The sequence below is a fragment of the Candidatus Abyssobacteria bacterium SURF_5 genome (assembly GCA_003598085.1).
In the GTDB taxonomy this organism is placed as follows: domain Bacteria; phylum Abyssobacteria; class SURF-5; order SURF-5; family SURF-5; genus SURF-5.
This window is the reverse complement of sequence record QZKU01000128.1, coordinates 1-57671: the sequence shown is the minus strand read 5'-3', so window position 1 is coordinate 57671 and position 57671 is coordinate 1. Positions and strand designations below refer to the sequence as shown.

Below are 57671 nucleotides of genomic sequence, written 5' to 3'. Positions count from 1 at the left end.
CATGCCGGTCTTCTCGGTCATGTCCTCGTCGATGAACTCCATGTTATCCTTGACCACCAGCGGGTTCATGCCGGTCGACGAGCCGACGCGAAGCTGCAGCATCGATCCCTTCTCGTGCAACTCGCGCGCCGCAATGCCGAGTTCCTGGCTGAACAGCTTGCGAAGCTCGTGAGTGATCAGAGCGTTGTCGACGCCGATCGGACACGTCTGCGCGCATCTTCGACAGATGTTGCACCGGTACGATAGCTCGGCCAACCTCGAGACCGTGGTCCAGTTCAAATCGATGGGGCCGTGTTTCCAGCGCCCAAAAAATTTTCCGCCCGGCTTGAGGTACTTATTATAGATGCGCCGCAACACTTCCGAGCGATAGGAAGGCCGGTACACTTCGTTTCTTCCGCTGGCCTCGAAAATATGGCACGCATCGGAGCACGTCTGGCACTTCGCGCAATGCTCCATCGTCAGCGTCAGCAATTGGAGGAACGGCCAGTTATTTTCTTTCGTGAACAGCTTCTCGAGCCCGGAGAGGAACTTCTTCACCAGTTCCTCTTCTTCCTGCTTGCTTTTCGGCTTCGGGATCGCGACGGCGATCGTGTCGTCGAGCGAGGCCTCGACGCTGTCGCTGTTCTTGAGCGGATCCCACGGCGGCAGATTCTCCGGATTATCGTAGGGAGGCGGCAAAGGCATAAAATCCTTTGGGTCGGTGTGAGTCAGCTTCCCGTTCGCCTTCCCGATATCTTCCACCTTTATCTTTTTCGTTTTCTTCATTTCTTCTTGGCCTCCTCTCGGACTTCCTTATCGACTTCTTCGGTGCAAATGTCGGCCCAATTCTTCTTGCCGTCCGCTTTCAAGTGAGGCGCAGACCAGCTCACCCGGTAACCCAGCGCCTGAGTGATCTCTTTCTCGATGCGCGAGCCTTTGAAATTCGGCTCGTCATCCCAGCGGATTTTGTGATAGAAGAAATACTTCGTGAAGAAGTGAGACATGTGCGTGAGCGGGACATACGCGACCAGAATCGAAAACAGAAGGAATTCCGCCGCCACCGCTCCGCTGCCGATCGGCGTCGTCAGATTGAACGTTATGAGGCTGCGTATATATCCGCGCGCAAGCGAGAAAGTCTGGTCGGCCAGTATATACGTCAGGAACCCGACAGCAAGAGCCAGAATGAAGAGCGATAGATTGAAGATGTGCGCCGGCGACGTGTAGCCGTCAACCTCCTCGTCCGTCAGTCGCCGGTGCAACAAGGCCACGGCTCCAATGATCGAAAGAATAAAACCGAAAGCGCCTGCAAGGATCGTAAGGTAATGGATGAGCGCGCCCACTCCCCCCTCGGAAGATACGGCCACGCCCGCAACCTCGGCGATCGCACCGATCAGAAGCAGGCCGGCCCATCCGATCAGCAGGTACAGCCCAAAATGAAATGGAAACGAGCGGAACCACAGCGGGCGGTTGTGCTCCCACAGCGCTTTCATGAAGAGCATTTCCGGGAGCATTCCCTTCAGCTCGCCCACCAGTGAAAATTCGCGCGGCTTCGTCCACCAATCGAGCTCTTCGAAATATGAACCGCCGTAATGCGCCCGCTTTCCCTCATGCGCGACCGGATACAGGTCCCACCTGAGGTGGAGCGGCATGCTTTGAATCCGATGGTACCGGACAGCCACGGCGATTACAAACACGGCGAATGCTGCATAACTGAAAACATGGAGTGCTGCGGTGAGAATCATGCGTGTCTCTCCTTCTGGGTGGCGCCTCTCCCTGCATCGACACATATGGGTGATCGGAGACCGAAAAGCGCACACTGCAGGCACAGAAACCTTTCCTTGTACTCCGGGTATGCGTCAGAGCGGGAATTCATCTAATCTTCCTCTACAGCTACGGCCGGATCCTTATCAACCCGCGGGGTGCTTATACGGGAACTGCTTGACCGCCCGGCCAAACCATGACACTCTTGCCGCTGATTCCTGAACCGACATCCCCTAATGTCACCATCCTCAGCAAGAGCGGGTGTCACAGTTCTCGCACAAAGGATAGCACAAATATTCCACAAATGCAACATTTTGTTGAGATTGAACCCTAACAAGACAGAACCAAGCACAGGCTGTACCATTCATGCCACTCGGGATATCGAGACAAATGGTTTAAAAGTGTGACATCACGTTGCCAATGATATACTTCGACACGAATTGCCTTTCCGGTCCGCGGGCTTTGGTGGCGCAGGCTTACAGCCCCTGGATTCTTCTTCTCCGTAAAGATTCCGCTGCAGAATCCCCTTTGGTAGGGCCGAATTCATTCGGCCAGTCTTGAATGTGCGAATAAATTCGCACCTACCATAGCGCGGTTGAACCCGAGAGTGGGGGTTTTGCGGCAGAATCCGTAAAGACGCCCCACGATCCCCATCCAAAACATCGCTTCGGTTTCTTGGTCCGTGTCGTCCCTGTCGCCCCTGTCGCCCGTGCATGCCTGTGCTCGTCCGTGTCGAACGCCCACTCACGGCGGGAGCCGCCCACAGTTACGAAGCACGCGCCTGTTGAATTAATCGAAATCTGAAACCGGGATGGAAAAATCTGAAAGGATTTTAATCTTGTAGCAGCTCGTCAAGGCTTCGCTTTTGCGCCTCGTCGAGCTCCTGAAATGGAAAGCGGCACCCGAAAACATGACCGCGCCGCGACAACAGATGCTTGAGCGCCGAAATGCCGCCATATCCCTTGATTGCGCTCCGGATACGCGAGATCCCGGCCTGCGCCTCTTCGGTGGGTGAATTCCAGAGCTTAACGAAGAGCTCTGGATAAATATTTGCGAGGGCCGAAATGAATCCGTTCGCTCCCAGTTCCTTCGCCCTCAACACAAAATGATCGCCGCCTGCGACAATATCGAGGACATCACCAAATCGGGCGACCATCTCCCGTACCCTGTCTTCATTTGCCGAACTGTCTTTGATTCCCGCAACCGAGCCGCTATCCGCCATCTTCTCGAGCGCCGACAAACTGATCTCGTTGTTCGTGTATTTCGGGATATTGTAGCAGTAAACGGGAATCTCGCTGTTGCGGCGAACGAATTCATAAAAATCGATAATCTCCTTTTCAGTGAATTCATAGTACAGCGGAGGCGGCAGAAAAATGCCGTCGGCCCCCTTGGCGGAGACATGACGGCAGAGCGCAGCCATTGTATCCGCGTCGGCGTCCCAGGTACAGCACCAGATGTCGACCCTCTCGCCAAACCCATCAATCAGCGCGGAGAAAAGCTCCCTCTTCTCCTGCGGCTTCAAATACAAAAACTCGCCTGTCGTTCCCGCCGGACATAGCCCGGTGATGCCCGCCTTGATCAAAAATTCGGCGTGCGAACACATCGCGTCCAGATCCACTCGATTTTTGGTGAACGCCGTCAAGTTGGCGACATACACTCCCCTATCGTGTCGCATTCGCTCCTCCCGCGAATCATCAGCCGCATCACATTATATCATACGTCAATCCTAAGCCCTTGCGGGCTCTTGACATTTATCGACACTGTTTATAAGATGAGAAGATGGACTCAGAAATTTTCGAAAGGTGACATATCGGTGACCGGATTGAAGATACAATATTCGATACCCCCGCAAGTTCTGCCGATTTTCGAAGCGTTCGAGCGCGAAGGCGTCGAGGTGTACCTCGTCGGCGGAACCGTCCGGGAAATCCTGCGCGGACTGACCCAGGAACTGAATGATTTCGATTTCGCCACCCCGACCTCCGCCGACGACACCTCGCGTATCCTCCGAAAGGCCGGCATCAGGCCGATCCCCATCGGAATCCAGTTTGGAACCATCGGCGCGCACCTGGGCGAACTACGAATAGATATAACCTCGTTCCGCAAGGGCGAGGAATATCAGCCCCATTCGCGCCATCCGCAGGTCGACTTCGGCGGCAGCATCGAGGAGGACCTGCGGCGGCGAGACTTCTGTATGAACGCCATCGCCATGACCAAATCGGGAGACCTGATCGACCCGTTTGACGGCGTGAAGGACATCCTGAACAAGCATATCTCGGTTCCGCAGGATCCGGAGAGAACGTTCAGCGATGACCCGCTTCGGCTTCTGCGTGCCGCTCGCTTCGTCTCGCAGCTCGGGTTCTCCGTCGTCCCGTCCGTGAAGAAAACCGCTCACAGGATGTCGTTCCTCATTACCACCGTTTCGCGCGAGCGGTGGAAAATGGAGATGGATAAACTGCTGATGGGCGAGGACGTCCATCGCGGCCTCGAATATATGCTCGAGACCGAGCTCCTGAATTTCATGATGCCCGAGCTCACCGTGCTTCGCGGGTTCAATCAAACGGATCGTTACCACCACAAGGACGTGTGGGAACACACCAAGCGCGCGCTTAAGAGTTCCGTAAAACAGATCGACGTCCGCTGGGCTCTGCTCTTCCACGACATCGGCAAACCCTACACCAAATCCGTGCAGGACGGCCAGGTCCACTTTTATCACCATGAACTTGTCGGCGAAATGCTCGCCCGCAGCCTCATGTTCCGGTTCAGGTTCTCAAGTGAGCAGCGCAAGAAGGTCTCGATGCTCATCTTCAACCACATGCGGCCAAATATGTACGATGACGACTGGAACGATTCCGCTATCCGCCGACTCGCCCGCGACATGCAGGGACACGTGTTCGACCTCATCAACCTCTCGCGCGCCGATATAACCTCCCAGCGGCCCGAAACCGTCCGGCGCGGCCTCGAGCGGCTCGATAAACTCGAGCACCGCGTCAAAAAGGTGCTGGAGGAAGAGGAAAAACAGCCGCTCCTGCCCAAAGGCATGGGCACCGCTATCATGGAGCACTTCGGCATCCAGGAAGGACCGGAAGTGGGTATGCACATGAAGAAGCTGCTGAAGGCTGTCGACGAGGGCGAGCTCGAGCCGGGCCGCGATTACGCGTATTACCTCGAATTCCTCTCCAAGGCGGGAAACACCTGATTGAACGTTCGGCATCCTTTGCAAGGGCCTATAACACATGAAGATAGGAATTCTCGGAGGCACCTTCGATCCCATACATATCGGGCATCTGGTCATCGCGCAGGAAGCTCTCTGGCAGTGTGAGCTCGACCGCGTCCTCTTCATGGTCACCGCTCAGCCCCCGCATAAAAAAGCCCCCAGAGCCCGCGCCGAGGATCGGTACAACATGGTCGAGTTGGCGTTGCAGGGAATAACCGAATTCCAGCCATCGCGGCTCGAAATTGAGCGTGGCGGCAACTCTTACACGGTGCAGACGCTGCATGAGTTGCACCGACTCTATCCCGCCGCTTCGCATTACTGGATCGTCGGAGGCGACTCGATCCTGGAGTTTCAGACATGGGAGGACCCGGAAGACGTTATCCGTCTGGCAAACCTTATTGTGGCGCCCCGGCCGGGTTTCGACCTCTCGAAGGTCGATCCCGCCCTAAGAAATAAAATAATTGTCCTGGATGCCCCGCAGGTGGATGTCTCTTCCACTCAAATTCGCAGGCGAATCACTGAAAAACAGCCGGTACGATTTTTGCTCCCTAAAATCGTGGAAGAGTACATCTACGGGCACCGGCTCTATCTCGAATAGAATGAGGAAGCATGAGCAAACAGGCATTTGAAACCAAGGAGTACGCAAAGAGGGCACAGGAATACGCCGAGGAGAAACTCGGCGGCACGCTGCTCGAGCACGTCTTGGGATGCGCCGATACCGCCGAAAAGCTGGCGCGCAAATTCGGCTGCGACGAAGATAAGGCCGCTGCCGCCTGCTATCTTCATGACGTGGCGAAACCAATGCCCCACGACAGCCGCGTTGCCCGTGCCCGCGAGCTCGGCATGACGCCGGCCAAGATCCAATCGTATTTGCCGCCGGTATTACATGGGCCGGTCGCCGCCCTTATCGCCAATAAGGAACTCGGCATTGACGATCCCGAAATCCTTGAGGCCGTCGAATTCCACAGCACCGGACGCGCCGGCATGGGAAAACTCGGCAAGGTAATTTTTGTCGCCGATTTCATAGAGTTCACCCGCGTTTTCCCCGGAGCGGCCGAACTGCGAAGCCACGGGGCGCTCACACTCGATGAACTGGCGATGGCCATCCTTCGGCGCAAGCTCGAGCACCTGCTGCGGGAGAACAGGCCGATCGACAGGCACGCCATCGAATTTTGGAACGACCTCACCAAAAAAACCCAATAACAAGGTTCTCCCCCTCCCCGTATTTCTTAACCTTCTTCTCTCCTCCGTCGTACCCGTCCGTGTCCGTCTCTTCGTCAGTGTTGGCCATGCTGTCTGTGCCTGTCCGTGTCCGTCCGTGTCCGTCTGTGTTCGTCCTTGTTCGCCGTGCCCGTCCGTGTTCCTCCATTCCGTCCATTCGGGTCGTCTCGTCCACGTCGGTTCCTTCACCAAAATAGTTAGGGCTCGCGCACAGGCGAGCCCTCAGCAAAAGTTGACCCACTAACCCGTCAGTTACTTCTTCCCGAAGAACTTCTCAAAACACTTCTCGCAACAGAACAAAACCGTCCGCCGAAGCTGTCCATTTCGAATAAGAACCGTTTTCATGTTCTCGAAATCATCAAGATCGGCGCATTGGCAGTAAGGTATGAACACCCCGCGTATCCTCCTTTTCGTCATGATCGTGAACCTTATGAGCAAGTTAAGTGCCATCGCCGAATCAAGCAGCATAACTCAAGTGTTTCCCATTTCTTATGATCACACACCTTGAAATCGAGGCTACAAATTTGGACTCGCACCAAGTGACAATTTTTCCGACAAACCAGCAATTTTTGACTGCCTGCACCCACCCCTCAATGGAATTCATCGCATCGGAGACCTCAAGCCCAAAGTCTGGATTTCAGTATCCTCGTCCATCTTGTCCGCATCATCCACGTCGTTCGCCTGAGCGCGGCTATTCCCCGTCCAGAATGTAATCGGCGCGCCGCGGATGCCACGCATCAATCGCGAGGACAGGCTCCTCACCCACCTGCACCTCATGCTCCACATTCGGCGGGATGATAGCAATATCGCCTTCCTGCATTGATCTCTCTTCCCCGCCAACGATCATCTTCATCTTTCCCTTCACCAGATAACTGATCTGTTCGTGCGGGTGCTTGTGCAGCGGGATCCGGCTGTTGGGCTGGATATCGAAGAACGTCATCATTGAGTTGTCGAGGTACACGCTGCGCAAGACAATGCCCGGCAGCACCTCCTTACGCGGAAGCGAATTCTTGCTGTGGAAATACATGATGCTCTCCCTGGTTAGGTTTCTGGATCCGGCATGTTGTACATGTTCATTTCTGTGGATAATTATAAGCAGTAACAACCCACCCGTTCAAATCCTGGAGCAGGCATCTTGTCAGTTGCATGTCCGACTTCGTTCTTTCTGCCAACACGGAATCAAGAAAACATTATCATCTACTCCGATCCGAGAGCAAAATTATCCGGCTGGCATCCCCAAAAGCAGCGTGTCATACTTGCATCTGAATGAAAGAGCAAGATCAAAACAATCATTTGAGGCGTGATCAATGTGTCAAGACACAAAGGAGGGCGGGATATGAGGAAGGGACTCTTACTTGTGCCCGCGGTTATCTTGATTTGGGGAATTACGCTCGTCGTAGCGGCTCAGCAGCAGCCGGCGCCGACTGAGACCCAGCAGCAGGGCGTTCTTTCGGACACGGAAAAAGAGTTCATGAGCAAAGCGGCTGAAGGCAACCTGTTTGAGGTGAAGGCCGGAAAACTGGCGCAGGATTCGGCAACAAACAGCTCCGTCAAACAATTCGGCGAGAAAATGGTGAATGACCACTCGACAGCCAACCAGGAGCTGCAGGAACTTGCCCGGATGAAGGGCGTGCAGTTGCCTCAGCAGGTACAACGCGAGAAGCAGAACCTGTACGACCAGCTTGCCAACGCCGCCAGAGAAGACTTTGATAAGACGTACATGGACCTCATGGTGAGGGATCACCAGGAAGACGTCGCCAATTTCCAGAAGCAGCAGGCGCAAACCACTGACCCCGAGCTCAAGGCCTGGATAACAAAGACACTGCCGGTGTTGAGGGACCACCTCCAGCAGGCGCAACTGATAAACCAGGAACTGAATGCAGGCCAACCGGAATAATTATCGATTGTGGTGACTCGTTCGGTTTCGTGTCCACGCGGATAGTTCTCACCCAACCACTAAACACCCGGTTGCAGCAGCTCAAGCATGATTCCGTCCGGATCGCGCAGGTATACACAGAGGGTCCCGCCAAGATCATACGGCGTGCTGTTGAACTTTACGCCGTTCTCCTTCAGCTTCTGGTACAGTTCCATCAGATTGTCAACCCGAAAAGCGACATGAATTATGCCGCCGTCGCACTGCCGATAGTCCTTCGGAAACGCGCTCGAAGCCGGCTTGCTGTACTCAAAGAGCTCGACCTCCTGATTGTCCAAACATTTCAGATGAACAATTCGAACCTTCGCCTCCTTGAGCCCCACGATATCGTCGAGCACCGGCCCCTCCAACTCCATGTCGGCCGTCACAGTCAACCCGAGAAGGTCGCGATAAAAACGAAGCGACGTCTCCATATCGCGCACGCCGATTCCCGGATGATGAATTCCCTGAATCATGCCATCTCCTCCCGCGATTGCTTGTCTTAATTCACACGGCGGCGCGCCCCCGTGAGCGCGCCCGGCCCTCAGCTCACGTAAGTATATCAGAAGACCAGCCTCAGGCACCTGCCTCAGGCCCCCATGATTCAAAATCCATTCATTATCGTAAGTGCTTGGCCGGCAATCTTGCTTCTTGATCGCAATTTCAGTCCAATTAAAACCCAATTCTCCCAGAGCGATACCTGATCCCCCCGTCCCTTCGGCAGACTTGGAACAGAGAAAACTGCCGCCGGCTTGTCCCGCTCAATTAAGGAAAACCTCATCCCTCATTTCCAGCCCGTTCCGTCCACGTCGTGTCCTTCCATGTTCATCCATGCCTTTCCTCCCTCTCCAGTCGCGACCAGCGAAAAAGCTCGATGGGCATTCGGGTTACAAGTTCTCGACTTTAAACCTTGAACTTGGAACCTTGAACCCGCCATTGGGCCACCTGGCTGGTCAGCAACAGGCGACGGGTTCTCCGTCTATCTTCAGCGGAGCGAAATAACTTGAACCGTGCGACACAAGATTGTCTCTTTCTTCAATTCCGATCAGGGCCAAGAAGACGTTTTCTTGAGAGAACGATATGCAAAAGGACAAAAGTTTTTGCTTTTGTTAAAGAATTTTCATAGACAGCGCGGGAACGGTGGTGACATAAATAAGGTAACCACCTTAGATGCGCGGGAACATCCACATACGGTTTGGCCGAGATGCACAGGGGCCGCATTCAAAACTTAGGAGGGCCAGAAAATGTATCTCATTCGCTCCACAGTTCTTGTATTTTTGGCCGTATTTTCTGTTATCTGTTCACAGGCGCCCGCGAAGGAAGCGCTGGCTGCGCCAGCCGCGCCAAGCGACCTGCAGGCGCAACCCGACGTGAACGGCATCGTCCATCTGTCATGGACGGACAATTCGACAGATGAGGATGGCTTCTGCGTCTATCGAAACGGTACGCGCATAAAGGACCTGCCTGCGAACACCACCACACACGACGACAACAAATTCCTTTCTGCCGGAACGGAGTACTGCTACTTCATCACCGCATACAACAGCAGCGGCGAATCTCCGGCCTCAAACGAGGCCTGCATTCTTCGTGAGGTGATGGAGATCTATGTCGATGACGACGTCGCCTGCCCGGGCTCGGGAACGAGCGCCGAGCCCTACTGTCAAATCCAAACGGCCATCGACAACGCCTGGTACCAAGATGAGATCGTGGTGCGAGACGGAACGTATACCTCGGGAGGGACAGTGATCGATAAACCGCTCGTCATTCGGTCCGAGAATGGACCCGCAAACTGCGTGGTCGACGGTGCCGGATTCTCGTTCAACAGGTGGGACCTGACTTACTATGACGAAAGGCTGGATGGCTTTACGATCACCAACAGCGCCGGCACCGGAATTTTCTGCGGCAGAGATGGTGCAATCAGCATCTCCAACTGTATCATTACCGGCCACTCCGGCCTCGGAATTCGTGTTTTAAGTGAAGTCGCTTTCAATCTCGAAAATTGCGTCGTCGCTGGAAATCAGGATAGCGGCATAGAATTGGAACTGTGCGGCGCATGGATCGATAATTGTTCCATAACCGGAAACTCCAGTCCCTCCGGCGGCGGGGGGATAGCGACGTGGTTAGCCAGCCTGAATATTCGGAATTCGACGGTCGCAGATAACTCGGCCACCGGTATGGGCGGCGGCATTTTCTCTTATCATTCCGGTATTTCACTAAACGACTGCACGATAAGCGGCAACTTCTCCCATGATAACGGCGGGGGCCTCTATATCGAAGGCGGATTACCACCCGATCTGACCAATGTTGTGATCAGTGGAAATACAGCGCTCAGGCAGGCCGGCGCGTTGTCGATCCTGGAGGCGGGTGAGCTGATCATCACGCATAGCACCATTGCAGCAAATTCATCTGGCGCAGGCGGAACGCTTGCCCTGGAACAAACGCCGGCCACAATTACAAACTCCATTTTCTGGGACAACTCGTCCGGCATCAATCTGGTAAATAATTCCGCTCTTGCAGTTTATTGCAGCGACATCGAAAACGGGGCAGCCGGCATAAGCGTAGGGCCGGGATGTTCGCTGGATTGGGGCGGCGGCAATATCGCTGAGGAACCGCTTCTGTCGGAGGATCATCATCTTGCTTGTCTCTCCCCCTGCGTTGATGCGTGTAGTGAAGCAGGAGTTTACATTGACATGGACGGAGACAACCGACCGCAAGAGGAGGGATTCGATATGGGCGCGGACGAGTATATTCCCCTCGCCCTGACCGAAATTGATCTGCAATCTCCTGCCAATGGCGCCATCGCCACGTCGCCCCCGACGTTCTGTTGGTCGGCCACCGGCGGCTGCAACAATGGATTCTCCGTAGATGTCGCGTTGTCCCCTCTCGGCCCCATCTACTCGACGTACGAGCATCTGCATCAGATCATCCGGGAAAGCTGCTGGACAATGCCGCCCACGATCTGGAACATGATCCCTCCGGGTCGCCTGTATTGGCGCGTGCGGGGGGCGGACCTTGAAGACTCGCCGCCGGTCATTGTCACCAGCGAGGAAGTGCGGTCGCTGACAAAATAGAGGAGTCATCGCCGAAAGAGGAAATTTTGCCCGAAAAGGCATTTTGGTCTTCTCACAAACCTAGTAACGGAAAGAGAGCAATGATTATCAGTCGACTGATCGATACGCTGCCGCTCTTGTTGATTTATGCCGGCACGATAGCCATTGTGCTGTTCTCGATTGTCGCCGGCATCTGGTTTGGCCGTTTCTGGAGAAAACGCTTTGGAGAGGAGAGAGAGGAGGCGGTCGACACGGTGGTCGCCGCGGTCCTGGCTCTGCTCGCGTTCTTGTTAGCCTTCACAGTCGGGCTGACGGCAGCCCGGTTTGACAGCCGGAAACAGTTGTTGCTGGACGAGGTGAACGCGATCGGTACAACATTTCTTCGAACGGATTTCCTTCCCGAGCCGCACCGCGCGGAGGTTCGCAGGCTGCTGAAGAACTACGTCGATATCAGGGTTGACATGATAAGAAATCCCGCGACCGCCATGCAAGGAATCAAACGTTCGGAGGAACTGCAAGAGCGAATGTGGGCCTTCGCACAGGCGCTTTCGCTCGCGGATATCAAGAACCCCGATATCGCCGCGCTCTTCGTGGAGTCGCTCAACGAGATGATCGATCTGCAAACATCGCGCGTGGTAGTGGCACTGATGTACCGCCTTCCAGCGCCGATGTGGTCTGCGCTGCTGGGAATCACTATCCTGTCAATGATCTCGGTAGGGTATCTGTTCGGGAAGTCCGAAAAAGTCAATTGGGCGCTCATTCTTTTGCTCGCGCTTGCGTTTTCGTTGGTCGTCGCGCTGATAGCCGATCTCGACCGTTCCGGCGGCGGAAAACTGGGCGTGACCAGGATTAACCAGCAAGCGATGCTTGATCTTCAAGAGAGGCTCGAGGCGCGGATGTCGAAAGAGTGAAAGATCCCTTTTTGGATTTTTGATTGGGAGGAAGGAACAAAAGGAATATTGAAGCCGAGACGCCTGCGCTTCTGAGTCCTTCCAATCCTACCATTAGTCCTCCCCGTCGTCACGAGTTTAACCTCCATGACCAATTCGCAGGAAAGTGCAGGATGTATCACTCGGGGAGAGGCTTGTCAAACTCCTGTTTGTTGAGCGGAGAGATTCTTCCCCCGCGAAGCGCGGGGTCAGGATGACGAACAAGGAGGTTGGCACAGTAATTCGTGAAAAAGAAAAGGAGTGCACGGCGGGCGATCCCCACCGGGTCGCCCCCAGGACAAAGAAACAGCCAAGGTGCCTGTTGGCTTCAGGAACAGGCCTATTCTACGAATTCAAAAAGACGTGAATTCCGTAGACTCGCCCCCTGCTCTTATTTGCCGGACAGCATTTCGCGGGCGATGACCATGCGCTGGACCTGGTTGGTGCCCTCGTAGATTTGGAGCAGCTTGGCGTCGCGCATGAGCTTTTCGACCGGATACTCGCGCATGTAGCCGTAGCCGCCGAAAATCTGGACAGCGTCGGTAGTCACCTCCATCGCGATGTCGGATGCGTAGAGCTTGGCAATGGCGGCATGAAGCGTGTTGCGCTCGCCGTTATCGATCTGCCACGCCGACTTGTAGGTCATCAAGCGGGCAAGCTCGACTTTGACGGTCATGTCGGCGATCATGAACTGAATCGCCTGATTAGCGGAGATGGGCTTGCCGAACTGGACGCGCTGGTTGGCGTAGTTGATTGCGTATTCGAGCGCTGCGCGGGCGACGCCGACGGACGAGGCGGCAACTCCGGGACGCGCCTTGTCGAGCGTCATCATGGCGATCTTCATGCCATCGCCCTCTTTGCCGAGCAGGTTCTCTTTGGGGACTCTCACCTCTTCAAGAATAACCTCGGAAGTATTGGAGGCGCGCTGGCCCATCTTGTCTTCTTCTTTTCCCGCGGAAACGCCGGGCATATCCTTGGTGACGATGAACGCGCTCAGGCCGCGGTAGCCTTTGCTGCGGTCGGTCGAGGCGAAAATGGTAAACAGTTCGGCGACGCCGCCGTTGGTGATGAAGCATTTCGTTCCATTCAGCACGTATTCGTCGCCGACTCGTTTTGCGGTGGTCGCGACCGAGCCTGCATCGGAGCCGGCGTTGGGTTCCGTGAGTCCGAAGGCGCTGAATGTGAGCTTCTCGCACAGAGGCGAGAGGAACTGCTTTTTCTGCTGGTCGGTTGCCGCGATGAGGATCGGCGTGACTGCAAGAGAATTGGCCGAGCGCGACGTGTTGACGCCGACGCAGCCCCAGGACATTTCCTCGTTGATGATGCACGAGTCGAGGGTTGACAGCCCGCCCCCGCCGCAGAATTCGGGAATCGTCTCGTTCATGAGGCCGACATCGAACGCCTTCTGCAGAATCTCGTATGGGAACTCGCCGGTGCGGTCGTGGTGTTCGGCTTTGGGACGGATCTCCTGCTCGGAAAACTTATGCGCCGTTTCCTGGAGCATCTTTTGTTCGTCATTCAACGAAAAACTAAACATGAGGACTACCCTCCTTATCCCTTGAAAAAGCACCTATCTTTGCAGATATCCCATAATGATCTCGTCGGTCATCTTCTGGGCCCGGGAAAGATCGAAAGCGTTCTGATCGAATATCCACTGGATCATCAGGCCTTCGACCAGCCCGATCAGGGCCGATGCGATTCGCGCGGGATCACATTCAATAAAATATCCCTTGTCAACTCCCTCCGAGATGATCTTTTTGGCCAGATGCCGATAGCGCGCATACTGGTTGGCGGTTGCGTCCTGCAATTTCGGAATCTTGGTGGAATGCGCCCAAAAATCAAGAAGCACCACCTGGAACTTCTTGTTCTCCCTTACCTTTTCAAAAACGGCGGTAATGATTGCCCGGATTTTTTCGGGCGGCGTTTTCGCGCGCTGCACCTTCCTGCCGAGGTGGGTATCAAGATCCTTGATGAGCTTGTCGAAAACGGAAAGGAAAAGCTCTTCCTTATTATGGAAGTAATAATGGATCACGCCTTTGCTGACGCCGGCGGAGTCGGCGATATCCTGCATCGTGATATTGCTGTACCCTTTGAGGGCGATACAGAAGAAGGTTGCCTCAATGATTTCGGCTCTTCGCTTGGGGGCGATACCAACTTTAGGCGACATGGGAAGGGCTTTGCTTTTTAAATTGGCCAGCCAGTTAAAAGAGTGTATCAAAGGGTCGAACGCTTTGTCAAGCGATGAAGCCGAATGCTGCAAACTGCGGCGCCGCACCGGCATTGCATAGCGCCGGCGGACATTTTTTGCCAATATTTTTTAAAATCTCAACAGCAGCCGGAAAGATTTCGGAGGAGACCGATGCAGTGGTTGATACCGATTTTTGTGTGGGTATGCGCGGCTTCGAATGCGCCCGCGGAACAAGCCGCCGCGGCGACGAAGGTGTACGAGGCGGCGGGGGAAGAGAACTGCGAACGGGCGGAGAGGATCATTGAGAAAATTCCCGATGAAACCGAATATTTTTTTCATTTGGCCAGCACCAGCTATGTCGAGAACGATCTCCAGACATCCGCAAAACAAGTCCGTCAGGCCGCCGACTCGCTGAAAAAGCATCTCACCGTATGCGCGGACGAGCTTCGTCCGGCGATTCTGGCATCCATGCAAGGAATGGAAGCGCTGGCGGACAGCGTAGAAAAGGGGCGGGTCTCATCTCCGAGAGTATTGCACGAGGTGTTCGCCCGGGCCGAACTGGTGCTTGCGAAGCATCATGTCAAGAGAGCACAGCAGGCATGGGATGAGAAGAACCATGCGGATGCGGGCCAAGCCCTTGGAGCATCGACGACAAACATCGAGAACGCCGTTCTTCGGACAGCGTACAAGGATACCGGAACTATCTCGAAGGCCGTCGAACAGGGCAAGCTCCTCTCGGGAAAACTGCTCGACGGCGGCGACATCGAACCGATCGAGGTCACAAAAACATTCGCCGATATCGGCACGGCGATCGGAACCTTCGAGCAGTCATTTCAGGTTTCCGCCAAATAGGCATTCCCTGTCGGCCGGTTCCGCCGGCCGCTAGGAGCGAAAGCGCCATTCTGATTAGCCGGCGGCGGACCTTCCTGTTATGGTTACAAAATAGTTGTATGAGCCGGGCATTCGAGGCTTGTCCTGCTGCTTTTCAGTCAGACACGAGAGATATTTACGTTTGTTAACCGGCTTGATCCGGCGACACAAGAGAGCTACCGCTTAATCTCATGGACACGAATACGAGTCGGCGAAGCACGGGTACGGTGGTCTCCATTCGCGGAAGTGTTGTTGACGCTCGATTTGAAGACTCGCTTCCTCCAATCTACAACATGCTGCGGACGGGTGAACCGGCGGCGGTACTGATCGAGGTCATGACGCATCTCGATCAGCGGACCGTACGGGGGATTGCGTTGAATCCGACGCGAGGGCTGGCGCGCGGCTCGCCGATACATGACACGGGTCATCCCCTGAAGGTCCCAGTTGGGAAAAGTTTGCTGGGCCGGGTCTTTAACGTGTTCGGGGAATGCATTGACAAGAAGGGGCCGGTTAAGGCGTCGGAGTGGCGATCCATCCACCGGCAGCCGGTTCCGCTCGACCAGCAAGCGACGACGTCAGAGGTTTTTCAAACGGGCATAAAAGCGATAGACGTTCTTGCTCCACTGGAGCGGGGCGGTCGCGCCGGCCTGTTTGGCGGAGCGGGCGTCGGCAAGACGGTGCTCATCACGGAGATCATCCATAACGTGGTCGGGCGCTATAAAGGGGTGAGCCTGTTCTGCGGAATTGGGGAGCGGGTACGCGAGGGGGAGGAATTATATCGAGAGATCCAGCAGGCGGGCGTTCTCGACAACACGGTCTTGATATTCGGACAGATGAATGAGCCCCCGGGCGCCAGATTTCGAGTCGGCCACGCGGCCTTGACAATGGCCGAATATTTTCGGGATGACGAGAGGCAGGACGTGATGCTGCTGGTCGATAATATTTTCCGGTTTATTCAGGCGGGAATGGAGGTGTCGGGCCTGATGGGACAGATACCCTCGCGGCTCGGGTATCAACCGACGCTGGGAACGGACTTGGCCGGACTGGAAGAAAGGATAGCGAGCACTGAAACAGGCGCTATTACGTCGGTGCAGGCGGTATATGTGCCCGCGGATGATTTCACGGACCCGGCCGCGGTCCACACCTTCGGTCACTTGTCGGCTTCGATCGTGCTCTCACGTAAGAAGGCGAGCGAAGGATTGTATCCGGCGATCAATCCGTTGCGGTCAAGCTCGAAAATGCTGGCGCCGCACGTAGTAGGACAGCAGCATTATTCCATTGCGCAAGAAGTGCGGCAAACGCTTGCGAATTACGAGGAATTGAAGGACATCATCGCGATGTTGGGCATCGAAGAGCTTTCTCAGGACGACCGCCGCACGGTTTTTCGGGCACGCCGCCTCGAGCGTTTCCTCACGCAACCGTTCTTCGTTACGGAACAGTTCACCGGCAAAAGCGGGAAGATGGTAGACGTCGGAGACGCGTTGGAGGGATGCCGGCGCATACTGAACGACGAATTCTCAGAATATCCTGAAGGAGACCTCTACATGATCGGCGGAATCGAAGAGGCGGAAAAACGATGAGATTGAAAATCCTGCTTCCGACGTCGATCTTTCTGGATCGAGATGTATCAAAGGTAACAGCCGAAGCCGCGAACGGCTCGTTCACCCTTTTGCCCAGGCACATCGACTTTCTGGCAGCCCTTGTTCCGGGGCTCCTCTCATACAAGGACAATGAAGGGGAGGTCTTCCTTGCGGTCGATGAGGGAATCTTGGTGAAGCGGGGCGATGAGGTTCTCGTATCCACGCGCGGCGCGGTTCGCGGACCGAATCTGGGTCAGGTGAAACAAATGCTTGAAGAGAGTTTTGAATCGCTTGACGAAAGAGAAAAGAAGGCCCGATCGGCCGTCGCGCGAATTGAAGCGGGCATTATCAGGCGGTTCACCGAATTGAGACATTATGAATGAGAGACGCCGCGGTCAGGCGCGGACGCGGGAGAAAAAGGATTTTTTCGGCGAGGTCGAAAAGAAAGAGGCCCGAAAGCTAAAGTCGCGCCGGGAGAAGGAGCGCGGCATCTGGTTCGGCCTCGGCATGTTGGGACTGGTCGGCTGGTCGGTGATGATACCGACGCTGATCGGAACTGCAGTCGGCATCTGGATCGATACCCGCTGGCCCGGCCGCATTTCCTGGACACTGATATGTATGCTTATCGGAGTGATTCTCGGCTGTCTGAATGCATGGTTCTGGATAAAACGGGAGAGCAAACGTGATTGAAGCTCTGCCACGCTGTGGCAGTGGTTTGGTGGGCGCTGTTGCACAATTTTTGTGCGGTTCTTCTGCTTTTTCTCGAATACCGCAAACGGGATGACGAGGAATGGAATTTGCATATGCATGCCTTGCGCTGCCGGCGGGAATGCTGCTTGGCCTTTTCTATTTCGGGCTTCTCTGGATAACGGTTCGTTCGCTCGCATCCGCGCGTGCGCCGGCACTCCACCTGGCGGTCAGTTTTGTTATTCGCGGCTCCGTTTGCATGCTTGGGTTTTACCTGATCATGCAAGGCCATTGGGAGCGCCTGCTCATCGCGCTTCTGGGGTTTGTGTTGATGCGGAAGATACTCGTTCGCCGGCTCGCGCAGCGCAAGGCGGAGGAGAGATAAGAGAAGATACATGGACATAATGACCCTCGAAGATATCAGCCCGGATGCGGTAATCATTTGGCAATGGGGCTTTGTCAAAGTCAATGCCACGCTCGCGTTCACGTGGGGACTGATGGCGCTGCTGACTATCGGCTCCTGGCTGGTGACCCGGCGGCTTTCTCCGGAACCCGGGTTCTCGCGCTGGCAGAATCTGCTGGAGATCGTCGTTGAATTCATGCGGCAGCAGATCAGGGAAGTAAGCCAGCAGGATCCCGACCGGTATCTGCCATTCATCGGCACACTGTTCGTGTTCATTCTCGTCTCGAACATCCTCACTGTGGCGCCGCTCTATGTGCCGCCCACGGCCTCGCTGTCGACAACGGCCGCCTTCGCTATCTGCGTTTTTGTGGCGGTGCCTCTGTACGGCATCATGAATCAGGGCGTGCGGGGATACCTGAAACGATATGTCGAACCGACGGTATTCATGCTGCCGTTTCATGTCATGGGCGAATTTTCGAGAACGCTGGCGCTGGCGGTCCGGCTTTTCGGCAATATCATGAGCGGGAATAAGATCGCAGCGATCTTGCTCGCGGTTATTCCGTTGATTTTTCCCGTCTTCATGCATTTGCTCGGACTGCTTACCGGCGTGATCCAGGCGTACATTTTCGCAATCCTCGCGCTGGTATATATCGCATCCGGAACACGTGCGCATGGAGGGAAGGAACCGGAAACACGGCGGTAGCCGAGAAAGAAGGAGGGTGCTCATATGGATAATATGACGTGGGTGGCGATTGTATCGATATTTACGGCAGGCATCACCATCGGGATCGGGGCGATTGGGCCCGCCCTCGGCGAGGGGCGCGCGGTAGCCCAGGCGTTGAGCTCTATCGCTCAGCAGCCCGACGAGACCAACACCATCACGCGCAATCTTTACATCGGACTGGCAATGATCGAATCGACTGCAATTTATTGTCTTGTCATATCAATGATTATTCTGTTTGCGAATCCTTTCTGGAACTACGTCACGCAACAGTGAGGGCGGCGATGCTCATCGATTGGTTTACGGTCTTCGCTCAAATAGTCAATCTTCTGATACTGATCTGGCTGCTCAAGCGCTTCCTTTACAGCCGCATCATTCATGCGATGGATCAGCGCGAACGCACTATTGCGGGGCGCCTTGAAGACGCGAAAGAAAAGCGGACGCAAGCAGAAAAAGAAACTCGCGTCTATCACGAGCGCCGCAAGGAACTGGAGAGGGAGCGCTCGGCCTTGTTTGCACAGGCAAAAAGGAAGGCCGACGAGCAGAAGCAAAAGTGGCTGAGCAAGGCCCGCGCGGACGTGGAAGGCCTCCGCACGAGATGGTACAAGAAGGTGCTCCGCGAGAAGGAGATGTTTCTGTATGACCTGCGGCGAAGAGTGGGCGATGAGGTTTCCGCGGTTGCACGGCGCGCCTTGGCCGATCTGGCGAATGTCGATTTCGAGAAGCAAATGATTGACGTTTTTCTCCAGCGCATTGCAGATTTGGACAGAGAAAAGAAAGCGGCCGTTGCGGATGCCGTCCGGGAGACAAAGACGATCGTGATACAGAGCGCTTTTATGATTTCTGCAGAGGACCGCAAGCGAATAGCGCAGACAGTAAATCGGGAACTTGGGGAGGACATCGATGTGACTTACGAAACGCCCCCGGAAATGTTGGCAGGGATCAAGCTGAAGGCGCGCGGCCACAAGATCGCCTGGAGCGTGGACGAATATATGGAGTCGCTGGAGGAAAGGCTTTCCGAAACCATTGAAGCCAGAGCATCACAGGCGGGTTAAACAGATGGAATGGGGATGAGGCGTTATGGCGAATTCCCATGCGGAATACAAGGAACTGAAATCGGTATTGGATGAAGCGCTTATGGCGGTCGATCGGACGCTGGAAGGACAGAAAGCGGCGCTGACTCAAGAAGAGGTTGGCGAGGTCGTTTATCTTGCGAAAGGCATTGCCCGGGTTGAAGGTCTTCCGGGCGTAAAGTCCGAGGAAATAGTTCGGCTTGCCAGGGACCTGGAGGGAATGGTTTTCAATGCGGACCCCGAGGAACTCGGCATCATTCTCATGGGGGAAAGTGAAATAGTCAGCGCGGGAACCGAGGTTCGGCGTACGGGCCGGGTCATGGATGTGCCCGTGGGAGAGGCGCTAATCGGGCGCGTGCTTGATGCGATAGGACGTCCTCTGGACGGATTGGGAGCGATAGAGGCTTCAGAGCGGCTGCCGGTCGAACAAGATGCGCCGGCTTTGATGGATCGCCTCCCGGTGACGGTTCCGTTGCAAACCGGCCTGAAGGCGGTTGACGCGCTGATCCCGATTGGCCGAGGTCAAAGGGAATTGATCCTTGGGGACCGCCAGACGGGAAAAACGGCGATCGCACTCGATACCATCATAAATCAGAAGGATAAGGACGTCATCTGCGTTTACTGCGCAATCGGAAAACAGAATTCAGCCGTTGCGCGGGTGATTGAGGACTTGCGGGAGAGAGAGGCGCTGGGTTACTCGGTTGTGGTGTCAACCACGGGAAAAGACACGCCCGGATTGCAGTTCACCGCGCCGTATGCCGCCACCAGCATTGCGGAATTCTTTATGCGACAGGGGCGCGACGTGCTGGTGGTATATGATGATCTCACGCAGCATGCCCGCGCCTACCGCGAACTGTCTCTGCTGCTCAGGCGGCCGCCCGGGCGGGAAGCATTTCCGGGGGATATCTTTTACATTCATTCGCGCCTGCTCGAACGCTCGACGCATCTGAGCGAGCAACTGAAGGGAGGCTCGTTAACGGCCCTTCCCATTATCGAGACGGAAGCTCAGAATATCTCCGCATACATTCCGACGAACCTGATCTCGATAACGGACGGGCAAATCTATCTGTCGCCGGATCTGTTTCAGAAAGGGATACTGCCCGCAGTTGACGTCGGGAGATCGGTGTCCCGGGTCGGCGGCAAAACACAGTTACCGGCGTATCGCGCGGTAGCGGGGGATTTACGCTTGGCATACTCTCAGTTCGAGGAACTGGAGATGTTCGCCCGTTTCGGAACCCGGCTTGATGAGGAAACGAGGAAGAAGCTCGACCGCGGCCGGCGCGTGCGTGAAATCCTGAAGCAGCCGCAGTATAAGCCGATTTCGGTTCCCGAACAAATAGCGGTTTTAGTAGCCGTTAATGAAGGGTTATTCGATCGATTTCCTCTCGAGAGACTGGGACAGGCGGAAACAGCGATCCGACAGAGGGTGGTCGAGCGACTGCTCGACGTAAACGAGCGTATTCTCGCGGGCGAGAAACTGAGCGACGAGGAACGCGAGAAGCTGGTTTCCATCGGGCGGGAGGCGCTGGAGACACTGGCGGAATAGATGCAGACCGGAGAGATACTGAAAAGGAAGATACGAACGACTGAGGACTTGCAGTCGGTCGTAAAGACGATGAAGGCGCTCGCGGCCGTAAACATCAGGCAATACGAGAAGGCTACCGAATCTCTTGATCTCTATAACGAAGTCATGGAGATGGGATTCCAAATACTGTTGAAAGCCCGGCCGCAGGTGACAAGGGGGTATAAGCCCCCGCCTGTTACTGGAGTTGCAGCCGTCGTCTTTGGTTCCGATCAGGGAATGTGTGGACAGATCAACGATCACATTGTTACACGCGCCGCACGCGAGCTCAATGAGCTTTCGCTTTCACCCGAAAAATACGCCGTCGCCGCAGTCGGAGATCGGGCGGCCACAAGGCTCGAGGAGGCCGGGTATTCCTGCGAGTTCGTGTTTCCTGTTCCCGGCTCAGTTTCCGGAATTGAGCCGAAGGTGCAGGAGCTTGTTTTGCTGGTGGAACGCTGGAGGTTTCAGCGGGGCATTGAACACATGTTTCTCTTTTTCAGCGAGCACCTGTCGGGAGCCGCGTACCGCCCGCAAACAGTTCGCCTGCTGCCGCTGGATATCGAATGGCTGCGCACTCTGGAGCGGCGCGAGTGGCGCACCCGCACTATTCCCACGTTCACAATGGAGTGGGAGGCGCTTTTCGCGGCCCTTGTGCGCACTTTTATTTTCACTTCCATATTCAGGGCTTTTGCGGAATCACTTGCAAGTGAAAATGCAAGCCGCCTTGCCGCCATGCAAGGGGCCGAAAAGAATATAGAAGAGCGCCTGGGAGAATTGCAAACTCAATATCATCAGCAGCGGCAGGCGGCTATCACCGAAGAGCTGCTCGATATTGTGTCCGGTTTTGAGGCGTTGAAGGAAGAAAAGTGAAGAGGCGCTTGTATGGCCGGGATTGTGACGCTGACAATGAACCCAACAATAGATACCAGTACGAGCACGAGCTATGTTATCGCGGAACAGAAACTGAGATGCCGGCAACCGCGCGACGACCCGGGCGGAGGCGGCATAAATGTATCAAGGGCGATAAAGAAGTTGGGGGGCGAGTCGAAAGCATTTTATTTTGCCGGCGGCTGGTACGGGGAGAAGCTGAAGGAACTGCTTGATCGAGAAAAAATAGATCATGTCCCCATTCCCATTCAAGGCTCGACACGACAGGACCTGATCATCCTGGACGAGAGATCGAAGAAGCAGTATCGGTTTCAGACGCCGGGACCGGAGTTGCAGGAATCGGAGCTTGACGCCTGCTACAAGGCGCTTTCCGAAATTTCACCGCGACCGGAATATCTGGTGGCCAGCGGAAGCTTGCCGCCGGGTGTGCCCGAGGATTTTTATGCTCGGGTCGGCCGCCTTGCGCATGAGTTTGGCTCGCGCTTTATTGTGGATACGTCCGGCAGTGCGCTGGTGCATGCGGCTCGTGCGGGCGCATTTCTGCTCAAGCCCAATCTGAAGGAGCTTCAGATTCTGGTGCAGCATGACGTAGAGGATGAATCGCGGATAGAAGGGGCGGCGCGCGAGGTTCTCGAGACCGGAGAGGCGGAGGTGCTGGTGGTCTCGCTTGGGGCCGGCGGCGCGCTGCTGGCGACGCGCGAGCACCTTCGGTATCTGCGGGCGCCGACGGTGCCTATTGTAAGTAAAGTGGGCGCCGGCGACAGCATGGTTGGCGGAATCGTTCTGAAACTCGCAGAAGGTGAAGCGATCGAGACGGCGGTTCAATATGGCGTGGCTGCGGGCGCGGCCGCGGTAATGACGCCGGGGACAGAGCTTTGCCGAAAGGATGATACAGACCGGCTCTTTCAGAAAATGGCGGCAGCGCCTGGCTCGGAGAAATGAGAAACTCGGATGGACGAGATATACTAAGTGGACAGGCGGAGGGCGCAGACGGCGCAGCTGAAGGGGGAAGTCAAAGGCACGAAGGCCGAGAGCGGAGCAGGACGGAACGACAAAGAAAGCGACCGCAATCATAGGAGCAATGCAAGGAGAGGATCGGGAGGACCAGGTTACTGATTATGCAGAAGAAACTTGTGGATCAAAAGCCGGCGCCGCCGGTGCGAGATGCCTGGGCGCGTCCTGTTGAGGAGATTCTTCGAGAGCTCGAGGTCGATCCGCTGCACGGGCTCTCTCATTCAGAAGTCAGAAAACGATTGCACAAGTATGGGCACAACAGCCTGACGGAGACCAAGCGCAAGAGCATCATCAGCATTCTAATGGATCAGTTCAGAAGTCTCATGATCGTGCTGCTTTTGATGGCCGCGGCCGTCTCCCTTTTCTTCCAGGAATACGTTGAGGGAATAGCGATTGCGGCGGTGATAGCGATCAACACCGCGATCGGCTTCCTTACGGAGATGAGCGCGGTCCGCTCGATGGAAGCGCTGCAGCGAATGACCAAAGTGAGCACCAAGGCCCGGCGTAACGGTACTGTGAAGGAAATTCCGGCCGATCAGCTTGTGCCGGGCGATATTGTTGTCTTGGAAGGCGGCGACATCGTCAGCGCCGATCTGAGGGTGATTCAGGCGTCAAAGTTGCAGGCGGACGAATCGGCGCTCACGGGCGAATCGGTGCCCGTGGGGAAACATCGGGAGACGGTGGATGCCGACAGCGTGCTCGCCGACCGCAAGAATATGCTGTTCAAGGGGACGGCTGTGACCCGCGGTTCCGGCGAAGGGGTCGCCGTTTCGACCGGAATGGCGACCGAACTCGGACATATCTCGGCGCTCGTGGAAGAGGCGGTACAAGAGCAGACCCCGCTTGAGAAGCGGCTGCATCAATTGGGCAGAAACCTTATCTGGTTGACGTTGGCTATCGCAATATTTGTCGCTATCAGCGGAATCTTCGCGGGCAAGGAAATGGTGCTGATGGTGAAAACGGCAATCGCGCTCGCGGTGGCCGCGGTACCCGAGGGTCTCCCCATCGTCGCCACGATCGCGTTGGCGCGAGGAATGTTCCGCATGGCTCGCCGCAACGCCATCATCAATCAACTGTCTGCGGTAGAATCGCTCGGTTCTACAAACGTGATTTTCACCGATAAGACCGGAACCCTGACGGAAAACAAAATGACGGTCATGAAGTACGCTCTATCATCCGGCGAGATAACCGTCGGATCGGAGGAGGAGGAAGCGAAGTTCCGCAGGAACGGCCAACCAATTGATCCGAAGGCAGACGACATCCTGCGCAATGCGCTCGAAATCGGCGTTTTGTGCAATAACGCCGCGCTGCCGGAACCGGGTTCAAAGGAACAGGCGTCGGTCGGCGATCCTCTCGAAGTTGCGCTCCTTATCGCCGGCGCCAAAGCGGGAATAAACCAGCGGGAGCTTACCGCGGCTCAGCCAGAGGCGCGGGAGGAGGCCTTTGATTCCGATACGAAGCTGATGGGCACGTTTAATAAGTTGAGCGAAGGATTTCGGGTGGCCGTGAAAGGCGCACCGGAGGCGGTATTGAGCGCGTGCTCGTCGATTCGCACTCCGGAGGGAATGAAGGAGATGACCGAGCAGGTGCGCCGCGAATGGCTGGAGCGGAACGAAAAGATGGCGCAGGAGGGGCTGCGGATTCTGGCGCTGGAGACGAAGACGATTGCGTCCACGGGCGAGCCGCCGTATAAGGACTTGACGCTGGTCGGCCTCGTGGGTCTGCTCGATCCGCCGCGGAGCCAGGTGCGCGATTCCATCGCTCTGTGTCACAAGGCAGGCATCAGAGTGATCATGGTGACCGGGGATCAGCCGGTCACGGCGCGCAGCGTGGGCGCCTCGGTCGGCTTGGGCGCCGACGGCGAAGCCGAGGTGATCCAGGGAAAGCATCTTCGTGATCCGGAGCAACTATCGGAGGAGGACCGGCGGCGTTTGATCGAGGCGAACATATTTGCGCGGGTCAGCCCTAAGCAGAAGCTCGACCTGATCACGCTGCACCAGAAGAGCAAGTCCATAGTCGCGATGACGGGCGACGGCGTAAATGATGCGCCGGCGCTGAAGAAAGCGGACATAGGCGTGGCGATGGGATTGCGCGGGACGCAGGTGGCGCGCGAGGCGGCGGATATGGTGCTCAAGGATGATGCATTCTCCACGATCGTCGCCGCCATCGAACAGGGACGAGTCATCTTTAACAATATAAGGAAGTTCATTGTGTATCTGCTTTCGTGTAACGTCAGCGAAATACTGATTGTGTCGCTCGCATCCATTGTGCGCGCGCCGCTGCCTCTGTTGCCGCTGCAGATATTGTTCTTGAATCTGGTCACTGACGTCTTTCCCGCGCTCGCGCTGGGGGTCGGCGAAGGCGATCCGGAAATCATGAAGCGGCCGCCCCGCGACCCGAAGGAATCACTCATCACCCGCCGTCATTGGGGGGCGATATCGATCTATGGAGCGTTGATAACGGTTGCAGTGCTGACTGCATTCGGCCTCGCCTTTGTCTGGCTGGACGCAGATTACAAGCTGGCGGTCACCGTCTCATTCGTCACGCTGGCGCTTGCTCAGTTGTGGCACGTCTTCAACATGCGCGATCGCGACACCGTTCCGTTCCGGAATGAGATCACACGCAACCGGTACGTCTGGGGGGCATTAATCCTCTGCGTGGGGCTGCTGCTGCTGGCCGTTTACCTGCCGATCCTGGCGCTTGTCTTGAATTTGACCGATCCGGGACAAAAAGGGTGGGCCTTGATCGTCGGAATGAGCCTTGTTCCCCTGGTGATCGGCCAGCTATTCAACCGCTTCTTCCCTTAAGCCGGTCCCGCAATCACTATTCCAATAGCTCAACAATTAAGTTGTAAAGGGAGATTTTTCCTGTGCAAGAGATGCGAAAACAGGAAGAGTATATCCGGCGGCCAAAGGGGATCTCTGCAAATGCCCTAAATCGTGAGTGAAGTTGAACAGACTAAGAATTAACGATCCGCGCAAGAGCCCAGTTTGACCGCGGCTTGATGAATGATGATTTTGCAGAAGCCGGCCTCCGGCTTATGAATGAAACCGTCACCTATTACGACGGTTAATCCGGGACGGAATCAGCAGCATCTTTTGATGTCTCCCAAATTATCCATACGGGCGCGAATGTGCTTTCTGGATTGTTTCTGCAATATCGACAGGCAAATCGAACAACAAGCATAATAGGTATTCCCCTCATATGTCGTCTTGAAGTGCATTTCCTTCGGGCCTATCAGCTTTCCGCATACCTGACAAATTGTATGTGAATTCATGGCATCTTCTCCTTGCTGTCATGAGTTCAAAATGCAATTCCAATGCCAGCGCCCGGAACTCTGCACTCCCATGGCAAAACCTGCTCTTTTGGCCAACCCGGCGAGGGGGGAAGACCGATCGGATGATGTTCGATTGTTTGAAATCCGACAGCGACTGTTTCGTATGGGAAAATGGCCGTGACAACAGATGAAGAAAGCCTTTCCTCCGGATAGATTCAGCCATCTATCTTAAGGTTATGAGTCCATTTTATTTACATCCTTTGTGCATCACCGCGACAAAGGGGAAACACCCATGATAAAGACAGGCATCGAACTTGCTGTATCCGGTTTGGAACCCCACCAGAGCGGTGACCGGCAATCATGTTCTTGAGGAGTATCACAATGGATGCTCAAACCGACCTAAGGAATGCGGTTGAGCAGTATCTGGGCGCTTGCCCCTCGAAAATCATCATTCATCGGGAGTTGGGTGATTTTTTCGCAATTAATCGAGGGGATGTGGTTGTGCTTGACGGCCGCTATTATGTCGTAAGCGGGATCGCCAGAGAACGGAGCTTTGGACTTGACGATGAGCCAAAACATTGGGTGAAGTATGCTTTCGAAGTTCCAACCGGAAAGAGGAAGATCATTAAACTGGTGTTTCAGGAGCAATTTACCCTGAAATACGGGGAATACAGGATACGCTGCTTCCGCAGCCCGCTAAAAGAAGGGTATGCGCTGGAACACGTGAGGGGAAACCCCTACTTCATGCAGGGTTGTACGATCACCACCAGCGCAAACGAACACGTGCGTGTCATAGACCACATTGGCGGGCGCACTCTTCTCGATGAGGTTGAGTATTTCAATGGACCGCACGAAGCCTACTTCAACCAGGCTCTGCCTTCGCTGCTCCGACTCTTTCTTCCAAGCCTGACAGCGTTGCATGAGCTGCACGATGCCGGCATCCGCCATGGAGATGTGCGAAGCGACCATTTGATACTGGATAACGAATCAAAGAAGCTTCGGTGGATCGATTTCGATTATGATTTTGTTTTTGATGAAAAGCCGTTTGCGCTTGACTTGTTCGGTATTGGCAATATCTTGAGCGAGTTGGTGGGGCAGGGTGCGAGAACACTTCATAATCTCGCGCGCCGCGTCCCCCCAATCGAGGCGCTTGAGCGCCTTGAAGAAAACGATTTCTCTGTTGTTGAGAACACCCGTCTGATGAACTGGAGGAAACTATATCCTTACATACCGCCCAAGCTGAATCAAGTGCTCATGCATTTCAGTCATGGGGCAGAGCTTTTTTATGAATCGATCCCGGAGATCGTGGAAGATATTGGTGACGCCATAATGTCTCTGCCACCGGCACACTTCGAAAAACAGCAGCAGATTAAAGGTGTTAAATGAAGTCTTCCATTAAGAGAGTCAGGCTCGTTACTGTTCTATGTTTCATCGTTGCCATCACAGCTTTTCACTACGGCACCCCTCATCATCTGATGTTCCTTCCACGTCTTCCTCCAGGCACTGTTCTTTATCCCGGTTTCAGTTTGCGGATGGTGGTTTGGAAAAAAAGGGGGGCTGCTAGCCGCCACTGTGGTTTTCCTCGTTTACATCCATCATGCGGTGACGGTCATGATGCCAACCGCGGAAATGATGGTGGGGAATGGGATTCAGATTGTTCTGTTTTTTATCGCAGGCGCCTTCATTGGCACCTATTCCGATATGAGAATCAGCTATGGCCGGGCAATCAGCGGCGGCAACTTATATTCTCCCGCTGTATTCCCGGCGGAACAGAAGCTTCTGGTCTATCTGGACGATTCCGGCGCTTCCATAAATGCCGTCAGGTATATCGCTCACCTGTTCAAGGGTGCTCCGGATATCAGAGTAACGCCTTTAAAAGTGGTTAATACGCCAGAGGCGGAGCCGTCCTCGTCAAATACAACCAGGGAGAACGGAAATTTCCCCGCGCACATCTCATCGAGTTACGAAGTCGCCACCCTGGCGCGTTCACTTCTGTTGGAAAGCGGGTTTCAATCCACAAGCATCGAAAGCAAGCTTGTTGACCGGAAGAACGCTCGTGTTTCAGACGTACTCCTGGCCGAGCAGGAGTCGGGCGGACACAGCGCGATTGTTGTTGGCCGCCACCGTTTGACGCGGTCGGAAGAATTCCTGTTTGGAAGCGTTGCGATCCGTCTTGTCCGTCAAGCAAATTGCCCGGTCTGGGTCATCGGAGACTCGTCGTCGCCGGAGAGAGTCCCGGATACCGTCCCCGCCGAATCCGCCCCGGAAAGCTGATTTTCTGGGCCGGAAAATGGTAGAGCTTCATGGATTACATCCTGCCGACAAAAGTATCTCATTAGCGGGCGCTTCGGATCATTGTTATTGTTGAATATGTATTCGACGGGTGCGAGTCATGAAATTTCCAGTTCGATTCCTTCTGAACACCTTTCTTGTCGGTGAAGCGGAACGTGAGGAATCCGGCATGCGAGCAGGTCGCATTCTTACAAGTATTCTGTTGATCTCTTTGCTGTCCGGGTGCCATGCGCGAGACTATTGGGGGCATATGGATGACAGGGGGCATGGGATGATGGATTACTGGTATGGAGGAATCCTCATGTGGATAGTCGTTTTGCTCATCCTTGGCATTGCGGTCTACTTTATTGTTGTTGCCGCGCGATCCGGCCGTCGCGAAGCTCCTCCAACCAGACGCGAAGAGACGCCTCTGGAAATTTTGCGAGTGCGCTATGCGAAGGGCGAGATAACGAAAGAGCAGTTTGAAGCGATGAAGCGTGACCTGCAAGAGTAGCCCGTATGCAGCTTACCCTGGCTGAGTAAGGCGGCAAATAGTGGCGAAAGCAGCCATCGAGCGATGAATGCTCCAGCATCTCAACAACCGTCGTCTCCCCGCTCGCCCGAAGATATGTATGCAAATCCGAAGTAGAGTTCGGTCATCCGGACGTTCTTACAGTATTTCTCAATCGCCTCCCACGGATGCCGCTCAGCGAGTTCCTTTGTCACTGCGAAAGGCTTTGTTATAAAGATTGCGAGCGGAACGAGAGCCGACAGTCGGCCCGATGGCAATTTGAAATCCAGAACAACCCATTTTTTCCCCGGTTTCAGGCCATGACAGCCGTTGCGAATCACCTGTTCAAAGCCCGGAACCAGGGTCAACGCAAATGTGGAAATAATCCCATCCACTCCTGATGGAAAAGAAAACGTCGAAGCGTCCTGCTGAACGAGTTCAACGTTTTTCCATCCATTCTTTTCTGCCCTCTTTCGAGCTTGGGCAAGCATCGCGTCTGTCAAGTCCACGCCGATGATTTTCCCGTTAGGTCCTATTTTTTGTTGAAGGAAAGGAAAGTTCAATCCTGTTCCGCAGCCTATCTCGACTACTGTATCCCCTTGCGTCAAGCCGAGTTCTTCCACAGCCCGCTTCCGATAGGCGTATTCTCTGAAACCGAGCAGATAGTAAAGATTTGCGGTAAAGTCATACCGTTTCCCGCGCTTTCGATACAGGTTGATTATTTCTTTCTTTGTTGGAATAGCCAAATGCCCCTCCTGTCCTTTTGGTTTCTTCACGAGAAGCCACTCATTGGCCCCATAACCTTTTGTGATACTCGTTGTCTTCCCCGAAAAAGATGACATCCATTCTGTATGAATGAAAACAGGGAAGGTTTCCACTGGGCACGCGGAGTTCCCCTGCGGGATTTTGGTAGGGAGATGGAAGCCTTCCCTGAAAACCTGTATTCGGTAAGCAAACCCGGAATATTGATCACATTGCCTCCAACTGATATCTTCCTCATCCCGATACCTCTTTCTCCTTTGATCCTTTACATATGGAAAGGTCGCGTGGGATCCGGAGATTGCTTGAATATGCTGGCCAGACTATGACTCAGAACCCAAGGTCAGTTCCCTCACCTAATAGGGGAACTTGCCCGGATAATAGGTGTACCCGTCGTAGAATTTTGGAGAACCGGGATAGCAGTCTCCATACACCGTATCCACGAATGGCCCTTCGTTCATATGGATCGTTGTTCCCTTGTATTCAAGCGATTCCAGTTCCAGGATCGGCCCTGTGGCTGTGCGTTCCAGGTGGCCGGAAAGGGATACTGTCTCGCCTGCTCGGCGCGCTTCTTCGGCCGATTGATATCCTTTTACAATGACAGCCGGATTAAATCCCTTGCGTTCTACTTTGAGTTGCTCCTGTTGTGAGCCAATCGTGAACTCCCATTTCTTATACTCCCCGCCTTCAGGCTCTGGATTCAGAACCACTGGAGCTGTCAACTCGATCCGCTTTTCCGTATAGCGTTCGGGCGCCTTCACAACGGCTGAAAGCTCCTCGGCCATTGCGGAAGATGTCGATCCGATAGCAATAAGCATTGCCGCCGCCACCAATAATTTGATTTTCATCCTACTCACCTCTTTCTGAATTCCTCTGGTCCTCCTGTTTCTCTCCCCCACCAAACAAGGCATAAAAAGTACCAAATGATAAGACTCAACAAATAAGTTCTAAGGGCATTGAGGATAAGAGCTTGGGACGATGCAACTCATTAATGGGACAGGGCTGGAGGAGGAAAAACGGTCTGTTTTTTAACGGTCTGCTGTTTGATATTAAGCAACTTTCAAAAGAGGGGATCCACTCGCATCGATTTCTGCACCGTGACTTCAATTTGCTGAAAAGGTGATGCTGTCGGCCACTCGGAAACAATTAGCGGTTCAATGCCAATCCTGCTATATTCTTAAAAAGTTCGTCAACATTGCGGGTAAATTTAACTTTTGAAGGTAATGGCACGTAAGATTGTTCTGCATGTTCTCATTCCACGCCAGCGAAAAGGCTACAAATGAGCCGCCACCAAAAGAATCCTCATGGCCAAAGCGGCGGTGAGAAAGAAGATGAACTGCTGAGTGCGGCCCGTCATGAGGAGCACGCCCAACGGATGCCCGAGGGACATGGCGAGCACGAGATGGAGGGTGACCATCACAAGATGATGGTGGCCGATTTCCGCCGCCGTTTCTGGGTTTCCCTCATTCTTACGATCCCCATTCTGTTTCTCGCCGAGATGATCCAGGAAGCGCTGGGAGTGCGCGAGCAGTTGAGGTTTCCCGGCGACCGTTACGTCCAATTCGTTTTGGCGAGTATCGTATTTTTCTATGGCGGCTGGCCATTCCTGCGGGGGCTGGGCGAGGAACTCGGCGAGAAGCGGCCGGGAATGATGACACTGATCGCGCTAGCGATTACAGTGGCCTACAGCTACAGCTCGGTCGTGGTGTTCGGCTTGCGCGGAGAAGTATTCTTTTGGGAGTTGGCGACCCTGATCGACGTGATGCTGCTGGGCCACTGGATCGAGATGAGGTCGGTGATGGGAGCATCGGGCGCATTGGAGGAACTCATCAAGATAATGCCGGCGGATGCCCATGTATTCGAGAACGGCGGCACGAGGGACGTGCCGGTGACGGAATTGAAAAAGGGCATGCGGGTGCTGGTGAAGCCGGGCGAAAAGGTTCCGATTGATGGGGTGGTCGTCGAGGGGCGGACATCGGTAAATGAAGCGATGCTGACGGGTGAAAGCAAGCCGGTGGAGAAGGGCGAGGGCGACACGGCGATCGGCGGCTCGATTAACGGAGAGTCCGCAATAACGGTGGAGGTCGAGAAAACAGGCGAAGAAACGTATCTGGCGCAAGTGATCGAGATGGTGCGAAAGGCGCAGGAGTCGCGCTCCAGGACACAGGATCTGGCCGATCGGGCGGCGCTGCTGCTCACAATCATTGCGTTGAGCGCCGGCACTATCACGCTCGCCGTGTGGCTGCTGTTGGGGCAGGCGTTCTCATTCTCATTGGGGCGCATGGTGACGGTTATGGTTATCACGTGCCCGCACGCGCTCGGACTCGCGATCCCGCTCGTGGTCGCGGTTTCGACCGCAATGGCCGCGGGAACGGGGCTGCTGATCCGCGATCGATCGGCATTCGAGCGCGCAAGAAAACTGGATGCGATCGTGTTCGATAAGACCGGCACGCTCACGCAAGGGCGCTTTGGGGTGAGCGATCTCATTCCGCTGGACAACCAAAAGGCGGAGGAAATGCTTCGACTGGCGGCAAGCATTGAAAGCCAATCGGAGCATCCGATAGCGGAGGGCGTTGTCCAGGCGGCAAACGAGAGGGGTGTCCAGTTCCCCACGCCAAAAGATTTCAAGGCGATTCCCGGGAAAGGCGCGCAAGCGCTTGTTGACGGGACCGACGTGAAGGTGGTTAGTCCGGGTTATCTGAATGAGCGGAATATGCGCGTGAAGAATGAGCAGGTCGAGCGGATTGCCGCGCAGGGGAAGACGGTGGTTTACGTGCTGCTCGATGACCGGCCCGTAGGGGCGATCGCACTGGCGGACATAATTCGTCCCGAATCGAGGGAGGCGCTCCACAAGCTCAAGGAGATGGGAATCAAGGTGATGATGGTGACGGGCGACGCCGTCGCCGTAGCCAAATGGGTGGCGTCGGAACTGGCGCTTGACGATTACTTCGCCGAAGTTCTTCCCGATCAGAAGGCGGCCAAGATCAGAGAAGTAAAGGGCCGGGGCCTGTCGGTTGCGATGACGGGCGACGGCGTAAACGATGCGCCGGCTCTGGTGGAGGCGGATGTTGGGATCGCGATCGGAGCGGGCACAGACGTCGCGATGGAATCGGCCGACATCGTGCTGGTGCGGTCGGACCCCCGCGACGTTGCGGCCATTATCCAACTTTCGCGCGCGACCTATTCTAAAATGATCCAGAATCTGTGGTGGGCGACCGGCTATAACATTGTGGCTATTCCGCTCGCGGCCGGCGTGCTGTACTCGGCCGGCATCATTCTCTCGCCCGCCGTCGGCGCGGCATTGATGTCGATTTCCACGGTCATTGTCGCAATCAACGCGAAGCTTCTCGAGCGGGCGCGGAAAGACCTGTTCGTTGGGTGAGAGAAAGGCGCGACGGAAGAGGGCACTGCATGCCGTGTCGCTACCTGAGCATGAAAAATGTTTTCGGTTTTAAATTTCACGAATGAGATTCAGAGGAGATGTCGTCTTAGAGAACACAGCAAGCCATGTCGCTACATCGGTTTTTCAACCAATGAATTCAGGCAGGGGTAATTTCTAGACGCAGGAAGCGTTGAAAGGAGGGGCGCAATGGTTAAATGGACTTCCCGCTTTCCGATAATTTGTGCCACCGTCGGTCTTATCATAGCAGGCATCTCTTGGTCTCATGCGGCCTTTTCGGATCAGCGCAACATGGTTTCATACCTGCGCGGGCCGTACAACATCGATTTTTTTTATCGACACAATGCAGCGTTTCGGATTTCGGCTGCGATCCATTTCGCGCATGCGAAGCAGCATGATATCCTCCAGTTGACGCCGGCCATTTGCTGCAGGGACATGGACGTCTCGACGGACGTCGAATATCTGCATTGCCTCTACAACCCGCCGCGAACGGAGCCGACGATGGAGTATTATGGCCCGTATGTGGCGCAGAGCATTTTCAATTTGTATCGAGCCATTGATTGGACGCATATGCATCACGAGCAGACGTATGATATTTTGTCGGAGCGCTCGATTCCGTGGCATGAGAAGAAGCAATGGACCGATCGCGCGGTCGAGTATTACCTGGAAACATTTGACATTCCTCGGAGTCCGGCGCCACTCGACGTCACGATGCGGCGCGCCGCGATCATGATGAAGCCGTACTTCACGCTGTTCCGCAACTACTATCCCCGCTCGAACAATTTCTTTTATGCAGCGCACTGGTGGCATCCGGTGATTTATGAGGCAATGATGCTCGGGGGAAACGACGAGGAACAGGAATCAATGGTCATGCAGACGGATGTCATCTATTTTTCTCAGGTGCTGGAGAACCGCCCCCTGAGGATGCTGCTCAGTCGCGAGGCGATGCCGCGCTACTCGCGTCTTTCGCCCGAGTCGGCCAACATATTCGATAATCTGCACATGCTTCACGGGATCGCCTACGATATTCTGGCGTATGAGGGCTGGTCGCTCGAACAGAAAAAGGCGGAAATGGAGCGGGTGATTCGGGCGATGAGCTATCAGCCGGGCGACCGCGATCTCGCGCGCAAGTTCATCATTCCGCACCCCGACATGGACCCGCGCGTGTACTACGACTGGATGCAGAGTGGCGAGGGCGACATGACGCGCATCATGAGAGAGATGCTCGACGAAATGATGCCGCATATGATGCAAGGCGGAATGGACGAACAGATGCGCGGGAGGGTGTTCCGGCAATTCGCGATGAAGATGCGGCCGGGAATCGAACAGGGTGAGAGCGAGGGTTCGCTGCATGACGCGCTGAAAAAGCTGATGCCGGACATGCAGATGTCGCACGAAGCGATGGAGCCGGGCGTTGCGGACGCAAAGATGGTTGAGATGATGTTAGAAGGCTGGCGCGAGAAATATGGGAATCTGCCCGATGTTGCGCCGATTTCGATGGACGTCGATCCGATGCCGCCGGTTCTTCAGGATGAGTAGCGGACCGTTATTTTTCAGAAACAGGTTTATGACGCCGGATTAAGCGAAGCAAATCAAAACGACGGGAGCGGGCTATGGAAAAGATACTGGTACAACTGGTCCTGAAGAGTTTCGTTCTGCTGTCGTTGTCGGTGGCGCTGGCTTTCTGCCTGCCGCTCGGCGCCACGCCGGTCGATGCGGCCGACCATTATAATCTTGAGGAAGGGCTGCCGGCTCAGGTGGTCGATTCACTGCCGACCTCATACCGGAACCGTGAGATTCAGGGCGCATTCCGATGGGACCATACGCATGCCGGCGGGGAGGAGTTTCGGCCCGAGGTCAGGTTCGAGTACGGTTTTGCGCTGAATGCGCAGGCGGAACTGACGGTGCCATTCCAATTTGGCGAGGCAGTTGAGGACGACGGCATTGGCGACATCGAGGTCGGCGCGTTGTATAATTTCAATCAGGAATCGCTTGTGATTCCCGGGATTTCCGTGTCGGGGCACGTTGAGTTTCCGACAAGCGACGACGGTAAGGGCGTCGATACGACACTGAAATTCATCGCGACGAAGACGATTGGAGCAACTGCAACGTTTCAGCGGGTTCATTTTAACGCCGCCTGGAAACATAATGATGAGGATCGCAACGATGAACGCGAGGATCGGTATGTCGCGATCATCGGGTACGACCGTGCCCTGACAGCCGACCTGCTGCTGGTAGTCGATCTCGTTCGCGAGCAGGCCATGGAAGACGACGAGGAGTCCAATATCTTTGAGACGGGCGTGCGGTATCAAGTGACGCCGCTTACCGTGCTGGCTGCCGGCGTGGGTTTCGGTTTCGGGGATGAATCGCCGGATGCGCGGATAGTTGTCGGATTTCAGCATTCCTTTTAACCGCGGCCGCTTGGAGGATTTCTGAATGGGGAGAAAGGATCCGCTCGATGAATACAAGAAGAAGCGGGACCTTCGGAAGACATCGGAACCGGCAGGCAAGAAAAAGAAGAGGTCGGAGCAGCCGATCTTCGTAATCCAAAAGCATGCCGCCACCCGGCTCCATTATGATTTTCGCATTGAAGTGGACGGCGTCTTGAAATCGTGGGCGATTCCGAAAGGGCCGTCTCTAATCCCGAAAGAAAAACGTCTGGCGGTGCCGACGGAAGACCACCCGATGGATTATGCCGATTTTGAAGGCGTGATCCCTGAGGAGGAATATGGGGGCGGCACGGTGATGGTGTGGGACAGGGGAACGTACCGCAACATGAAAGAAGAGCGCGGCGAGCCCGTTCCGATGTCAAAGGCGCTCGAGCATGGACACGCAACCATCTGGCTTGATGGAAAAAAGCTGAGAGGCGGTTATGCGCTCACGCGTTTCCGGAAAGGCAAGGACGAGAGCTGGCTCCTCGTGAAAATGAATGACGAGCATGCGGACGTCGAGGGCGACGTGACAGTGGACCGGCCGGAGTCGGTCATAAGCGGCAAGAGGATTGAAGAGATCGGCGGCAACAGGCATGAGTAAGGGTAAATAGTAAGCCTGCTTACGGATAGCTGACCGGGCTGCGGGGGAAAATAAAATACTCAAAAGGAGAAAGAGCCATAATAGCGCCGTTTATCTGAAAAAGGTATACTAAAAAGAGACACTTCTTTCGCGCGCGAGACAGATATTTCGCAACCTGATCTCTCAGGAGTGATATGCAGATTTATGGCTCAAGAAGGTTCTTCCCGCATTATCGAAGAAGGGAGAAATTGCTGGCGAATAGTTAAAGCACATCGAGTCGCTTTCCTGGTCGATGCCGCGAACTATTTTGCAGTTCTCGCTGACGCGCTTCTGCGGGCCGAGCGACAGGTTCTGATTATTGGATGGGACATCGACAGCCGCATCGAACTGATTCGCGGTGATTCTTCCGGCGAATATCCGGCACGGCTGGGTGAATTTCTCAAAGCGCTCGTGTCGCGCACGCCTCACCTTCACGTCTACATGCTGGGCTGGGATTTCGCGTTTGTCTATGCGTTCGAGCGCGAGTTTTTCCCGATTTACAATCTGGATTGGGCGCATCGGCGACTTCATTTTCAATTTGACGGCACGCATCCCATCGGCGCATCACATCATCAAAAGATTGTGGTTATCGATGACAAGATTGCGTTCTCCGGCGGGATCGACCTTGCAAACCGACGCTGGGACACGCCCCGGCACGCCACTACCGATCCGCTTCGAACCGACGCAGGCGGCAAAGCGTATGCGCCGACACATGACATACAAATTGCCGTTGATGGTCCGGCGGCGGAGGCGTTGGGCGATCTCGCGCGCGAACGATGGAGGCGAGCGACCTGCCGTCGTTTGCGAAAGAGGTTTGAGGGGGTTGTCGATGCATGGCCGGAAAGTGTAAAGCCGGATTTGGAGAATGCGGATGTTGCGATCGCGCGCACGGAGCCTGCATATAAGAGATATCCCGAGGTCCGCGAAGTCGAACGGCTGTATCTGGATTCGATCGCGGCCGCCAAACGGTTCATCTACATAGAAAACCAGTATTTTACCTCTTCGATCATCGGGAAGGCGCTGTTGGACCGGCTGAAGGAAGAGGACGGTCCGGAAGTTGTCATGGTGGTGCCCGAGCGCAGCGCGGGCTGGCTCTCCGAGTCGACAATGGACGTCTGCCGCACGCGTCTCCTGAAAAAGCTGCGGGCGGGGGACATTCATCACCGGCTTCGTGTTTATGTTCCGGTAGTTCCGGGGCTGGGAGAGGATTTTGTTGAAGTACACGACAAATTGTGCATCGTTGACGATGCGCTTGTGCGAATCGGATCGGCGAATCTTTGTGATCGATCGATGGGCATCGATACCGAGTGCGATTTGGCGGTGGAAGCAAGGGAGGACGGTCACATTAAAAAAGTAATCGCCGGATTCCGCAATCGGCTCCTCGGCCAGCATCTGGGCGTGCCGGAAGAGATGGTGAGCAGGACGTTCGAGTCAGAAGGTTCGCTGATCAAGACGATTGAGAAGTTGCAGGGAAATGAGCGAACTCTGGTTCCGCTGGAACGAGAGGCGCCGAAATGGCTCGACAAGATAATGCCGGGCAGCTCGCTTATTGACCCCGAACGTCCCATTAAGGCCGATCGGCTGGTTCAGATCCTGTTGCCGAAGGAAGACCTCAAGAAGAGTTACATCAACTTTTTGGGTATCTTTTTGATCATCCTGCTTGTGGTCGCGCTGGCGGGCATGTGGCGCTGGACCGCGCTCGGCGAATGGTTCAGCATGCAGAATATTCTGCACGAGGCGAACCAGTTGAAGGGAAACGCGTTAATGCCCATCTTCGTGTACCTCTTCTACCTTATCGGCGGGCTGACGTTCTTTCCAGTCATGGTGATGATTCTCGCGACTGCGCTCTTCTTCGAGCCATTGCGAGGATTTTTCTATTCGCTTACCGGCTGCCTGTTAAGCGCATCCTTCTCCTACTTTCTGGGACGCACTATGGGCCGCAATATCGTCCGCAGATTAAGTGGAGCAAGCGTCAACAAGCTGAGCGAGCGCTTGGGGAAAAACGGGCTGACGGCATTGCTCGCGCTGCGAATTGTTCCGATTGCGCCCTTCACCGCCGTCAATATTGTTGCCGGCGCCTCGCACATCCGGTTCGGGTCATATCTCCTGACTACTTTCCTCGGGCTATTCCCGGGTATTTTTGCCATCACGATACTCGGCCACGGACTCGAAACGCTTATCCATGATCCATCACCCGGCGGTTTCGCGTTTCTTGGAGGATGGGCCGTCCTGACGATAATCATATTTGTGGGAATGCGGAAGTGGCTCTCCAAATATTCAAATGGCGCAGACAAGAACCGATCTGATGGAAAACCGAAGCACGGAAGTTGAAATCAAATCCGCGGCTCCGACCGATACCATATATCTGAGAGTCGTCAGCTATAATATCCACAGGTGCGTCGGCTCCGATGGGAAACGGAGGCCACAGCGCGTGGCCGATGTGCTGTCTGAGCTGGACGCTCCGCTCGTAGCCCTGCAGGAAGTTGATTCGCTGGAGAGCGACGGATCGCAGACGGACTATCTTGCGCAAACAACGGGCCTTACCGCGATAGCCGGCCCGGCGATACGAAATGGTAAGGGATACTATGGGAACGTTCTGCTGACGCGATATCCTGTTATACAGAACGAGTGCTTCGATATCAGCGTTCACAGGTGGGAGCCCCGGTGTATCATTAATGCAGTTGTGAATGTCGATGGCGTGGCGGTGAGGGTGCTTGTGACGCATCTGGGATTGAGGGCCGCCGAGCGCCGCAGCCAGGTGGATCGCCTGTTGAAAATCTGCTCGAGCAACTCGGATGAGCTTTTGCTTGTCGCCGGCGATATTAATGAATGGGCGCCGCTGAGCCCCCGGATACGGGCGCTCGATGCCTGTTTCGGCAAATTGCCGGCGCCACGCACGTTTCCCTCTTTCTTGCCGTTGGTGGCTCTTGACCGAATCTGGGTAAAGCCGAAGACGGTGCTGCGCTCGATCCGCGTTCACAAGAGCTGGCATGCGCGTATTGCATCTGATCATCTTCCGATTGTCGCCGAACTTGCATTTGCTCCGGCCACGCTTGCGGGTGCGCAAGACGGAGAAACCCGCCTATGAAGATCTTCACGATTGGGCACTCCAACCGATCGGCGGAAGATTTCCTCTCGCTTTTGAAGAAGTATGGAATTGAAGCGGTTGCCGATGTCCGGCGCTTTCCTTCCTCTCGAACGAACCCCCACTTCAATCAGGAGCACCTGCGAGAGTTTCTGGACAGAAACGAGATCGGCTACGAATGGTTTGAAGATATTGGCGGGCGCAGGAAAAAGCTGAAAAAGACTTCCGTAAACATGCTCTTGAGAAGCGCCGGCTTTCGCAATTATGCCGATTACATGCTTACCGATCAGTTCCGAGCCGGCGTGGACGCGCTCCTGCAGATGGCGCGGCAGCACGCGACGGTTCTTATGTGCGCAGAGTTACTGTACTGGAAATGTCATCGCATGCTGATATCCGATTATCTTGTGGCTCACGATGTTGAGGTGATCCACATCATCGATCATGAGCAGGCGCGGCGGCATGAGTTGCTGAAAGGGGCAGTCGTGACCGCTGAGAAAATGGTTGTTTATCCCGCGCCCACCCCTGAGTGCTCAGGTCCGACGCTGAAGTAAAACCCTCCTTGACAAAGCACGTGTTTATTTTTATACTTTAGATAAAGCAGGAGTGGATGCTTTTGCGGTAAGGGGATGAAGCATCGAAATGATTTAGAAGCACCATCAAAAGTTGTTTCCGATTTGCCACTTGTAAGTTTCCCTCTGTAGTACTTTCTGTATTCCCCCGCTCAAAAAGAACAATGGGAAAGCCTCGGAGTCTTGGTTTTCAGCGGATCCCGCAAAGATTTGGCTGGGCCCAACGAAAAGAGGCAACTGCAGAGTGTCCCCGGACCGCGAGGGAGGACAAAATGAAAACGAATTCTCTTCTGCGTCCATCGCTCTTGGTTTTTGCGATCGCTTTGAGTTTTGCTTTCGCACCTGTTGTGGCGCAAGCTCAACCCGCGAATGCTGAATGTATCTTCTGGGAGGGTCCTGATGTCCGCCCGACAGCGGCAGGAGAAGCCGGCGGGATGTCGGAGTGCCCGTGTTTTCTGACCGGAATCGTCAAGAACATGGGAATCTCGCCTGCCTATTATGTGCATGTTCTGGCGAGCACATGGGACATCAAGACGGGCGAGCTTATACACACAACCTGGGCTCAAGTGGGGGCAGGCACTCTCGAACCGGGCCAGGAGGAATTCGTACGGTTTCCGACCGGCCTGCCGGAATACGATAATCCGGACTACGAGCAGCAAATTTCGCTCCGATGGAAAAAAGAGGAAATTGCCGCGGAAGTGGTCAACTGCACCATAGAATCGGCGGCCACCCGCTATGACGGCAGTTATACGGCGTCACTTTACGGGTTCGTGCGGAACATAGACGACAGGGCGGGATTCGTTCCCGATCTGCGCGCGCGCGTGCTGGACAATCAAGGCAAGACCGCGCACATCGTCACGGCGCAGATTCCGCGGATTCCGATCGAGCCCGGCGAGATGCTGCCGTTCGCGCTCGCGATTCCGGCTGTCGCGCCGACGGACACGATCGATCTGATGATGGATGAGGCGGTGAGTTAAGATTTTCAGATTCTGATTCTGTCTTGTAAGAAAATCGTCCGCGACTATTGAAAAATCATTGAACCGCAAAGGCGCGGAGGACGCAGAGGCGGCAAAAGAGGCTTCCTCCAATTCCATGTTTTTCTCTGCGAACTCTGCGCCTCTGCGGTTGAGAAAGACTCGAAAAGTCGTCTTCGCCCCTTTTTCTTCCTTGCTGATACCCTCGCGAATCCTATCCTTCCAAAACGGTCTCACGGTACGTACGTATTCAGAGAAAACTTTTGAAGAAGATTTTACGTTAATTTCTCTCATGCGTCATTTCTCGAAAGAGCCGAAGCCGTTCCCTTTGGACAGGATTGTACAATTGTGACAGATTTAATGATACGACAGCAGTCATGAAATTTGTTGACAAGGCAGTCTACGCCGATTTTCTCGGACAGCGATTTCTGAGAGCAGACGGATCCAGAGGGAAAAGAATCCGGAGCAGATTTGATCAAGTTTATGAAAGGGGGTCACATGAAACGAAAGCAGTACGTCTGCCTGGTCTGCGGCTTCAACATGATCGGCTTTCATCCAGACCGTTGTCCCTTCTGTGGCGCAGCGAAGGAGCATTTCATAACAGTTGAAGAGTGTTCGGCCCGTTACAAGGTGGTGGCTACGCCTGTCAGCGACAGAGTGACGAGGCTGAATTCAGACCCTCCCCTCGGCATTGAGCACGCTGCCTACCGCATCGAGACCGGCGGCGGCGCCTGTTGGATTGACTGTCCTTCATCTTTCGACTCATCCCTGAAACGGGCGGAGAAGATTTTTTTCACTCACCACCACTTCCTCGGAGCTTCCAACCTGTACAGAGAACTCTTCGCTGCCGAGGTACAAATTCACCGCGATGACTCGGTCCATGAGATCTGCCGGCCCTTCACTTTCGATGCCGTCTTCGATGAAAACTTCGTTCATCAGGGAATTGAAGCCTTCCATGTCGATGGGCATACTCCGGGCTTCACCTTTTACCTTTTCGAGGATGTGCTCTTCATCTGCGACTACGTTTTTCTTGATGACTCCGGCATGAAGTATAACCCTTTCGGTCCCGCGGGCCAGACCGTCGAAGGGGGCCGCCGCATCCGCGACATCCTCGAAGGGCGGAAGCTCTCCCTCGCCTGTGGCTACAATTATGTGATCGAATATGATGACTGGAAACGCAGGTTCGCTGCCGGACCGCTCTTTGGCGGATACTGAGAAAGTGGTGAAATGCAATAGGTGGTTGAAGCCTAAAGGAGGTCAACATGAGAAAGATTCAAATAATGATAGTCATTGCAGGGCTGTTGTTCTCGCTTACGGCGAACGCGCAGAATCAGCAGAATCAAGAGACTCAAAATGTGATAAAAACAATAGGGCCGTTACCGCGAGACCTGGAAATTCAACTGGCGCTCAGCGCGCTGCCGCCACACCTCAGAGACAATGCAACTGTATACGTTTTGAACCCTGCCAAGGGGTTCGAAGTCGCCCGCAAGGGCAGTAACGGATTCCACGCCTTTGTCGCTCGAACCGGCGATGATGCGTTCAGAGGGTCCTGGCCGTTAACGGAATATAGAGATGATATTCTCTATCCGATTTCCTTTGACAAAGCGGGCGCGAAGGCGCAAATGCGTGTCTTTTTTGACGCCGCAGAGATGCAGGCCGGCGGTACTCCTCCGATCGAATTGAAGAAGATCATCCAAGATCGTTACAAGACGGGATACTACAAGGCGCCGGAACGCGCCGGCATCTCATACATGCTATCTCCAATATTGAGGACTTACTTTAATCCGGAAGAAAGCGACCGTGTCATCACCACGAACTATCCGCACATCATGTATTACGCACCTGGTGTTTCCGGTGAAGACATCGGCGCCGGAGAGCTCGGGGGCATGTACCCTTTCGTGATAATGCCTGGCCCTCATGGATACATCGTCCAGCCTCTCGGCTTGATGGAAAGGGCGGCTATTAATAAAGAGTATGAAGAAATGCTTTCAAGACTCTGCGAAATCAAAGAAGAGTGGTGTTTACCAAAAGAGAAATAATACGAAAGGAGGATCGACGCATAAGGTTCGCCGGACAAGGCTGAATAACAAAACACCGAGCCGGCGTCCTCGTTCACTCCGTATTAGGGACGCAATTCCTGAAGGCTGGAAATGATATGGTCGCCGAAAACAATGGAGAAAGGATTGTAAAAGCCGGCTGGCAAAATTGGGAGGGAGATGCTACCGAAAGCCTTACCCTAAGAGAAACGAAAGAAGGTATTTTTGTTGAGAGCATTATAACGAAAAGTGGACCGGAGAGTTTTACTGTACGGTATACGATTGCCTGCGATGCTTCGTGGCGAACAAGGAATTTCGAAATCATATTGATCGAGCAAAACGAAAAACTAAGGCTGGAATCAGACGGTTTCGGCAGATGGTCGCATGACCCCGACGTCGGCGCTGAGATCAATGGAGCAGTCGATATTGATATTTCGGCCACTCCTTTTACCAACACGCTTCCTATCCGCCGCCTGAGACTTAAAGAAAATGAAACCAAAGAGATATCAGTCGTTTATGTTACGGTTCCCGAACTCAATGTCTCGGCTGAGAGACAACGATATACCTGCTTAATCCCTAACAGGCGATTTCGCTTCGAGCAAATGGATACTGGTTTCGTTCGCGAGATCGAGACGGACCAGGAAGGCTTGGTGCTCATATACCCCGGGCTTTTCAAGAGAATACAAGAAACAGAATGACCACCGGACAAGCAGAACGGGTCATTGACATATGAAGTGGCGCCAGCCATCGGTTGCAAATGCATAAGCCGGAAGAGGGCGAGTTTCTCGGAGGAGTCCATGAGGAATATCAAAGAGTAGGAAAGGAGGAACATCCATGCAAAAAATCACGCCACATTTATGGTTTGATAAAGAAGCCAGGGAGGCGGCCGAGTTCTATGTCTACGTTTTCCCTAATTCAAGAATTAAGGATACGACGACGCTTCACGACACCCCATCAGGGACGGTGAATGTCGTCACCTTTGAACTTTCGGGACAGCAATTTATGGCTATAAGCGCAGGTCCGCTTTTCAGATTCAACGAATCGATTTCTTTCGTCGTGCACTGTGATACCCAAGAAGAGATTGATTACTACTGGGACCAGCTCTCCGCGGTCCCCGAAGCCGAGCAATGTGGATGGCTGAAAGACAAGTACGGCCTCTCGTGGCAAATTGTTCCCGTCGCCCTGGACAATATGATGAAGGACAAAGATAAGAAGAAGGTCGCGCGGGTGACCGAAGCGTTTCTAACAATGAAGAAACTAGACATTAAAGCCCTCGAGCGAGCATACGAGGGAAACAAATAAATAGAAGCCGCTCGACAATTCAAAAATCGTGCGGTTACTTCCTTGACAATAGTTGCGATTGTTCGTATAATAACGAACGGAAAACGAGAGATTTTCCCGGTTGGGGATGTAGCTCAGTTGGGAGAGCGTTTGACTGGCAGTCAAAAGGTCGAGGGTTCGATTCCCTTCATCTCCACTTGAATGACAGAGAATGGCCGCTCAGCGATTTGAGTTGGGCGGCTTTTTTTCTTCCTTTGCCGATACTCTCGCGGCTTATTCCTGCGACCCTGTGCCAGGCAAGCCGAAATGTCTTATCCGCTGATTTTACTGATTTTCGCTGATTAGAGACTGCGCACATTATCCTTTAATTGGAAATGAGATTCCCGCTAATTCTTTCGGAACCGCCACACCTCGTCACTGTTGATTATTGCGGGCGGGTTTTGATATCCGTTTCTTCCGCGAACCCTCCAGTATACGGTGGCGCCAGATGGTATCTGACTCCATAAATTTTCGGGCATAGTCCAATAAGGCTGGATTATGCGAAGCCCCAAATTGTTATAGGTAGACCAGAACGAAACCCATGGCGGGACAGCGATATCCACCGCGAATATATCCCCGGGGCATGCGTCCGACATCCAAGTGAATGTGGGAGCGGACGTCAGAACTGCTTCGTTTTGCGGAGATGTGAGATGTATCGTTGTCAGAAAACAAGCGGTCGGCTGAGTAACCGTAAAAGTGTTCGTTGCGATAGTTATCGTTCCGTTGCGGGTACGACCGGTATAGTTTGCCGATACGTTGTAGTTGACCATTCCATTGCCGGTTCCTGAACCGCCCGACGTGACAACTATCCATGAGCTGTTGGATTGGGCGCTCCAATCGCAGTCACCGGGCGCGATCACACTCACACTTCCCGGACCGCCAAACGGATCGAAGGATGTGAATTCAGGCGAGATGGAGTAGGAGCAGGTGAGCGCCTCCTGCTGAATTGGAAAGCTCTGATCCTCGACATTTATCGAGCCGAGGCGTGGTGACGTCGAAGGATTCGACGAAACCGAATAATACACAGTCCCGTTCCCGCCGCCGCCGCTGCCCCACGTAATGTGAATCCAGTCGGCGTTGCTGATTGCGTTCCAGTCGCACCAATCGTCAGTCGTCACATCGATTACGCCATCGCCTCCGTCAGGACCGAAAGTCTGGCTCATGGGGGAAACTGAATATTCGCAGTCGCCTACGTACTCATCCGAGCCCATATCAAAGCCCGCGGCAAAGGGGCGAAGGTCTTCTTCGATATCTTCGTCGGGCGCTCCTGCAGCGGTTCCGGCGTCGATGCAGGGTGAGGATGCAAGAAGGTGATAGTTGCCGACTCCGGCAAATTGTGGATTTGCATCGATATTGCCGGCTTCCCAGTATAGCGCGCAGTCCGGGCACCAATCGGGCGGGTCGATGTGAACGCCTCCCGAACCGCCCATTACATCACTGTAGCGAACGGTAACCGAAGAGGGGTTATCCCAACCCGCTATGCCGATTTGGCTTCCGGTACCGGAATTGTCCCACAGAATAGAATTTGTGACGGTCACGTTCGAGCCGTTGATGCAGTCAATTCCGCCACCGCGTTCGCTCGCGGTATTACCAACAATGGAGCAATTGGTGATCATCACCGACGCGTTGCTGTTGGCTTCGATTCCGCCGCCGTCCTCCGCCGTGCTATTGCCGACAATGTTACAGTTGATTATGGATATTGATGAGTATGTGCAATACATTCCGGCCCCGTCACTGGCTGAGGTATTGCCGGCGATTATGCAACGTTCGAACGCCGATGCCGATTCTGCCAGATAAATACCGCCGCCGTTTCCGATATCGTCGTTATCAAGGATGACATGGCTGGTTGGCGCCGAGGTCCCGCAGTTGCTCACCACGCAGTTCGCGACCGTGGGCGAGGAACCATCTATACAGATGCCCCCCCCATTCCCGAGAGCAAAACCATTTGTGATTGTGACGCCTACAAGTTTTGAGGAAGACGTCTCACTCTCAGTGAAGATGAATCCTCTCGCGCTATTTTGACAATCGATGACGCAGTTCTGCGGCCCGTTCTGAGAGCGCACCGTGATCTGTTTTCCATAGAATCTGACGTTGGTGTTTCCTGGACCCGTGTAAATCCCGTCGCGCACGATGACAACATCGCCATTGGCTGAGGCGTTGATCGCTTCTTGAATAGTGGGATAATCGTCCGGGACCACAAATCCACCCACGCCCACGGCTTCCCATGCGTCTTTCACAGGGCCGGTCGAAAAACCGAGATCGGCCGCCGCATCCACCCATGCGCTCCGGGCGTCGATGAACTGGGAAGACGGAAGGAGGTAATACATATTGGCGCGCATAGCCACTGCCGCGGCGTTCGCAATTCCTATTCCTGTGACATTGTAAGGCTCGCCATCATTCACTCCACTGCCCCCCTGCGCGAGGAGGTAAAACACAAAGTTCTGAACTCCGTTGTTGGTGTGCACGCCGCCGTTGTCGTCCGGTCCGACATACCAGTTCGTGCCCTCGTAAAACGATGGCTGGCCGAAACGCTGGGGATCTCGCAAATCTCTAAGCGCCTCACTTTCCAGCCAAGAATCCTCTCCGATCAGCCAGTCCGACTGCCCCGGATTGCCCAATGGATAAGCTCCTGTGCCGTCCGGCTGAAAGGCGAATTCTACTGCGGCGCCCATGATATCGGCGAAGGATTCGTCAAGCGCGCCCGATTCGTATTCATATATGAGACCCGAAGTGTGTTCGGTGATCGCATGTCCGTACTCGTGGGCCGCGATATCCAGAACAGCAAGTGGATTCGCCGTGACCCCGTCGCCATCGCCAAAGTGAAAGTCGCTGCCGTCCCAGTAGGCGTTCACGTACAGGTCGCCCGTATGCGCATTGGCCCTTGCAAAGCCGCCGGCGCCGTCAAAGCTGTTTCGGCTCATCGTATTCATGACCCAGCTTTGAATCAGTGAGAAATTGAAACCAAGGGAAACTGCGGCCGGATCGGCGCCGTCCCAGAAGCTTATCGCTTGCTGCTCCCAATCAACCACGTCTTCGTCATAAACTCCCCAGACGTTATCAAAGTTATAAACAAAGAAGTTGCCGTTATCTTCTTCCCATCCCGCCATCGCCGCAAGCGCGCCATCTTCGCCCGGGAGACGATATCCCGACACCTCTTGGTGTGAACCGACACCTGTTGGCCCCGCAAATCTGATGCTGTTGTAGCCCACGATCAGTTCGCCAGAATGGGCGTCTACGTAAAAAAGCCACTGGCCGGGAGATTCACCACTGTACGCGATTACAAAATGATAGGCCAGGTGAGAGCCATAAATAACAAGGGAGGGCTGCCTGGCAAGACGGGTGCCTGCCTTGCCGGCCATTGCGGCGTAACCGACCTGCAGGGCAGCCTTCGAGTCTGTTCCTGGCTGTGTCGAGACTCGAAGAGCCGGAAGGTACTTGCCGTGGATAAGGTATATTTCATCCTTGCTGTTGAGGTGAACGATAAGCTGCCCGCCGACTACCGGCAGGCCCCTGTATCGCTGCTCCAGTCGAATATGCGTGAATCCGAGTTCATCTCTCTGAATCCTTGCGACCACAGCTTCAGAATTCGCCGCTGTCATGAAAGAGGAGACGGCTTCAACAGCGGCCTTGCCGACATTTCCACCGGAAACCTTTTGCGAGCTCCGAACATGAACGGTTCTTAAGTCACTCAATAAGTTCGAACCGTCATGCCCCTGTGAGAGGATCGCATTGCCCTGCTGAGCTCTGAAAGCGAAGGCATATGGCGGAAGGGAAAGGAGCATGATTATGGACACGGTAATGATGTAGGCAGACCGATAGCGATTCATATTGGGACTCCCGCGCTTCTTCTGAACTTCTTGGGGTGAAATGTGTCGAGGAGATTCTATAATTAACCAATAGGAAAAGTCAAACGGTTCTGAAAATCGGTTTCCAGACACAGGAGACGCGTCCTCGATTCGTTCCAGGGGCTTATCCCGTAGTAACCGAAGAAGTGGTGTTTTGGGCCTGATGTGACCGCTCGAACGCTGACGGAATCAATGGCGTACCGTTCTTGTTGAACGGCTTCGCTGCCATCAGACGCCGCTGCCGTTGAAATTATCACCTCGGATTTCTCGCCATAGTCCGGCGTCAGCGCCAGCGCTATCAGTATGAGGAAGAAAATTGATCTTGTGAGGTGCCCCATTTCCATGCCGCCGCCCCGCAAGAGGCTTGATATCGTGTTGATCTCTCAAATTCACCCCGGTTTATCTGAAGATGTCGTGCCTGTGTCTGGTTAAATAGAGTATACCAGAAAGAGCGGAGAGCCTCATGGAATGGAGCCGGGGCGGGCACGCACAAACAATCGTATTCCTGCTTCTAAATTCGCAGTTGGAAGCTCTGCCACCTGCTCTTCTTCATCCAGAGTTGAAGAACTGTTTGACACGCGCCTGTTGCAATGCTATATATGGTTCTATTGATGTTTTAAGAGATGAAGCATCGGGCAGCACTGGTTGCCGTTGTTGTACCTCGGCCCCTCTTAACTGGGAGAATGCGGATGTGCACCTATTGCATGCAGTACGGGCACGGGCATGAGTGGTATCTGAATCCGGAGAATTATACCGAGCGGGCGAGACAGATGCCGCACGTGGTCGAGTCGGGCATGATCGAGATATTCGGCGGCAACGGGAAGATGGATCTCGAGATCGGGACGGCGGCCGGATTCGACATGCTGATTCCCGATCTTTCGGATAAAGAAAACATTGAGGCGCTGAATGCGCTCGCGCCGAGCCGGCACGGCGGACAGATCGTCACCATCGAGGAAGTGAGAAAGATCATCGATCTTTCCGAGGGCGATCACCTGCTGTATGTTCCCTGTTACTGCCGCCAATATTTCGGAGCAGTCGAGCGGCTGACATGCCTGTGGCTGTATCCGGTCTCAAAAATGGTTCAGAAGAACCGCCCCTGGGAGCCGCAGAAGGAAGTCTCGAAGACTGAGGCGAAGAAGCAACAGCAGTCGTTTCACGAGGAGGGATTGGTGGCAGGCATCTACTGGACTCCGCTGCCGATCCCGATGGTTATCTGCAATTGCGAATTCCCCTACTGCATGGCGATGCGCGCGCGCAGGCACTACGGGCTGACCAATGTGACGCGCAAGGGGCATTACGTCGCTCGCATCGATAACAACCTGTGCGACGGCTGCCGCGGCCGCGGTGCCGGCGGCGGCGGCGCTCCGCGCTGCGTGAGCCGATGCCAGTTCGGCGCGCTCACCTACTCCCCCACCGACAGAAAGGTCGTGGTCGATCAACATCGCTGTTTCGGGTGCGGCGTGTGCCAGGTCGCCTGCCGCAAGGGCGCCATCAGGCTGGCGCCGCGGCGAACGTTGCCGGCGGTCGCGGAGGAATTTTAATTATGGCTGCAATGCGCCCGACGATTGTCTTCAATACCGGAAAATGCGAGCATCCGGAGGAATGCCTTCTGTGCGTGAAGGCGTGCCCGCGCAAGTGCATCGGGTACATGCAGGCGGAGACGCCGCCCGCGGGCGAGGCGCCGAAATCCTGGAAGCTGGTGAGCGCATTCATGGTGACGTGCGATCTGTGCAATGACTGCGTGAAGACGTGCCCGAAGGGCGCCATTCGGATTACGGCGTGAGCTTAGAACCGGCCGCCAGTCCATGAATTGAGACATATTCAAGAGTGGCCGAATGAATTCGGCCCTACCGGGGCGGGCGATTAATCGAGTCGCCCCTACGCAAGCCCTTCCTGCTCTCCCCTCGCAATGATTTCCCATCACAAGATTGCCTTGAAACCTCTCTGATTGCTTTTTGGGTATTGACAGAATGAGGAATTGATGATATACTGTATTACAACAGCAGACAGTAATCCATTTAGACGGGCCCTCAATCACGCTGAAAGGATAGCCAATGATAATCCACATAGATCCTGCGGATGGATTGCCGATATATCTGCAGATTGCAAATGAAGTGAGGCATTCGATTGCGGTTGGCGCATTGAGGCCGGGCGAGCAGCTTCCGTCCGTTCGAGAGGTAGCCGAACAGATAACGGTGAATCCGAACACCGTCGCCAAGGCTTACCGGGAATTAGAGCTTCAGGGGATACTGGAAACCCGCCGCGGGACGGGCACATTCGTTTCCCAGCAGGCGGTCAAGATTTCCCGCAAAGAGAAGGATCAGATTCTGATCAAGCTGATTGACAGGCTCCTTGACGAAGCCCGGCATTTGCAGGTAAGCGAGGAGGAGTTGCTCCGGCTGGTTACGGAGCGGATCGAGGTGTTCGAGCAGGCGAGGAAGAGGGAGGACATCCGCATTGTCTGAATGTGCGATTGAGGCAAGAGGTTTGACGAAGCGGTTTGGCCGGAATGTAGCCGTGGACGGCCTGGAATTGGCGATTCCGTACGGCAGGGTGTACGGGTTTCTCGGAAGGAACGGCGCGGGCAAGACGACGACAATCAAGATGCTCCTGGGGCTGCTGTCACCGACCTGCGGGAACATTTCGGTTCTCGGGCTGGACCCACGAAAGCAGGCAAAGGCGATCAAGCTTCAGGTCGGCTACGTTGCGGAAAATCAACGTATGTATGGCTGGATGAAAGTGAAAGAGATCCTCAAGTTTACCGCCGGATTCTATTCAACGTGGGATAAAGAGCTTGTGCAGGAATCGATTGAGCGGTTCGAACTGGACCCCGAGGCAAAAGTCAAATCGCTTTCACAGGGCCAGCGGATGCGGCTTGCGCTGGTCCTGGCGCTCGCGCACAATCCGCGTTTGCTGATACTGGACGATCCAACGATGGGTCTTGACCCGATCAGCCGGAAGGAATTCCTGAACGACATCATTTCCTCCTTGCGGGAAGGAGGCAGAACGATTTTCTTTTCGACTCATCTCTTGGCCGAGATCGAGCGAGTGGCGGACAGCGTCGCCATTATCGATCGAGGCAAGCTTAAGGTAGCGGGCGAGATCGATTTCCTCAAATCGACCACAAAGGGTATTCGGCTGACATTTGCCGATTCACCGCCGAAGCAGATTTCGGTCGAGGGTCTCCTGCGGGTGCAAACGAATGGACGTGACTGCGTCATAACGGTAAAGGATTTCAGCGAGACAAAGGTTGACGTGCTGCGGCTGCAATATGATCCAGTGCATCACGAGGTAATCGACCTGAGCCTGGATGATATCTTCAGCGAATTCGTCTTGAGCTGACGAGGGCGGATATGGTTTTCTGGAAAGAGTGGCGCGAAACACGTTTTGGATTCCTGGTGACGTTATTCTTTGTCACCGGGTTATATTACAGTCTTCCCAACACAAGCGGTCTCATTGAAGACTACTGGCTGAGTATGTTCCTCCTGTTTTTCGGAATCGGATTTGCAATCGTTTCCGGCTCGGGCGCATTATCTTCGGAGATCGAGGGCGGCACTTTGTCGTTCCTCGTCTCTCAGCCACTCCTCAAGGAAAAGCTCCTCGCAGCAAAGTTTCTTGTTCGCGGAGCAGAAGTAACCTTGATATACTGCGTTCCAACAGTGGTGGAGTTGGTCAAGGACACAGGCCCCGTTCTTTTTCTTGCTCGCATCCTGAATATGGCGTCTCCGTCGATCGTGGCCCACCCTGCTTTTGCCGGCGTCTGGGATGACCGCCTTCAATGGATGTGGGTGCCGCCGTATCTCGCGCCGCAATACCTGCTGTTATCTCTGCTGGTTGTTGTATTCATTTTTTCCGGCACGCTTTTGCTTTCCACCATTATTCCCAGGAAAGTGCTGCCGGCAATATCGGGCGTAATATTAGCCGCGGCACACTTTTCATTTCGCGGAATGGCAATTCTGCAGAAAGTCGATTCGCTGGAGCAAGTCAAAGGAGATATCCTTCTGCTTCTCATATTGATTCCAATCATGGCGATATCAGGTATTGTTCTGTTCAGCCGGAGCGAATACTGAAATGCTCTTGTGGAAGGAATGGCGCGAACTGTTTGCGATACCACTGCTCTCGGTGGCGGCAATTACCGCCGTCTCTCATATCAGGTGGGAGAACTGGCGTCCTGAGTACTTTGAGGTTCAATTCTGGGCAGTGGCGCTCCTGTGTCTTTCCTTCATTTTCCTTTTCGTGGGAGCGGGAGCGATTGCGGGCGAGCGGGAAGCCGGCACATTCGAGTTTCTTATGGCGCGTCCTGTGGGGCGGCTGCATGTCTACCTCATCAAGTACCTGCTAAGGGTTGGCTGCCTTATGCTCATCCTTGTATTGCTGCTGGCGATTTTCAAGCTGATCAGGCCAACTCACAACCTGAACCTGTACGACGTTTTCCGGAGCGTTGTTATCCTGTTCTCTTTCCTTTTGTTCACGCTATCAGCGTCTGTTTGTTTTTCCTGCATTTCTGAGACTCCGCCGAAAGCTTTCGCATCGAGCCTCGTTTTCCTTTGCGGAAGTATCTTTCTTATCAATGCTTCGCCCTTCTTTCGCTATGTCTGGTTATGGCGTCAATCGCTCGAGGACGTGTGGGTGGAGTGCGTATGGTTTTATGGCTTGCTCTCTGTTCTGCTGGCAGGCGCAGGCGGCTTTGCTCTCGTCAGAGGAATGGTACTTTCCTACGAATGGAAGCGTTTGGGGATCGCGTCAGTCCTCCTTTTCCTTATTTTCGTCAGGTCGCTCTCATCGAAAATCTGGTTGATTCCGATGCTGGCCTCGTCTGCAGATACGGCATCAATTAGTTTGATCCGTGGACCGGCAGAGAATATTCTTCCTCTTCTGGCCGCGAAAGGTGACGGCAGAAAAGAAATACTAAGGTGGTATTTCGAGACGACCACAGACAAGAAGGTGGACAGGGAACTTGTGGAGGCGCTCCATCATCCCGATGCGGTTGTGCGCAGCGAGGCGGCAAAAATGCTTGGCGTTCGGCGGGCGGCTTTATCGCGAGTGGTCGAGGGAGCGACCCCTGCGGTCGTGAGCCTGCTGGATGATCCGAATGATTCTGTCGTGCATAGCGCTCTTGAATATCTGCTGGCAGAGAAAGCTCCGGAAGCCAGGGATAAACTGATCGCGCTTTTGAGTCATCCCAACAGCAGCATCAGGGTGAGAGCTGTGATGGCAATAACGGACCTCGTGCAGCAGGATGCGGCGGAATATCTCATTCCCCTGTTAGATGATGAGAATCCGCGCGTATGCAGCATGGCCGCTTCCCGGCTCTGTTCGCTCAATCATGGCGAAGCTCAACCACGCATTGTTCGTTTGATGCAGGAACATCCGCTCGCCTATGTTCGCGAAGGTATAGCGAAGAGCATGGGGAATATGACTGGAACTCCCCCATGCAGTCCGTTGATACAGGTTCTTTTCGATGAGAATGCGCGCGTCAGCGAAAGGGCGGCCGAATCGCTGGGGAAACTACGGTGCGAAGAGGCGGCTCAGCCTCTTTTGCAGGTAATACATGAAAACCCTGCACGGCATCGGAAGGCAATTGAGGCACTCGGGCGAATAAGAAGCGCCGAGGCGAGGAGGCATCTTCAAGAATTATTTTCACAACCCGATCTCGCTCCGGTCCTGAAGCTGGAGACGGGCTTTGCGCTCGCGGAATCGGGGGACCTGCCAGCAAGACAGTACTTGAGGGAGGAACTTGCAAGACTTTCTCGCCAGCATTCGAATCCTTTCCTCAGGGACTATGTCGTTCGGTTTGCAAGGATGGGAGATTATTCCACTGTTCCTCTGCTTATCTCGTATCTGGAGGATCGTTCTCAAACATATCATTATTCTCAACGAAACCATTATGGCCAGATCCTCACGGAATTGACGGGCAAGCATTATGGCTGGGATGCGAAGAGGTGGACCAAATGGTGGGAGAAGAATAATGAAGAACTACTGCCGTCCGCCTATGTACCTCAAAATCCCCCTTAAGAGACTGTCCTATTGGGGTTGGTGCCGATGACAGAGCGGTATCGACAAGTCGGAGTGACCCGTCATTCCTGCGAAGGCAGGAATCCAGGGTCTGGCAGAAGAAGACAAATCTCAATCATGGGACAGCCTCTTAATCCCCCTTTTTTAGAGGGGGTTTCTCGGGCCGGCCCTGCTCGAGGAGGATCGGGGATTCGTTCCGAACGCGCTCAATCCAGTTCAGCAGGTTTGCCTGCTCGCTCTTTACGATTGTTCATTCCAACCTTCTCGCATTTGACGTCACGCGAGGAGCCACGCTCGCGGCCGCAAGGAAACGGAGGGAATTAAGATGAAGAAACGAATAATTTTTCTGAGTTGTGTGTGGACGGTTTTGATAGCATCGGCAAGCGCTAATGCAATTCCGCTATCGGAAAATCTCGAGGGCTACTACAAATTCGATTTCACCGACGGCGTCACATATGCTGCAAAAGTCGAGCAGGGTATCGGCGCGATCAAGGTATACGTGCTGCCGGATTTGCAGACTGCGTATATCGGGATCATTGTGGGGGACGAGATTTACTTTCAGGATAACGCGCCCTATTGGGCGGTGCTCAGACAGGTGAATGAGGATACGGCATTGATCAGCGTGACGAATGCCGATACCGGAGAGATGCATGAATTTTCTGTCGTGCGAATCGGCGAGCTCGCGGCATCTCAGATCGTCGAAGAAATCGAGCGGACGAATGTTGATGCGGCCTGCGGCCGGAATCTGAAGTTTATCGGGCTGGCGCTCGCGATTTTTGCCAACGATCATGACGGCGAGCTTCCGAATGATCTTTCAGAGTTGCATCCATATTACGTGTCCGATTTGATGACATTCGTGTGTCCGGCGCGCGGGGGAGAATTCGTGGATTTCGATACGGATTATGTCTATACTCCGGGATACAGTATTGACAGCCCGAACGCAGGCGAGGAAGTGACGGTTATCGAGGTTGAAGGCAACCACGCGTCGTTTGCCGGACACGTCCTGTATCTGGACGGGCATGTGGAGAAGGACCTGGGCGATTGAGGTCCGTACTCGGGGTTGTATTCATAGATGCAGGTTTGAAGGCGGGCGACTCACCGGGTCGCCCCTACGGTGGCTGTTTCCGGGCTTGTGCCCGCGAAACTGCAGTCCTGCGGCGATCGTTTCAGGTTAATCGCCGAACCCGGACTGGTGTTCATCCGCAGAGTTTTTTAAATGACTTTCCTGGCTGCTTGACTTTCTTTTCCCCTAGCCGATAAACTTTTATAACCGAAGGCCTAATTTTGGAAGAATGAAATTGGTTTTCTATCAGGGAGAGGCGACAGATGAGATGGGATAGCAGGCGCAAGGTCTTCCTAATCGTTCTTGTTTTCATCTTTGTTTTCGGCCCAAGAAGAGGTTTGGCGGCTGAGCCGGGCGCGGTTGCGATCGCATCAGCCCCCGCATCCGCGGTGTATGTTCCGGACGATTTTCCCACGATACAGGCGGCTCTCAACGCGGTCACCGATATTTATGTGATCGTGCGAGACGGCATCTATACGGGAGCGGAGAACAAGAACCTCGATTTTCAGGGGAAACCAATCAAGCTTGTTTCTGAGAATGGCGCGGCCAATTGCATCATCGATTGTCAGGGAGACGGAAGGGGATTCTATTTTCATTCCGGTGAAGGCGCAGATTCGGCAGTTAGCGGATTCACGATCAGGAACGGTATGGACGGCGAGACTTCAGAGGGTGGAGGCATTTTCTGTGAGCGCGGAGCCTCCCCCACGATTACGAACTGCACCATTACCGCCTGCGCAGCGAATTTCGGTGGAGCGATCAGTTGCAGGGATTCGTCTCCCATCATTTCAGCCTGCACGTTGACAGCAAATGAAGCCATGTATGGAGGCGGCATATACTCGACGAATTCTTCTCCGTTGATCAGTGGATGCACGATTGAAACAAATTCGGCAGAGGAGGGCGGAGGCGTCTTCCTTATTCGAGGCGCTCCAATAATAGCGGAGACGATTCTCCGGAATAATTTAGCGGATAACGGCGGCGGAATTGTCACTGATGTGGACTGCACTCCCACATTTTGGAATTGCCTCATAGAGAATAATGCCGCCTTATGGTGGGGCGGCGGCTTTTTTTGTTCTTCATCCTTCGTCAACATATCCAATTGCACCGTACGGAATAATACAGCCGGCTGGGGCGGCGGCGGATTTCACAGCTATCAATCCCATAATAACGTAACGAACAGCATTTTCTGGGGGAATTCCGCGCTGCTCGGGAACGAAATTGCGCTGCAGTCCTACGATTCGACCGCGTTTGAGAGCAGCGACGTAGAGGGAGGCAAAGCGGCGGCTTATGTTGAACCGGAGGCGAGTCTGTACTGGCTTGAAAGCAATATCAGTGCGGATCCGATGTTCAGCCAGGGCCCGCTCGGCTCGTCTTATCTTAGCCAGACAGATGCCGGCCAGGCATCGGACAGCCCGTGCGTGGACGCGGGAAACGACGAGGCTTTGCTTTTGGGCCTGCAGATGCTAACCACTCGCAGCGATCAATTGGATGCGACCGGAGTGGGAGACGCGGGCATCGTGGATATGGGTTACCATTATCCGATAGTGGAAGTGACCGGCCTGCAGGAAATCTCGTTGATTTCACCGGCCGACGGCGCCGCTCTTTCGGCGCCCCCGCTGTTTGTCTGGACGCCCGACGGCGGGACGAGAGACGCGTTCGCCATTGAAGTGAGCACGAGCGCCGCTTTCACAAGCTACTATTCGACGTATGAGAATTTATCTCAGATTCTGACCGAGACTCAATGGGCGATGCCGTCGTTCCTGTGGAGCAAGGTTCCCGCGGGAGTTCCCTTGTATTGGCGGGTTCGTGGGATCGACCTGGACTCGGCGGAGCGGCCGATCGTTACCAGCAATGAGATTTGGTCGTTTCAGAAGAATTGAATGAAGCGAATAGCGAACCACGAAGACAAAGCAGAATTTTTGGAACCACAGATGCACCCAGATTCACACGGATCAAGAGAGCCGCAACCAAAGCAAATCTTTTTCTATCACGAATGTCCCGGATTACAGCCGAATCAAACGAATGAACCAACTTTTTCTCACCACGGATTTTCACGGATTATCACGGATTCGAAAAACAGACCACCACGAATTCGCACGAATTAGGCGAATTAGTAAAGCAGTCCTCAGTCCCCGTCCACAGTCTACAGGGAAAGGATTCTTCTATCCGCAGACGCCGTCCCGGACTCGATCCGCAGATTTCGCTGATTTACTCAGATGCTTGACCACGGATTTGCGCGAATTACCAGGGATTGAAAAGATATTTTCTATCCGCAGACGCCGTCCTGGACTCGATCCGCAGATTTCGCTGATTCACTCAGATTAGCAAAGCAGTCCTGAATGCCCGGTCCGCGGTCTACCGGAAGAGCATAATCGTCACATTGCTCCTTTCCTTCCTGAATCGAATCCCGCGAGGCGTGGGAGTTGGAGGACGAAAGCAACATG

At 54.4% G+C, this 57671-nt stretch carries 57 protein-coding genes and 1 tRNA gene (1 of these 58 running past the window's edge); 44 read left to right on the top strand and 14 right to left on the bottom strand.

Annotated features, from left to right (window positions below; all coding sequences use genetic code 11):
- The 3 genes from C4520_18860 to C4520_18850 all read right to left on the bottom strand — a co-directional run.
- Nucleotides 1–765, bottom strand: the 5' portion of a protein-coding gene (locus C4520_18860) for a (Fe-S)-binding protein (protein ID RJP16078.1). Its footprint begins 843 nt before the window's first position; 765 of the gene's 1608 nt are visible here — the first part of the coding sequence; the start codon lies at nucleotides 763–765; its stop codon lies off the left edge, out of view.
- Entirely contained in the window at nucleotides 762–1796 is a 1035-nt protein-coding gene (locus C4520_18855; GenBank protein RJP16077.1) for a nitrate reductase, read from the bottom strand. The genes C4520_18860 and C4520_18855 overlap by 4 nt, the downstream gene beginning before the upstream one ends.
- A gap of 776 nt (nucleotides 1797–2572) precedes the next feature.
- Nucleotides 2573–3415, bottom strand: a complete 843-nt coding sequence (locus C4520_18850) for a dihydrodipicolinate synthase family protein (protein ID RJP16076.1) — start codon at nucleotides 3413–3415, stop codon at nucleotides 2573–2575.
- Between C4520_18850 and C4520_18845 the strand changes: the two genes are divergently transcribed.
- From C4520_18845 to C4520_18835, 3 genes are read left to right on the top strand one after another with little or no spacing between them, the layout of a single operon-like run.
- A complete protein-coding gene (locus C4520_18845; GenBank protein ID RJP16075.1) occupies nucleotides 3407–4936 on the top strand; it encodes an HDIG domain-containing protein in 1530 nt (509 codons plus the stop codon). The genes C4520_18850 and C4520_18845 overlap by 9 nt on opposite strands.
- Nucleotides 4937–4973: 37 nt before the next feature.
- Nucleotides 4974–5552 (top strand): nicotinate-nucleotide adenylyltransferase, encoded by a 579-nt coding sequence (locus C4520_18840; protein RJP16074.1) that lies wholly within the window; start codon nucleotides 4974–4976, stop codon nucleotides 5550–5552.
- Nucleotides 5553–5563: 11 nt separating this feature from the next.
- On the top strand, nucleotides 5564–6157 hold the full coding sequence (locus tag C4520_18835; protein ID RJP16073.1) for an HD domain-containing protein: 594 nt from the start codon (nucleotides 5564–5566) through the stop codon (nucleotides 6155–6157).
- Here C4520_18835 and C4520_18830 read toward each other — a convergent pair.
- The 3 genes from C4520_18830 to C4520_18820 form a co-directional block, all read right to left on the bottom strand.
- A complete protein-coding gene (locus tag C4520_18830) occupies nucleotides 6138–6350 on the bottom strand; it encodes a hypothetical protein (protein RJP16072.1) in 213 nt (70 codons plus the stop codon). The genes C4520_18835 and C4520_18830 overlap by 20 nt on opposite strands.
- A gap of 77 nt (nucleotides 6351–6427) precedes the next feature.
- On the bottom strand, nucleotides 6428–6643 hold the full coding sequence (locus C4520_18825; GenBank protein RJP16071.1) for a hypothetical protein: 216 nt from the start codon (nucleotides 6641–6643) through the stop codon (nucleotides 6428–6430).
- A 223-nt stretch (nucleotides 6644–6866) separates the two neighbouring features.
- Complete coding sequence (locus C4520_18820) at nucleotides 6867–7202, bottom strand: cupin domain-containing protein (protein ID RJP16070.1); 336 nt, start codon at nucleotides 7200–7202, stop codon at nucleotides 6867–6869.
- Nucleotides 7203–7511: 309 nt separating this feature from the next.
- Here C4520_18820 and C4520_18815 point away from each other — a divergent pair, with 309 nt between their 5' ends.
- Entirely contained in the window at nucleotides 7512–8072 is a 561-nt protein-coding gene (locus tag C4520_18815; protein ID RJP16069.1) for a DUF4142 domain-containing protein, read from the top strand.
- A gap of 59 nt (nucleotides 8073–8131) precedes the next feature.
- Here the strand turns inward: C4520_18815 and C4520_18810 are convergent, their stop codons facing one another.
- A complete protein-coding gene (locus tag C4520_18810; protein ID RJP16068.1) occupies nucleotides 8132–8563 on the bottom strand; it encodes a VOC family protein in 432 nt (143 codons plus the stop codon).
- 768 nt (nucleotides 8564–9331) lie between these two features.
- Between C4520_18810 and C4520_18805 the strand changes: the two genes are divergently transcribed.
- The 3 genes from C4520_18805 (at nucleotide 9332) to C4520_18795 (ending at nucleotide 12433) form a co-directional block, all read left to right on the top strand.
- On the top strand, nucleotides 9332–11158 hold the full coding sequence (locus C4520_18805) for a hypothetical protein (GenBank protein RJP16067.1): 1827 nt from the start codon (nucleotides 9332–9334) through the stop codon (nucleotides 11156–11158).
- 80 nt (nucleotides 11159–11238) lie between these two features.
- Nucleotides 11239–12048, top strand: coding sequence for a DUF4239 domain-containing protein (locus C4520_18800; protein RJP16066.1), 810 nt, complete (start codon nucleotides 11239–11241; stop codon nucleotides 12046–12048).
- A gap of 145 nt (nucleotides 12049–12193) precedes the next feature.
- A complete protein-coding gene (locus tag C4520_18795) occupies nucleotides 12194–12433 on the top strand; it encodes a hypothetical protein (protein ID RJP16065.1) in 240 nt (79 codons plus the stop codon).
- Between the two features lie 24 nt (nucleotides 12434–12457).
- Here C4520_18795 and C4520_18790 read toward each other — a convergent pair whose 3' ends face one another.
- Both C4520_18790 and C4520_18785 read right to left on the bottom strand, forming a co-directional pair.
- Nucleotides 12458–13603, bottom strand: coding sequence for an acyl-CoA dehydrogenase (locus tag C4520_18790; protein RJP16064.1), 1146 nt, complete (start codon nucleotides 13601–13603; stop codon nucleotides 12458–12460).
- A gap of 33 nt (nucleotides 13604–13636) precedes the next feature.
- The gene (locus C4520_18785) at nucleotides 13637–14347 is read right to left on the bottom strand and encodes a TetR family transcriptional regulator (protein ID RJP16063.1); all 711 of its coding nucleotides are present in this window, start codon (nucleotides 14345–14347) and stop codon (nucleotides 13637–13639) included.
- Nucleotides 14348–14425: 78 nt separating this feature from the next.
- On the opposite strand from C4520_18785, the gene C4520_18780 reads away from it, so the two are divergent.
- From C4520_18780 to C4520_18725, 12 genes are all read left to right on the top strand, one after another.
- Nucleotides 14426–15106 (top strand): hypothetical protein, encoded by a 681-nt coding sequence (locus tag C4520_18780; GenBank protein ID RJP16062.1) that lies wholly within the window; start codon nucleotides 14426–14428, stop codon nucleotides 15104–15106.
- Between the two features lie 209 nt (nucleotides 15107–15315).
- Nucleotides 15316–16704, top strand: a complete 1389-nt coding sequence (locus tag C4520_18775; protein RJP16061.1) for a F0F1 ATP synthase subunit beta — start codon at nucleotides 15316–15318, stop codon at nucleotides 16702–16704.
- Entirely contained in the window at nucleotides 16701–17087 is a 387-nt protein-coding gene (locus tag C4520_18770; protein ID RJP16060.1) for a F0F1 ATP synthase subunit epsilon, read from the top strand. The genes C4520_18775 and C4520_18770 overlap by 4 nt, the downstream gene beginning before the upstream one ends.
- Nucleotides 17080–17394: a hypothetical protein gene (locus tag C4520_18765; protein RJP16059.1), complete on the top strand. Its 315-nt coding sequence runs from the start codon at nucleotides 17080–17082 to the stop codon at nucleotides 17392–17394. The genes C4520_18770 and C4520_18765 overlap by 8 nt, the downstream gene beginning before the upstream one ends.
- A 100-nt stretch (nucleotides 17395–17494) precedes the next feature.
- Nucleotides 17495–17776: an ATP synthase subunit I gene (locus C4520_18760; GenBank protein ID RJP16058.1), complete on the top strand. Its 282-nt coding sequence runs from the start codon at nucleotides 17495–17497 to the stop codon at nucleotides 17774–17776.
- A 10-nt stretch (nucleotides 17777–17786) separates the two neighbouring features.
- Nucleotides 17787–18497, top strand: coding sequence for a F0F1 ATP synthase subunit A (locus C4520_18755; protein RJP16057.1), 711 nt, complete (start codon nucleotides 17787–17789; stop codon nucleotides 18495–18497).
- 24 nt (nucleotides 18498–18521) lie between these two features.
- Nucleotides 18522–18791 (top strand): F0F1 ATP synthase subunit C, encoded by a 270-nt coding sequence (locus tag C4520_18750; protein ID RJP16056.1) that lies wholly within the window; start codon nucleotides 18522–18524, stop codon nucleotides 18789–18791.
- 8 nt (nucleotides 18792–18799) lie between these two features.
- Complete coding sequence (locus C4520_18745) at nucleotides 18800–19570, top strand: hypothetical protein (GenBank protein ID RJP16055.1); 771 nt, start codon at nucleotides 18800–18802, stop codon at nucleotides 19568–19570.
- Nucleotides 19571–19595: 25 nt separating this feature from the next.
- On the top strand, nucleotides 19596–21134 hold the full coding sequence (locus tag C4520_18740) for an alternate F1F0 ATPase, F1 subunit alpha (GenBank protein ID RJP16054.1): 1539 nt from the start codon (nucleotides 19596–19598) through the stop codon (nucleotides 21132–21134).
- The gene (locus C4520_18735; protein RJP16053.1) at nucleotides 21135–22022 is read left to right on the top strand and encodes a hypothetical protein; all 888 of its coding nucleotides are present in this window, start codon (nucleotides 21135–21137) and stop codon (nucleotides 22020–22022) included. It abuts the gene before it with no gap.
- Between the two features lie 12 nt (nucleotides 22023–22034).
- Complete coding sequence (locus C4520_18730; GenBank protein ID RJP16052.1) at nucleotides 22035–22982, top strand: 1-phosphofructokinase family hexose kinase; 948 nt, start codon at nucleotides 22035–22037, stop codon at nucleotides 22980–22982.
- 176 nt (nucleotides 22983–23158) lie between these two features.
- Complete coding sequence (locus C4520_18725) at nucleotides 23159–25861, top strand: cation-transporting P-type ATPase (protein RJP16051.1); 2703 nt, start codon at nucleotides 23159–23161, stop codon at nucleotides 25859–25861.
- 278 nt (nucleotides 25862–26139) lie between these two features.
- On the opposite strand, the gene C4520_18720 is transcribed toward C4520_18725, so the two are convergent.
- Complete coding sequence (locus tag C4520_18720; GenBank protein RJP16050.1) at nucleotides 26140–26331, bottom strand: hypothetical protein; 192 nt, start codon at nucleotides 26329–26331, stop codon at nucleotides 26140–26142.
- Between the two features lie 381 nt (nucleotides 26332–26712).
- Here C4520_18720 and C4520_18715 point away from each other — a divergent pair, with 381 nt between their 5' ends.
- The 3 genes from C4520_18715 (at nucleotide 26713) to C4520_18705 (ending at nucleotide 29116) form a co-directional block, all read left to right on the top strand.
- Nucleotides 26713–27717, top strand: a complete 1005-nt coding sequence (locus tag C4520_18715; protein ID RJP16049.1) for a hypothetical protein — start codon at nucleotides 26713–26715, stop codon at nucleotides 27715–27717.
- A 186-nt stretch (nucleotides 27718–27903) separates the two neighbouring features.
- Nucleotides 27904–28605: a universal stress protein gene (locus tag C4520_18710; protein ID RJP16048.1), complete on the top strand. Its 702-nt coding sequence runs from the start codon at nucleotides 27904–27906 to the stop codon at nucleotides 28603–28605.
- Nucleotides 28606–28723: 118 nt separating this feature from the next.
- Nucleotides 28724–29116, top strand: coding sequence for an SHOCT domain-containing protein (locus C4520_18705; protein ID RJP16047.1), 393 nt, complete (start codon nucleotides 28724–28726; stop codon nucleotides 29114–29116).
- An 80-nt stretch (nucleotides 29117–29196) separates the two neighbouring features.
- Here the strand turns inward: C4520_18705 and C4520_18700 are convergent, their stop codons facing one another.
- Together C4520_18700 and C4520_18695 are read right to left on the bottom strand one after the other, a co-directional pair.
- On the bottom strand, nucleotides 29197–29955 hold the full coding sequence (locus C4520_18700) for a methyltransferase domain-containing protein (GenBank protein ID RJP16205.1): 759 nt from the start codon (nucleotides 29953–29955) through the stop codon (nucleotides 29197–29199).
- A gap of 273 nt (nucleotides 29956–30228) precedes the next feature.
- Complete coding sequence (locus C4520_18695; GenBank protein ID RJP16046.1) at nucleotides 30229–30720, bottom strand: hypothetical protein; 492 nt, start codon at nucleotides 30718–30720, stop codon at nucleotides 30229–30231.
- 578 nt (nucleotides 30721–31298) lie between these two features.
- Between C4520_18695 and cadA the strand changes: the two genes are divergently transcribed.
- The 14 genes from cadA (at nucleotide 31299) to C4520_18625 (ending at nucleotide 44464) form a co-directional block, all read left to right on the top strand.
- Nucleotides 31299–33254 carry a cadmium-translocating P-type ATPase gene (gene cadA, locus C4520_18690; protein ID RJP16204.1) on the top strand — a complete coding sequence of 652 codons (1956 nt, stop codon included), beginning with the start codon at nucleotides 31299–31301 and terminating at the stop codon, nucleotides 33252–33254.
- 234 nt (nucleotides 33255–33488) lie between these two features.
- Complete coding sequence (locus C4520_18685; protein ID RJP16203.1) at nucleotides 33489–34811, top strand: hypothetical protein; 1323 nt, start codon at nucleotides 33489–33491, stop codon at nucleotides 34809–34811.
- A 74-nt stretch (nucleotides 34812–34885) separates the two neighbouring features.
- Nucleotides 34886–35683 carry a meta-pathway of phenol degradation gene (locus C4520_18680; protein ID RJP16045.1) on the top strand — a complete coding sequence of 266 codons (798 nt, stop codon included), beginning with the start codon at nucleotides 34886–34888 and terminating at the stop codon, nucleotides 35681–35683.
- 25 nt (nucleotides 35684–35708) lie between these two features.
- Nucleotides 35709–36305, top strand: a complete 597-nt coding sequence (locus C4520_18675) for a DNA ligase (GenBank protein ID RJP16044.1) — start codon at nucleotides 35709–35711, stop codon at nucleotides 36303–36305.
- Between the two features lie 183 nt (nucleotides 36306–36488).
- Nucleotides 36489–38654 (top strand): hypothetical protein, encoded by a 2166-nt coding sequence (locus C4520_18670; protein ID RJP16043.1) that lies wholly within the window; start codon nucleotides 36489–36491, stop codon nucleotides 38652–38654.
- Nucleotides 38605–39411, top strand: a complete 807-nt coding sequence (locus C4520_18665) for a hypothetical protein (protein ID RJP16042.1) — start codon at nucleotides 38605–38607, stop codon at nucleotides 39409–39411. Before C4520_18670 ends, C4520_18665 begins: the two co-directional genes overlap by 50 nt.
- Complete coding sequence (locus C4520_18660) at nucleotides 39408–39959, top strand: DUF488 domain-containing protein (GenBank protein ID RJP16041.1); 552 nt, start codon at nucleotides 39408–39410, stop codon at nucleotides 39957–39959. Before C4520_18665 ends, C4520_18660 begins: the two co-directional genes overlap by 4 nt.
- Nucleotides 39960–40249: 290 nt before the next feature.
- Nucleotides 40250–40954, top strand: a complete 705-nt coding sequence (locus C4520_18655; protein ID RJP16040.1) for a hypothetical protein — start codon at nucleotides 40250–40252, stop codon at nucleotides 40952–40954.
- A 58-nt stretch (nucleotides 40955–41012) separates the two neighbouring features.
- Nucleotides 41013–41303, top strand: coding sequence for a hypothetical protein (locus tag C4520_18650; GenBank protein RJP16039.1), 291 nt, complete (start codon nucleotides 41013–41015; stop codon nucleotides 41301–41303).
- Nucleotides 41304–41449: 146 nt separating this feature from the next.
- Entirely contained in the window at nucleotides 41450–42166 is a 717-nt protein-coding gene (locus C4520_18645; GenBank protein ID RJP16038.1) for an MBL fold metallo-hydrolase, read from the top strand.
- A 47-nt stretch (nucleotides 42167–42213) separates the two neighbouring features.
- Nucleotides 42214–42990, top strand: coding sequence for a hypothetical protein (locus C4520_18640; protein RJP16037.1), 777 nt, complete (start codon nucleotides 42214–42216; stop codon nucleotides 42988–42990).
- A gap of 116 nt (nucleotides 42991–43106) precedes the next feature.
- Nucleotides 43107–43685: a hypothetical protein gene (locus tag C4520_18635; GenBank protein RJP16036.1), complete on the top strand. Its 579-nt coding sequence runs from the start codon at nucleotides 43107–43109 to the stop codon at nucleotides 43683–43685.
- Nucleotides 43686–43821: 136 nt separating this feature from the next.
- A complete protein-coding gene (locus tag C4520_18630; protein ID RJP16035.1) occupies nucleotides 43822–44289 on the top strand; it encodes a VOC family protein in 468 nt (155 codons plus the stop codon).
- A gap of 102 nt (nucleotides 44290–44391) precedes the next feature.
- Nucleotides 44392–44464: transfer RNA gene (locus C4520_18625), tRNA-Ala, on the top strand.
- Between the two features lie 190 nt (nucleotides 44465–44654).
- On the opposite strand, the gene C4520_18620 is transcribed toward C4520_18625, so the two are convergent.
- Both C4520_18620 and C4520_18615 read right to left on the bottom strand, forming a co-directional pair.
- On the bottom strand, nucleotides 44655–48134 hold the full coding sequence (locus C4520_18620) for a hypothetical protein (GenBank protein RJP16034.1): 3480 nt from the start codon (nucleotides 48132–48134) through the stop codon (nucleotides 44655–44657).
- Between the two features lie 62 nt (nucleotides 48135–48196).
- Nucleotides 48197–48496 carry a hypothetical protein gene (locus tag C4520_18615; protein RJP16033.1) on the bottom strand — a complete coding sequence of 100 codons (300 nt, stop codon included), beginning with the start codon at nucleotides 48494–48496 and terminating at the stop codon, nucleotides 48197–48199.
- A 279-nt stretch (nucleotides 48497–48775) separates the two neighbouring features.
- Between C4520_18615 and C4520_18610 the strand changes: the two genes are divergently transcribed.
- The 8 genes from C4520_18610 (at nucleotide 48776) to C4520_18575 (ending at nucleotide 57107) form a co-directional block, all read left to right on the top strand.
- Complete coding sequence (locus C4520_18610; protein RJP16032.1) at nucleotides 48776–49693, top strand: hypothetical protein; 918 nt, start codon at nucleotides 48776–48778, stop codon at nucleotides 49691–49693.
- Between the two features lie 2 nt (nucleotides 49694–49695).
- On the top strand, nucleotides 49696–49935 hold the full coding sequence (locus C4520_18605) for a hypothetical protein (GenBank protein ID RJP16031.1): 240 nt from the start codon (nucleotides 49696–49698) through the stop codon (nucleotides 49933–49935).
- A 271-nt stretch (nucleotides 49936–50206) separates the two neighbouring features.
- Nucleotides 50207–50617, top strand: coding sequence for a GntR family transcriptional regulator (locus C4520_18600; protein ID RJP16030.1), 411 nt, complete (start codon nucleotides 50207–50209; stop codon nucleotides 50615–50617).
- Complete coding sequence (locus C4520_18595) at nucleotides 50610–51494, top strand: ABC transporter ATP-binding protein (GenBank protein ID RJP16029.1); 885 nt, start codon at nucleotides 50610–50612, stop codon at nucleotides 51492–51494. The genes C4520_18600 and C4520_18595 overlap by 8 nt, the downstream gene beginning before the upstream one ends.
- Nucleotides 51495–51505: 11 nt before the next feature.
- Nucleotides 51506–52222 carry a hypothetical protein gene (locus C4520_18590; GenBank protein ID RJP16028.1) on the top strand — a complete coding sequence of 239 codons (717 nt, stop codon included), beginning with the start codon at nucleotides 51506–51508 and terminating at the stop codon, nucleotides 52220–52222.
- 1 nt (nucleotide 52223) lies between these two features.
- Nucleotides 52224–54167, top strand: coding sequence for a hypothetical protein (locus C4520_18585; protein RJP16027.1), 1944 nt, complete (start codon nucleotides 52224–52226; stop codon nucleotides 54165–54167).
- Between the two features lie 325 nt (nucleotides 54168–54492).
- The gene (locus tag C4520_18580; GenBank protein RJP16026.1) at nucleotides 54493–55212 is read left to right on the top strand and encodes a hypothetical protein; all 720 of its coding nucleotides are present in this window, start codon (nucleotides 54493–54495) and stop codon (nucleotides 55210–55212) included.
- Between the two features lie 281 nt (nucleotides 55213–55493).
- A complete protein-coding gene (locus tag C4520_18575) occupies nucleotides 55494–57107 on the top strand; it encodes a right-handed parallel beta-helix repeat-containing protein (GenBank protein RJP16025.1) in 1614 nt (537 codons plus the stop codon).
- The last annotated feature ends 564 nt before the right edge of the window (nucleotides 57108–57671 follow it).

What these genes read in the sequence shown, in the direction of transcription:
- C4520_18605 (RJP16031.1), top strand. Translation starts at nt 49,696, where the DNA reads ATGGCTGCAATGCGCCCGACGATTGTCTTCAATACCGGAAAATGCGAG.
- cadA (RJP16204.1), top strand. Translation starts at nt 31,299, where the DNA reads ATGGTGGCCGATTTCCGCCGCCGTTTCTGGGTTTCCCTCATTCTTACG.
- C4520_18735 (RJP16053.1), top strand. Translation starts at nt 21,135, where the DNA reads ATGCAGACCGGAGAGATACTGAAAAGGAAGATACGAACGACTGAGGAC.
- C4520_18675 (RJP16044.1), top strand. Translation starts at nt 35,709, where the DNA reads ATGGGGAGAAAGGATCCGCTCGATGAATACAAGAAGAAGCGGGACCTT.
- C4520_18585 (RJP16027.1), top strand. Translation starts at nt 52,224, where the DNA reads ATGCTCTTGTGGAAGGAATGGCGCGAACTGTTTGCGATACCACTGCTC.
- C4520_18645 (RJP16038.1), top strand. Translation starts at nt 41,450, where the DNA reads ATGAAACGAAAGCAGTACGTCTGCCTGGTCTGCGGCTTCAACATGATC.
- C4520_18715 (RJP16049.1), top strand. Translation starts at nt 26,713, where the DNA reads ATGGATGCTCAAACCGACCTAAGGAATGCGGTTGAGCAGTATCTGGGC.
- C4520_18630 (RJP16035.1), top strand. Translation starts at nt 43,822, where the DNA reads ATGCAAAAAATCACGCCACATTTATGGTTTGATAAAGAAGCCAGGGAG.
- C4520_18575 (RJP16025.1), top strand. Translation starts at nt 55,494, where the DNA reads ATGAGATGGGATAGCAGGCGCAAGGTCTTCCTAATCGTTCTTGTTTTC.
- C4520_18725 (RJP16051.1), top strand. Translation starts at nt 23,159, where the DNA reads ATGCAGAAGAAACTTGTGGATCAAAAGCCGGCGCCGCCGGTGCGAGAT.
- C4520_18805 (RJP16067.1), top strand. Translation starts at nt 9,332, where the DNA reads ATGTATCTCATTCGCTCCACAGTTCTTGTATTTTTGGCCGTATTTTCT.
- C4520_18745 (RJP16055.1), top strand. Translation starts at nt 18,800, where the DNA reads ATGCTCATCGATTGGTTTACGGTCTTCGCTCAAATAGTCAATCTTCTG.
- C4520_18600 (RJP16030.1), top strand. Translation starts at nt 50,207, where the DNA reads ATGATAATCCACATAGATCCTGCGGATGGATTGCCGATATATCTGCAG.
- C4520_18750 (RJP16056.1), top strand. Translation starts at nt 18,522, where the DNA reads ATGGATAATATGACGTGGGTGGCGATTGTATCGATATTTACGGCAGGC.
- C4520_18850 (RJP16076.1), bottom strand. Translation starts at nt 3,415, where the DNA reads ATGCGACACGATAGGGGAGTGTATGTCGCCAACTTGACGGCGTTCACC.
- C4520_18840 (RJP16074.1), top strand. Translation starts at nt 4,974, where the DNA reads ATGAAGATAGGAATTCTCGGAGGCACCTTCGATCCCATACATATCGGG.
- C4520_18720 (RJP16050.1), bottom strand. Translation starts at nt 26,331, where the DNA reads ATGAATTCACATACAATTTGTCAGGTATGCGGAAAGCTGATAGGCCCG.
- C4520_18660 (RJP16041.1), top strand. Translation starts at nt 39,408, where the DNA reads ATGAAGATCTTCACGATTGGGCACTCCAACCGATCGGCGGAAGATTTC.
- C4520_18800 (RJP16066.1), top strand. Translation starts at nt 11,239, where the DNA reads ATGATTATCAGTCGACTGATCGATACGCTGCCGCTCTTGTTGATTTAT.
- C4520_18790 (RJP16064.1), bottom strand. Translation starts at nt 13,603, where the DNA reads ATGTTTAGTTTTTCGTTGAATGACGAACAAAAGATGCTCCAGGAAACG.
- C4520_18640 (RJP16037.1), top strand. Translation starts at nt 42,214, where the DNA reads ATGAGAAAGATTCAAATAATGATAGTCATTGCAGGGCTGTTGTTCTCG.
- C4520_18835 (RJP16073.1), top strand. Translation starts at nt 5,564, where the DNA reads ATGAGCAAACAGGCATTTGAAACCAAGGAGTACGCAAAGAGGGCACAG.
- C4520_18775 (RJP16061.1), top strand. Translation starts at nt 15,316, where the DNA reads ATGGACACGAATACGAGTCGGCGAAGCACGGGTACGGTGGTCTCCATT.
- C4520_18655 (RJP16040.1), top strand. Translation starts at nt 40,250, where the DNA reads ATGAAAACGAATTCTCTTCTGCGTCCATCGCTCTTGGTTTTTGCGATC.
- C4520_18670 (RJP16043.1), top strand. Translation starts at nt 36,489, where the DNA reads ATGGCTCAAGAAGGTTCTTCCCGCATTATCGAAGAAGGGAGAAATTGC.
- C4520_18760 (RJP16058.1), top strand. Translation starts at nt 17,495, where the DNA reads ATGGAATTTGCATATGCATGCCTTGCGCTGCCGGCGGGAATGCTGCTT.
- C4520_18700 (RJP16205.1), bottom strand. Translation starts at nt 29,955, where the DNA reads ATGTCATCTTTTTCGGGGAAGACAACGAGTATCACAAAAGGTTATGGG.
- C4520_18820 (RJP16070.1), bottom strand. Translation starts at nt 7,202, where the DNA reads ATGTATTTCCACAGCAAGAATTCGCTTCCGCGTAAGGAGGTGCTGCCG.
- C4520_18785 (RJP16063.1), bottom strand. Translation starts at nt 14,347, where the DNA reads ATGCCGGTGCGGCGCCGCAGTTTGCAGCATTCGGCTTCATCGCTTGAC.
- C4520_18615 (RJP16033.1), bottom strand. Translation starts at nt 48,496, where the DNA reads ATGGAAATGGGGCACCTCACAAGATCAATTTTCTTCCTCATACTGATA.
- C4520_18740 (RJP16054.1), top strand. Translation starts at nt 19,596, where the DNA reads ATGGCGAATTCCCATGCGGAATACAAGGAACTGAAATCGGTATTGGAT.
- C4520_18755 (RJP16057.1), top strand. Translation starts at nt 17,787, where the DNA reads ATGGACATAATGACCCTCGAAGATATCAGCCCGGATGCGGTAATCATT.
- C4520_18810 (RJP16068.1), bottom strand. Translation starts at nt 8,563, where the DNA reads ATGATTCAGGGAATTCATCATCCGGGAATCGGCGTGCGCGATATGGAG.
- C4520_18680 (RJP16045.1), top strand. Translation starts at nt 34,886, where the DNA reads ATGGAAAAGATACTGGTACAACTGGTCCTGAAGAGTTTCGTTCTGCTG.
- C4520_18635 (RJP16036.1), top strand. Translation starts at nt 43,107, where the DNA reads ATGGTCGCCGAAAACAATGGAGAAAGGATTGTAAAAGCCGGCTGGCAA.
- C4520_18665 (RJP16042.1), top strand. Translation starts at nt 38,605, where the DNA reads ATGGCGCAGACAAGAACCGATCTGATGGAAAACCGAAGCACGGAAGTT.
- C4520_18730 (RJP16052.1), top strand. Translation starts at nt 22,035, where the DNA reads ATGGCCGGGATTGTGACGCTGACAATGAACCCAACAATAGATACCAGT.
- C4520_18695 (RJP16046.1), bottom strand. Translation starts at nt 30,720, where the DNA reads ATGAAAATCAAATTATTGGTGGCGGCGGCAATGCTTATTGCTATCGGA.
- C4520_18705 (RJP16047.1), top strand. Translation starts at nt 28,724, where the DNA reads ATGAAATTTCCAGTTCGATTCCTTCTGAACACCTTTCTTGTCGGTGAA.
- C4520_18770 (RJP16060.1), top strand. Translation starts at nt 16,701, where the DNA reads ATGAGATTGAAAATCCTGCTTCCGACGTCGATCTTTCTGGATCGAGAT.
- C4520_18815 (RJP16069.1), top strand. Translation starts at nt 7,512, where the DNA reads ATGAGGAAGGGACTCTTACTTGTGCCCGCGGTTATCTTGATTTGGGGA.
- C4520_18620 (RJP16034.1), bottom strand. Translation starts at nt 48,134, where the DNA reads ATGAATCGCTATCGGTCTGCCTACATCATTACCGTGTCCATAATCATG.
- C4520_18825 (RJP16071.1), bottom strand. Translation starts at nt 6,643, where the DNA reads ATGCTGCTTGATTCGGCGATGGCACTTAACTTGCTCATAAGGTTCACG.
- C4520_18765 (RJP16059.1), top strand. Translation starts at nt 17,080, where the DNA reads ATGAATGAGAGACGCCGCGGTCAGGCGCGGACGCGGGAGAAAAAGGAT.
- C4520_18610 (RJP16032.1), top strand. Translation starts at nt 48,776, where the DNA reads ATGAAGCATCGGGCAGCACTGGTTGCCGTTGTTGTACCTCGGCCCCTC.
- C4520_18590 (RJP16028.1), top strand. Translation starts at nt 51,506, where the DNA reads ATGGTTTTCTGGAAAGAGTGGCGCGAAACACGTTTTGGATTCCTGGTG.
- C4520_18580 (RJP16026.1), top strand. Translation starts at nt 54,493, where the DNA reads ATGAAGAAACGAATAATTTTTCTGAGTTGTGTGTGGACGGTTTTGATA.
- C4520_18780 (RJP16062.1), top strand. Translation starts at nt 14,426, where the DNA reads ATGCAGTGGTTGATACCGATTTTTGTGTGGGTATGCGCGGCTTCGAAT.